This is a genomic window from Pseudomonas sp. BN417, from assembly GCF_029871205.1.
Classification (GTDB): domain Bacteria; phylum Pseudomonadota; class Gammaproteobacteria; order Pseudomonadales; family Pseudomonadaceae; genus Metapseudomonas.
Map to the genome: position 1 here is coordinate 38,292 of NZ_SSOJ01000144.1, position 57,671 is coordinate 95,962.

Sequence of the window (57,671 nt, forward strand, 5' to 3'; positions counted from 1 at the left end):
CTTCTGCACAGGTTCAGGCACTGACCAGGCGTCAGGATTACCGCGTCCTGTCCGGCGCGAGTCACCCCTCTCCTCTTCAGGGAGAGGGGCCGGGGGAGAGGGATGTGTCAGGCAGGTGCGCAGGTCTGAAAGGTCCGTGCTAGACGCTTCTATTCGGTGCTGCAACAGCTAACGCAGACATAGCCAATGAATTCGCCCCCACAAAAAAGGCCGGCATCTCTGCCGGCCTTTTTTCAAGGTGCCTCCCGAGTCAGGCGGTTGCCGGACGCAAGGAGTAGGTCTTCAGCTGTTCGGCGAAGTCGCGCAGGGACTGGATGCCGCTGGACTCGGCTTCCTGCACCCAATCCTTGATGGCGGCTAGCATGTCGTGACCGTTGGCGCTGGTCTTGACCCAGATCTGCTGCAGTGCCAGACGTTTCTCGTAGATCACCTTGAGCGCCTGGCTCTGTTCCAGCATGGCGGCGATGCGCGCCTGGTGGCGCTCGTCGAGCAGGCTGGTCTCACGGGAGAGCAGGCGCTTCGCGCGGCGGAACAGGTGGCGTACCGACTCGTCGGCCTTGGCCAGCTCCTGCTTCACCAGCGGGCCGATCACCAGCTTGCGGTACTGGGCCATGATCTGGAAACGGTTGTTGAGGATAGCCATGGCGGTGTCCATGTCCAGGCTGCCCTTGCCTTCCACGCGGTGGGCGATGGGCGCCACGCGCTGCACCTTGGCCAGGCCCAGCAGGCTGAACAGCTTGATCCAGGCCCACCCCATGTCGAACTCCCACTTGCGCACCGAAAGCTTGGCGGAGTTGGGATAGGTGTGGTGGTTGTTGTGCAACTCCTCGCCGCCGATCAGGATGCCCCAGGGCACCAGGTTGGTGGCAGCGTCGCGGCATTCGAAGTTGCGATAGCCGATGGCATGGCCCAGGCCATTGACGACACCGGCGGCCCAGAGCGGGATCCAGATCATCTGCACGGCCCAGACGGTGAGACCGGCGGCGCCGAAAAGCGCCAGGTCGATCAGCGCCATCAGGGTCACGCCGCCAATGGGGAAGCGCGAGTAGACATTGCGTTCCATCCAGTCATCCGGGCAGTTCTTGCCGTAGATGCGCAGGGTTTCCTCGTTCTTCGCCTCTTCCTGGTAGAGCTCGGCACCCTTGCGCAGGACGGTCCAGAGGCCCTTGACCACCGGGCTGTGGGGATCGTCGACGGTTTCGCACTTGGCGTGGTGCTTGCGGTGGATGGCGGTCCACTCGCGGGTGTTCATGGCGGTGGTCATCCACAGCCAGAAGCGGAAGAAATGCTTGAGCGCCGGATGCAGCTCCAGCGAGCGGTGAGCCGAATAACGGTGAAGATAGACGGTGACGCTGACGATGGTGACATGGGTCAGCACCAGGGTGACCGCCACCAGTTGCCGCGGCGACAGGTCGAGAAGTCCGTTGTACCACATGGATGGTGTTGCCTCGGGTGAAGTGAACGGGGCTTTAGAGACAAGCCTGGCTCGGATTATCACAAAGCCTCAGGAGAAAACCATCCTGTCTTTTAGATAGAAAACCCGCCAAAGCGCGTTGATTTATACTACGCGCCCCGCCTTTCCCCCAGCCAGGACGGCAAACCATGCGTCAGAAGTTCAGCGCCATGAAGCTGGTGCTGCCCTATTTCATCCTCGCCAGTCTCTGGGTGACGTTCAGCGACCGCCTGCTCGTGAAGCTGGTGGGCGACGCCGAGCTGCTGGCCGAGTTGCAGACCGCCAAGGGCCTGCTCTTCGTCGCGATCACCAGCCTGCTGCTCTACGCCCTCCTGTGCCTGCACCTGCGCCACCTGAAGCAGTACCTGGACGCCCGCCGCGCCCACGAAAGCAGCCTGCGCCAGGCCGCCGCGGTATTCGACGCCACTCAGGAAGGCGTGCTGGTCACCGACGCGCGGAGCGACATCGTCCACGTCAACCGCGCCTTCGCCCGCATCACCGGCTTCGAGGAGGCCGAGGTGCTGGGCCGGAACCCGCGCATCTTCAGCTCCGGCCGCCACGCCCCGGCCTTCTACCAGTCCATGTGGCACGCACTGGAGAGCCGCCGGGAATGGAGTGGCGAGGTGTGGAACCGGCGCAAGAATGGCGAGATCTATCCGCTCTGGCAGAACATCCGCGCCATCCAGGACGAGGCGGGCCAACTGACCCACTATGTCGCGGTGTTCTCCGATATCAGCGCGATCAAGCGCTCCCAGCACGAGCTGGACTTCCTCGCCCACCACGACCCGCTGACCAACCTGCCCAACCGCCTGCTCTTCACCGAACGCGTCGAGCATGTGCTGGAGCGCGCGCGCCGCGAGAAGCTGGGCGGCGCCTTGCTGCTGCTGGACCTGGACCACTTCCAGCACATCAACGAAAGCCTCGGCCACTCCCAGGGCGACCTGCTGCTGAAGAGGGTCGGCACGCGCCTGCAAGGGCTGGTGCAAGGCGGCATGAGCCTTGCGCGCCTGGGCGGCGACGAGTTCGGCCTGCTCTGGGAGAACTGCCCCCAGGCCGAGCAGATAGCGGACCTGGCCGAACGCATCCGCGTGGAGCTGGCCAAGCCCTTCCGCCTGGAGGGACACGACCTGTTCATCAGCGCGAGCCTAGGCATCGCCCTGTTCCCCGCGGACGCCGAGAGTGTCGAGCAGGTGCTGCGCAATGCCGACTCGGCGCTGTCCAAGGCCAAGAACAGCGGCCGCGACGTCTACGCCTTCTATAGCCAGGAACTGACCGAGCAGGCGCGCCAGCGCGTCCAGCTGGTCAGCGCCCTGCGCCGGGCCCAGGAGCAGGGCCAGCTACGCGTGCACTACCAGCCCATCCACCGCCTGGCCGACGGCCAGCTGATCGGCTTCGAAGCCCTGGTGCGCTGGGAGCACCCCGAGCGCGGCCTGGTGCCGCCGGGCGAGTTCCTGCCGGTCGCCGAGGAAAGCGGGCTGATCGGCAATATCGACGCCTGGGTCCTGGAACAGGCTTGTCGGCAAATGCGGCGCTGGCTGGAGGAGGATCGCGGCCTGGCCTTCGTGGCGGTCAACCTGTCCTGCCGGCTGTTCCGCCGCGCCGAGCTGTACGACGAAGTGGCCGGCGTCCTGGCCGCCACCGGACTGGCGCCCAGGTACCTGGAGCTGGAGATCACCGAAAGCGCGGTGATGGAGGACCCGGACACCGCCGAGGCGCTGCTCGGCCGCCTGCGGGAGCTGGGCGTACGCCTGGCCATCGACGACTTCGGCACTGGCTACTCGTCGCTGCAGCGCCTCAAGCGCCTGCCGGTGCACAAGTTGAAGATCGACCAGAGCTTCATCCGTGGCCTGCCGGCCGACCAGAACGACATCGCCATCGCCCGCGCCGTCACCGCCCTGGGCCGCAGCCTCGGCCTCAGCGTGCTGGCCGAAGGCATCGAGACGGAGGCCCAGGCCGGCTTCCTTCGTGAGCTGGGCTGCGACTATGGCCAAGGCTACCTGTTCAGCCGTCCACTGCCAGCAGCAGAAGTGGAACAGCGCTGGTCGCTGGCCTGAAACCCGGTGGAAGCCAGGGCCGACAGGACGCTGGACGCTCCCTGCGGCGCGCTGCCTGCCTTCCTTCAACATTGATTTTGGTTATATAAACATTCTCAAATAGTATTTTTAAGAATATTGTCACCCTGCTTAAGATGCGCTCCATGCCACGCGGAAACCCTTCCCGTCCATTGCCGCGGGCCCTCATCAAGGAGCACGACCATGAGCGCAACCCTCCGTAGCCTGGAAGGCCAGGACGAAGCCAGCATCCTGCGTGAGATCCAGAGCGCCCTGCACGGCCTGCGATTCGGCTCGGTGGAGATCACCGTGCACAACGGCCAGGTGGTGCAGATCGAGCGCAAGGAGAAATTCCGCCTGCAGCCGCCGAGCAACCGCAACAGCTGATTCACTGATTTCCGTTCAAGCCTCGCGAGCTAGAGGCAGGCAAGGCGAAAAGGGACGAGGGAGCGGAGTTTACGACTGTAAATGAGCATCCCGAGGCGCTTTTCAACGCAGCCTGACCGACGCGCAGCAGGCTTAAGGCCCGACCGGACAGCCGGAGGGCGTATCGACGAACACAAAACTACAGCCCTAGCCAACACCAAAAAATTCAGATTCCAGGAGCTTGATGATGTCGATTCGCCGTTTCGCCCTCGCCGCCCTTGCCAGCGCCCTGATCGCCGGCCCGGCCGCCGCCGCCACCGAACTGCTCAACGTGTCCTACGACCCGACTCGTGAGCTCTACCAGGAATACAACGCCGCCTTCGCCAAGCACTGGAAGGCCGAGGGTGGCGACGACGTGAAGATCCAGCAGTCCCACGGCGGCTCCGGCAAGCAGGCCCGCGCCGTGATCGACGGCCTGAAGGCCGATGTGGTGACCCTGGCGCTGGCCGGCGACATCGACGAGCTGCAGAAGCTCGGCAAGCTGATCCCGGCCGACTGGCAGGCGCGCCTGCCGCAGAACAGCACCCCCTACACCTCGACCATCGTGTTCCTGGTACGCAAGGGCAACCCCAAGGGCATCAAGGACTGGGGCGACCTGACCAAGGACGGCGTTGAAGTCATCACCCCGAACCCGAAAACCTCCGGCGGCGCCCGCTGGAACTTCCTGGCCGCCTGGGCCTGGGCCAAGAAGCAGTACGGCAGCGACGCCAAGGCCCAGGAATACGTGAAGGAGCTGTACAAGCACGTACCGGTGCTGGATACCGGCGCCCGCGGCTCGACCATCACCTTCGTCAACAACCAGATCGGCGACGTGCTGCTGGCCTGGGAGAACGAGGCCTTCCTGGCCCTGAAGGAACAGGGCGGCGAGAACTTCGAGATCATCGCGCCGAGCCTGTCGATCCTGGCCGAGCCGCCGGTCTCGGTGGTGGACAAGAACGTCGACAAGAAGGGCACCCGCAAGGTCGCCGAAGCCTACCTGCAGTACCTTTACAGCGAGGAAGGCCAGCGTATCGCGGCGAAGAACTTCTACCGTCCGCGTAACGAGAAGGTCGCGTCCGAGTTCGCCAAGCAGTTCCCGAAACTCGACCTGGTGACCGTGGACAAGGACTTCAACGGCTGGAAGGAAGCGCAACCCAAGTTCTTCAACGACGGCGGCATCTTCGACCAGATCTACCAGGCGCAATAAGCGCCCCATGCCGGCGGGCTTTTGATGGGTATCGCAAGCTCCACCCATCCTACGGCTTCCGGCGCTCCTCGTAGGATGGGTGGAGCGGAGCGATACCCATCGAGGCGCTCCAGGGAGGGAGCGAAACCAGGCCTGATCCACGGATCGGGCCTGTTTGCTGGAAGCGGCCCGACGGGGCCGGTTCCGGAGAAACCAAGCGTTCCAACGCAGAGTAAGGACAGAACATGTCGCGACGCATCTCACCGGTCATACCCGGCTTCGGGCTGACCCTGGGATACACCCTGGTGTATCTCAGCCTGCTGGTCCTGATTCCCCTCGGTGCCCTGTTCCTCAAGACCACCGAACTGACCTGGGACCAGTTCTGGACCATCATCAGCGCCCCCCGCGTACTCGCCGCCCTCAAGCTCAGTTTCGGCACCGCCCTGGCCGCCGCCGTGCTCAACGGCATCATCGGCACATTGCTGGCCTGGGTGCTGGTGCGCTACGACTTCTTCGGCCGCAAGGTGATCGACGCCATGGTCGACCTGCCCTTCGCACTGCCGACGGCGGTCGCAGGCATCGCCCTCACCGCGCTCTACGCGCCGGCCGGCCTGGTGGGCCAGTTCGCCACCGACCTCGGCTTCAAGATCGCCTACACCCCACTCGGCATCACCCTGGCGCTGACTTTCGTCACCCTGCCCTTCGTGGTACGCACGGTGCAGCCGGTGCTGGCCGACATCCCCCGCGAGGTGGAGGAAGCCGCCGCCTGCCTCGGCGCCAAGCCGGGCCAGGTGTTCCGCCATGTGCTGCTGCCGGCCCTGCTGCCGGCCTGGCTGACCGGCTTCGCCCTGGCCTTCGCCCGGGGCGTGGGCGAGTACGGCTCGGTGATCTTCATCGCCGGCAACATGCCGATGAAGACCGAGATCCTGCCGCTGCTGATCATGGTCAAGCTGGACCAGTACGACTACACCGGCGCCACCGCCATCGGCGTGCTGATGCTGGTGGTGGCCTTCGTCCTGCTGCTGCTGATCAACCTGCTGCAACGTCGCATCGAGACCCCTTGAGGAGAACGCCATGAGTTCCGCAACGCTGACAACAGCGTCCTCCGCCAATGCCGCCCGCCGCGGTAGCGCCTGGGGCCGCCGCCTGTTGATCGCCGGCGCCTGGCTGGCCTTCGCCCTGTTCCTCCTGCTGCCGCTGCTGGTGGTGCTGAGCGAGGCACTGAAGCAGGGCCTGGGCACCTTCTTCAGCGCCATCTTCGAACCGGACGCGCTCTCCGCACTGAAGCTGACCCTGATCGCCGTGTTCATCTCGGTACCGCTCAACCTGGTGTTCGGCGTCGCCGCCGCCTGGTGCGTGAGCAAGTACGAGTTCCGTGGCAAGAGCCTGCTGGTGACCATGATCGACCTGCCGTTCTCGGTCTCGCCGGTGATCGCCGGCCTGGTCTACGTGCTGCTGTTCGGCGCCCAGGGCTATTTCGGCACCTGGCTGCAGGACCGCGACATCCAGATCGTCTTCGCCGTTCCCGGCATCGTCCTGGCGACCATCTTCGTCACCTTCCCCTTCGTCGCCCGCGAGCTGATCCCGCTGATGCAGGAACAGGGCACCCAGGAAGAAGAGGCCGCGCGCCTGCTCGGCGCCAACGGCTGGCAGATGTTCTGGCACGTGACCCTGCCGAACATCAAATGGGGCCTGATCTACGGCGTGGTGCTCTGCACGGCGCGGGCGATGGGCGAGTTCGGTGCGGTGTCGGTGGTGTCCGGGCACATCCGCGGCGTCACCAACACCCTGCCGCTGCACGTCGAGATCCTCTACAACGAGTACAACCACGTCGCCGCCTTCAGCGTCGCCAGCCTGCTGCTGATCCTGGCGCTGTGCATCCTGCTGCTCAAGCAGTGGAGCGAGTCGCGTCTTTCCCGCCTGAAATCCAATGCTGATGAGGAATGAGTCATGAGCATCGAAATCCGTAACGTCAGCAAGAATTTCAACGCCTTCAAGGCGCTCAACGCGATCAACCTGGATATCCACAGCGGCGAACTGGTCGCCCTGCTTGGCCCCTCCGGCTGCGGCAAGACCACCCTGCTGCGGATCATCGCCGGCCTCGAGACTCCGGACGTGGGCAGCATCGTGTTCCACGGCGAAGACGTCTCCCAGCACGACGTGCGCGATCGCAACGTCGGCTTCGTGTTCCAGCACTACGCCCTGTTCCGCCACATGACGGTGTTCGACAACGTCGCCTTCGGCCTGCGCATGAAGCCCAAGCGCGAGCGCCCGGCCGAGAAGCAGATCGCCGAGAAGGTCCACGAGCTGTTGAACATGGTGCAACTGGACTGGCTCGCCGACCGCTACCCGGAACAGCTTTCCGGCGGCCAGCGCCAGCGCATCGCCCTGGCCCGCGCCCTGGCGGTGGAGCCGAAGATCCTGCTGCTCGACGAACCCTTCGGCGCCCTCGACGCCAAGGTGCGCAAGGAGCTGCGGCGCTGGCTGGCGCGCCTGCACGAGGAGATCAACCTGACCTCGGTATTCGTCACCCACGACCAGGAAGAAGCCATGGAAGTGGCCGACCGCATCGTGGTGATGAACAAGGGTGTGATCGAGCAGATCGGCGCGCCGGGCGAGGTCTACGAGAACCCGGCGAGCGATTTCGTCTACCACTTCCTCGGCGACTCCAACCGCCTGCACCTGGGCGACGACCAGCACCTGCTGTTCCGTCCCCACGAGGTCTCGCTGTCGCGCCAGGAAGTGGCCGAGCACCGTGCCGCCGAAGTCCGCGACATTCGCCCCCTGGGCGCGATCACCCGGGTGACCCTCAAGGTGGACGGCCAGGACGAGCTGATCGAGGCCGAAGTGGTCAAGGACCACGACAGCCTGGTGGGACTGGTGCGTGGCGAAACCCTGTACTTCAAACCCAAGGCCTGGCAGCAGGCGGCGGGGTTCTGATGATTCGACCTTGGCACCGTAGATTGGGCTGAGCTCAGCGAAGCCCAACATGGGCGGCAACGCCGCCCCCTACGAACCGATGCCCTGCTGGCTCCCCTTCTGGCCGCTCGTTGGGCTTCGCTTCGCTCAACCCCAACCTACAAGGCGATCTCCCCTATCGCCTTGCGCCCCGCCGGCGACACATGTAGCGCCCGCGACTCTTTCGAGCGGCGCAACCAGCCCGCCTGCTCGCAGAGCTCCAGCACCGCCGCCCCCAGCGCGCCACCCAGGTGCGGCTTGCGCTCGCTCCAGTCGGGGCAGGCACAGACCAGCTGGCGCCGCCGGCGCCGCAGGTTGGCGACATCGATGCCCAGCGCCGCCAGGCCGCGAGCGCCGGCCTCGGTGATGGCCAAGTCGTTGCCCTGGGGCGCCAGCCAGCCGGCATCGGCCATGCGCGCATAGACCCCGACTGCCAGCTCGCCAGCCATATGGTCGTAGCAGGTGCGCGCCTCGCGCAGGGCCAGCGGCGTGCCACGGGACACTGGCACCGGCCGCAACTTGCGCGGCTGGGCGGCCAGTGCAGCGCTGGCCAGGGCTTCCACGGCCTGGCCGATCTCGGGCCCGGCCAGTCGGTAGTAGCGGTTGCGGCCGCGGGTTTCCAGCGCCAGCAGGCCGCCCTCCACCAGCTTGGCCAGGTGCGCGCTGGTGGACGAAGGCGATAGCCCCGCCAGCAGCGCCAGCTCCCCGGCCGGCCGCGCACTGCCATCCATCAGCGCCCAGATCATCGACATGCGCCCGGCATCGGCGAGCAACGCAGCCATTGAACTGATACCCGGTGTGTATTCCATACTTCACCCCATCGCGAAACATGTCGGTCGTCCGGCGGAGATACTGGCCACGAATCCACCGGCGCGCCAGTGCGCGCAACCGACACAAGGAGTGAAACCGTGGCCGAACAACTGATTGCCTACCTGCCCCTGATCGCCGCCACCTTCCTGCTCGCCGGCACGGTGAAGGGCGTGGTCGGCCTCGGCCTGCCGACCATTTCCGTCGGCCTGCTGGGCCTGGTGATGCCGCCGATGCAGGCGGCCGCCCTGCTGATAGTGCCGTCCATGGTCACCAACATCTGGCAGCTGGCCGCCGGCAGCAGCCCGCTGGCCATGTTGCGCCGGCTCGGGCCGATGCTGGCGGGCATCTGCGCCGGCACCTGGGCCATGACCTGGCTGGTGAATGCCGCCGAGCTGCCCGAAGCCACGTCCATCCTCGGCATCGCCCTCGTGGCCTACGCCCTGCTCGGGCTGGCTTCGGTGCGTTTCAGCGTGGCCCCGGCCAACGAAGGCTGGCTCGGCCCGGTGATAGGCGCGGTTACGGGCGCCCTGACGGCGCTGACCGGGGTCTTCGTGATCCCCGCGGTGCCCTACCTGCAGGCCATCGGCCTGGAGAAGGATGAACTGGTGCAGGCCCTGGGCCTGTCCTTCAGCGCCTCCACCCTTGCCCTGGCGGTCAGCCTCGGGCACAGCGGCGAACTGTTGCAACCCGCAGTGCTCGGCGCCTCCATGCTCGCCCTGCTGCCAGCACTGCTGGGCATGGCCGGGGGCACCTGGCTGCGCAAGCGCATCAGCGCCGAACGCTTCCGCCGCTGGTTCTTCATCGGCCTGCTGCTGCTCGGCAGCGACCTGGCCTTGCGCGGCCTGTTCTGAAGCGACAGCGCCGGCCGCAGCGACCGGCGCCACCAGCCACTCATGCGGCCTCGACCTGGGACCGACGCAAGCCGAAGAACTCCAGTTCGGCGAGCAGGGCCACCGCCACCGCCTGGCCGATCACGAAGACCTTGCCCAGCAGGGTCGGCTCCACCCAGCCGCTGACCAGCAGCGACAGGCTGTCGATCACCCAGACCGCATTGATCGCCAGCACCCCCCAGATCCAGCCGCGGCGTACGCTCTCGCGGTTGGCCAGCCAGCCCAGCGCCAGGGCGAAGGGCAGCAGCCCGATGCCGGCGCCCACCAGCAGTGCGCGGGGCAGGCCCAGCAGTTCTTCCAGGGGGCCGGCGGCCAGCGCCAGCAACAGGCCCATGGTGCCGCTGGCCAGGGCATCGGCTTGCAGGGCACGGCGCAGCAACGGGGACATGGTGAGATGGGTCATGGCGAATCCTCCTGTCGGATGGGGCGCCGACGTGGCGCTTGGCGACAGGTTTGTGCGAAATCCACGCAGCGTCGATTACCTGCCAGGTAATGGCCGACATTCCCTCCCTGAACTATCGTCGGTGCCATGAATACCCATCCCCACCCCGTCGGCGCCCTGTTGCGCCAATGGCGCCAGCGGCGCCGCCTGAGCCAGCTCGACCTGGCTTGTGATGCGGAGATTTCCACGCGCCACCTGAGCTTCGTCGAGACCGGCCGCGCCCACCCCAGCCGCGAGATGCTGCTGCACTTGGCCGAGCAGCTGGAAATCCCCCTGCGCGAACGCAACCGCCTGCTGACAGCGGCCGGCTATGCGCCGCTGTTCTCCCAACGCGACCTGGCCGACCCGGCGCTGGACGCCGCGCGCCAGGCCATCGAACAGCTGCTCAAGGCCCATGAACCGAACCCGGCCCTGGCGGTGGACCGCCAGTGGAACCTGCTGGCCGCCAATGCCGCGGTGGCGCCCTTCCTGATCGGCGTCGCCGAGGAGTTGCTGGCACCGCCCTTGAACGTGCTGCGCCTCAGCCTGCACCCCCGGGGGCTGGCGCCACGCATCCTCAACCTCGGGCAATGGCGCGCGCACCTGCTCTCGAGGCTGCGGCGCGACGTCGACCTCTCGGCGGACGAGGGCCTGCAGGCGTTGCTGGAGGAACTGCGCACGTACCCGGCGCCGGAGGACGAGGGCGAGCTGCCCGGCGAGGCGGTACTGGTGCCACTGCAACTTGCCACCGACTTCGGCGTGCTCAGCCTGATCAGCACCACCACCGTCTTCGGTACGCCGGTGGACGTAACCCTGGCCGAACTGGCCCTGGAAACCTTCTTCCCTGCCGACGCCTCCAGCGCCGAGGTGCTGCGCAAACTCGTGTCCGGCGCCTGAAAAATTCGCCCCGCCCCCAGCAAATCACTCTTTCGGGTTATAGCCTGGCGGCCCCGGCTCAGTAGGCTGTTCCAGCACCCTCGACGGCGCGTTGACGCCAATATCGACTCCTCACAAGAACAACAAAAGGAGCACCCGACATGGTTCGCAAGATCCTGTTTTTCCAGCTATTGAGCCTGCTGATCAGCCTGGCGGCCAGTTTCGCCCCTGTGGCCGCCGACGAACTCCCGCCCCTGGAACTGGTGCAGGTGCATGCCTGCCGCGCCGCCAGCAGCCTGCTGCTGTTCCGTGGCGAAGGTTTCCAGGAAACCCATTCGGCGCGCCTGGCAGCGGACCTCAACGCGCTGAACGCGGCGTTCGGGCGCGTCGCAGAGCCCGGCGAGGCCCTGGCCAAGGCTCGCGAGATCCTTGTTACCCAGCTCGAGCGCGGTGTTTCCTTCGGCCACAAGGAAGAAGACGTGCCCTGGCGCTACCCCCAGGAACTCGCCAAGGCCCTGCGCGACTTCCTCATCGCCGCCCACACCCAGACCGGCGCCGAGGATCTGCCGGCCAAGGTCGAGTACCTCAACGTGCAGTACCTGAGCCGCTCCTACATCGGCACCTTCGAAATCGCCCGGGAGAATAGCGACACCTACATTGGCCAGGATGAGCGCGGCCTGCTGCCGGACATCGACCAGCAACTGGCGCCGCTGGACGACAAGGCAGACCCGGCGGTGGCCAAGCTGAAGACCCGCTGGAGCTTCCTGAAGTCGGCACTGAGCGACCTGAACAGCCAGAGCAACGCCCTGGTCAGCGCTTCCGGCCGGCCCTACGCGCCAATGGTGGTGGACCGCCATGCGCGGTCGATGAGCGGGCAGCTGTTGGCGCAGGGCAAGTAACGGGGGAGATCGAGCGGCGGACAGCTCCCTCACCCCCGTCCCCTCTCCCAAGGGGAGAGGGGTGACTCGCGCCTGACACCAAGCGCAAACTTTCCAATCCCGCTCGGACTGCCCCCTCTCCCTCTGGGAGAGGGTTGGGGTGAGGGAGGCCAAGCACCGCTCGATACTTCAAACCGCCGCCTTCTTCTCCCGAATGCACGTCGGCCCCGCGCGCTCTTCCACCGCGCGCTCCACCTCCTTGCGCAGCCCCAGCATGAACGCCAGTTCGGCCACCACGAAGAGCGGCCCGATGATCAGCCCGGTCAGGTCATCGACGAAGGCCGGCTTGCGGCCCTCGTAGTAGTGGCCGACGAACTGGATCACCCAGCCCACCAGGAACATGCTTAGGCCCACGCCGAGCCAGGTGGCGGTGCCCTGCACGGCCAGGACAGCCCCCACCCAGAGGCTGAGCCAGAGCAGCACCGCCATCACCAGGCCGAAGCGCAGGTCGAGGCGGAAGTAGTAGAGCGCCGAAACCAGCGATACCAGGGCCGCCGGCGACAGCCAGAGACCGAAGGACTCGACGCCCGGACGCGACAGCAGCACGGCGACCGCGACCACGATCAGCGGGATGCCGACGAAGTGGGTGGCGATGTTGCGTCGGTCACGATGGTACTCGGCGTACTGGCCAAGTTGATCGACGAGGGTTCTCATGGTCGTGGTCCTCAGGTCAGGGGGGAATTGTGGCGATAATGGCGCCATGCCCCGGCCCACCTCTGTCAGATAGCCGACAAAGCCCATGATCGAATTGAAGCACCACCGCGACCTCCTGCTCACCGGCGAATGGTTCAGCCAGCTGCCCGCCGCCCTGCGGGACGAACTTCTGGCCATGGCCCAGCTGCGCCGGCTGGCACCCGGGCAACGGCTTTTCCGTCGCGGCGACCCGCCCTGCGGGCTCTATGCGGTGCTGGAAGGCGCGGTGCGCGTCGGCAGCATCAGCGAAAGCGGCAAGGAGCTGCTGCTGGTGCTGGTGGAGCCGCCCCACTGGTTCGGCGAGATCTCGCTCTTCGACGGCCAGCCGCGCACCCATGACGCCTTCGCCGAAGGCCCGGTGACCCTGCTCAACCTGCCCCAGGCACCGCTGCTGGCGCTGCTGGAAAGGCAGCCGCAGCACTGGCGCGACTTCGCCCTGCTGATGAGCCAGAAGCTGCGCCTGGCCTTCATCGCCCTGGAGGAGATGAGCCTGCTGCCGGCGCCCCAGCGCCTGGCGCGGCGGCTCCTGATGATCACCGAGGGCTATGGTGGCCTGGCCGGCCGGCGGCGGGTGATCCAGCTGGCCCAGGAGCAGTTGGCGATGATGCTGGCGATATCGCGGCAGACCACCAACCAGATCCTCAAGGACCTCGAAGCCCAGGGCGCGCTGCGCCTGGCCTACGGGGAAATCGAGATCCTCGATCTCGAACTGCTGCAGCGCGCCGCCGGAGGCAAACCGTAGGGTGCGCCGCGCGCACCTGGATTCCACACAGGACTCTCGGTGCGCACACGGCGCACCCTACCGGGGAAGGCTTTCCCGATACTGGCTCGGGCTCTGCCCGGTCCAGCGCTTGAAGGCGCGGCTGAAGCTGCTGGTGTCGGCGAAGCCGAGCAAGTAGGCGATTTCGCTGATGGAGCAGCGCGGGTCGCGCATATGCACCAGGGCCAATGCCTGGCGGGTGTCGCCGAGCAATTGCTCATAGCTGCAGCCTTCGTCCGCCAGGTGCCGTTGCAGGCTGCGCAGACTGAGGTGCAGCGATTGGGCGATGCGCTCGGCGGAAGGCTCGCCATTGGGCAACTGGGCTTCCAGGCAGGCGCGCACCCGACGCGCCCAGGTGGGCTGCTGGAGCTGTTCCAGGGTGCGCTTGAGCACCGTCTCGTTGTGCTCGGCCAGCTCCGGGTTGGCGTCCTCCAGCGGCCGCTCGAAATCCTCGACGGCGAATTCCAGGAGATTCTCCTCAGCGCCAAAGCTGAGCGGCGCACGGAACACCTGGTGCCAGGGCTGCGGATCAACCGGTGGCGGGCGGCGCAAGTACACGGCGAGCGGCGCGTAATCGCGCCCCAGGCGGTTGCGGCAGGTGCGCACGTAGATCGCGGCGAAGGCATCCAGCGCCTCGGGCGCGGGCTCTGGGCCGTCGCTGGGCACGCGCAGGCGGAACTGGTAGCGGTCGCCCTGACGGCTCAGTTCCAGCTCCAGCGCATCGCTGACCACCTGGTGGTAACGCACGATGCGCTCGAAGACTTCCCGCAGGCTGGCGCTGGCCACCAGCGCATAGCCCAGGGCGTGGAAGGTGGTGGGGCTGACGTAGGTGGAGATCTTCAGGCCCAGGGCCGGGTCGCCGCTGGCTTCCACCGCCAGCTGCCAGAGGCGGGTGGTGGCGGACAGCGGGTAGCGCGCGTTAGGGTCGTCCATCAGCGCCGGGTCCAACTGGGCCTGGCGGCACAGGTCGGCGCTGTCGAGGCCGAGCGCATCCAGCTGCTTGCGCAGGGCACGGGTCCAGCTGGCGAGGGTGGTGGGTTCGCTCATGCAGGTTGGCGTTTCCGGTCAACAGGTTGGCGTGCTCGGTCGGGCGCGGCCACCGCACAGGGCGGCAAAGTAGGACCATCGTCGACAAGAGGATGGAAGCATGTCCCGTACGCCCGCAAGTCCCCAGAGCCTGAATGACCAACAACGATCAGCGCATATTCGTGAAGTGGTGATGGCCCATGGCAACGCGCTGCGCCAGCGCTACCCCCCGCTCCGCCACCAGGACGCCCTGGGCGCCGGCATCCTCGCCTTCGCCCTGGCCGGGATGGTGGGCTCCGCCCTGCTTTACCTGAACGAGCAGATCGCCTGGTGGGCCTGCCTGCTGCTCAACGGCTTCTTCGCCTCGCTGACCCACGAGCTGGAGCACGACCTGATCCACAGCATGTACTTCCGCAAGCGCCGGGTGCCGCACAACCTGATGATGGCGCTGGTCTGGCTGGCGCGGCCGAGCACCATCAACCCCTGGATCCGCCGCCACCTGCACCTCAACCACCACAAGGTGTCGGGCTCGGAGGCCGATATGGAAGAGCGCGCCATCACCAATGGCGAACCCTGGGGTCTGGCGCGCCTCCTGATGGTGGGCGACAACGTGATGTCGTCGCTGATCCGCATGGGCCGCGCCAAGAACTGGGCGCAGAAGCGCAGCATCCTGGCGCGCACCCTGAAGGTCTATGCGCCCCTGGCGCTGCTGAACTGGGGCACCTGGTACGTCTTTCTCGGCTTCCACGCCATCGACTTCCTGGGCGGAGCCCTGGGCGCCCCCATCGCCTGGTCGGCCAGCACTCTGGAGGCGATGGAGTTCGTCGATATCGCGGTGGTGGTGCTGGTGGGTCCCAACGTGCTGCGCACTTTCTGCCTGCACTTCGTCAGCTCCAACATGCACTACTACGGCGACGTCGAGCCGGGCAACGTGATCCAGCAGACTCAGGTGCTCAACCCCTGGTGGCTGTGGCCGCTGCAGGCCTTCTGCTTCAACTTCGGCAGCACCCACGCCATCCACCATTTCGTGGTCAAGGAGCCCTTCTACATCCGCCAGCTCACCGCCCCGGTGGCGCACCGGGTGATGCACGAGATGGGCGTGCGCTTCAACGACTTCGGCACCTTCGCCCGCGCCAACCGCTGGCATCCGAAGGAGCAGGAAACCGCGCAACGCACCCAACCCACCCTTGGTTAGGGCTCGGACGGCGCACGGCCGCCCCTATGATCGCGACAACGCGCGCCCCCGGGCGCGCGCCTTCCCCGAGCAAAGCTGCAAGCAAGAGGTAGCGGCATGAAAACCTGGATCTGTGTGGTCTGTGGCCTGATCTACGACGAAACCAAGGGCTGGCCCGACGAAGGCATACCGGCCGGCACCCGTTGGGCCGATGTGCCGGACGACTGGATCTGCCCGGACTGCGGGGTCGGCAAGAACGACTTCGATATGCAGGAGATCTGAGGCTGCCCCTGGCACCTCGCCTTCCTGTGGGAACGCCATTCCGTAGGTTGGGCTGAGCTAAGCGAAGCCCAACGATCCGTGCCGCAGCCTGTTGGGCTTCGCTCCGCTCTGCGCCAACCTACATTCGTCTTCCCCTTCAGAACCTCAAGCTCATCCGCGCCGTCAGGCCATTGTCCCGCGCATCCTCGGCATAGGCGCCGTTGTAGAAGAGCCCGGCGTAGACCTGCTCGGTGAGCTGGTAGTCCAGGCCCATGTCCAGGCGGATGGCGTCCTCGGTCAGCGGCACGGCGGCACCGCTCTCGTCCTCCAGCCGGCTGTCGCTGAACGCATGACGCCAACCTGAGCTGAGGCGCGCGGTCAGGCGCCGCCCCGAGTCCAGCTCGATACGCGTGGTGCCGCGCAGGCCGAAGGTGCTGTAGCCGATCTCGTCGCGCTGGCTGCCGATGGCGCCGGCCGCATCGCTGTCCAGCCGCACGTAGGCCAGCTCGCCGAAACCCTCGACGCTGAAGTCGCGGAAATCCAGGGAATAGCTGAGCTCGCCGAACACCTGGCCGCTGTCGGCATCGGCGGCACGGCCGTCGGCGTCATGGCCGCTCCAGGCCGCGCCCAGCTTCACACCTATCTGGTTGTAGATCTTGGTGCCGGCGTAGGCGCCCAGGTGCAGGCTGTCGATATCCGCGTCCGCGCCCTGCACCTCCACCGCAGTCGCCGAGTATCCCGCCAGCGCGCCCGCCAGCCAGTTGCCCAGTTTGCGTTCACTGCCCAGCAGCAGCCCGCCGACATCCCGTTCCCGGCGCGGCGCCCGGTGATCGGCGTCCACCGAGCCGTGGCTGCCAAAGGCGCGAAGCCAGGCGGGCGTCTGGCCTTCCTCCAGGGGCGGCTCACGGAAGGAGAAGCGCAGCTGCTGGATACGCTCGGACGCGGCGTCGCGGAGGAAGTGGCTGTCTTCCAGCAACGTGGCGCGGCTGGCGGCGGCGAGGGAGTCGCCCAGGGCCGGGGTGGCCGCCAGCAGGCCGCAGAGGCTGGCCAGCGCGAGACGCAGCGAAAGGTCGGGGACCATGGGGAAACCTCGCAACAGGGATGTGGATAACTCTAGTCCGAAGCCGGGTAATCCAATTTCCCGAATGCACGCCGGGTTTATTGATTTGCCGGGATTGCGCCGCGCTGGCGCAATGGCCGCCTGCATACAGAAGGAGCTGCACCATGCACCAGACCCGATCCCCGGCATTCTCGCCCACCTTCACGGCCCACGCCTCGATGTTGTTCTGGGCCCTGCTGGTGGCGCTGTCCTTCTTCGCCGCCGCCGAGGTCAACCCAGGCCTGGACGCGCTGCCGCTGACCGCCGTGCGCCTGCTGCTCTCGGGCAGCCTGTTCCTGCCCTTCCTGCTGCTGCGCCGGCCCCAGCGCCTGGGCGGTCGGGCGCTGATTGCCCATGCCTTGCTGGGCGGCCTGCTGGCCCTCTACTTTGGCAGCCTGTTCGAGGCGCTGAAGCACACCAAGGCACTGGATACTGCGCTGCTCTACGTGAGCGTGCCGCTGCTGACCCTGGGGGGCGAGCGCCTGCTGCTGGGCAAGCCGGTGCTGCAACGCCTGTGGCCGACGCTGGTCGCCGCCCTCGGCGCCCTCGCCCTGCTCGGCCTCGACAACGCCAACTTCGATGCCTACGCCTACGGCCTCTACGGCATCGGCTGCCTGGCCATGGCGCTCTACGGCCCACTCAGCCAGCGTCTCAAGCCCTGGCTCGGCGAAGCGCGTGGCGCCGCTTCCCTCGCCTGCGGCAACCTCCTGGCCGGTGGCCTGCTGCTGGTCCTCGCCTGCACCCTGGGGCAACGCTGGGAAGGCCTGCAGGGCATCGCCGCGCGCGACTTCGGCTGGCTGCTCTACCTGGCACTGACCGCCACCCTGGCCACCTTCTGGCTGCTGCACCGGGCCATCCACTGGCTGCCGCCGGCGACTGTGATCGCCTACAGCTACCTCAGCGGCCTGTTCGCGCTGCTGCTGCAGAGCTTTTGGCTGCACCGCGCGCCGGCGCCGCTGGCCTGGGTCGGCGCCATGCTGATCATCCTCGGCATCGCCTGGCTGGCACGCCTGAGCCCGGCGCGCGCGGTCGCCGCCTGAGTGCTTGCCATGCCGCCCGGCTCGGGTTCTGATGGCGCTCCCGCCCAGTGGAACCCTGCCATGCTGCTCGCCAACGGACTGCGCAAGATCGATATCCAGGACCTCTTGGTCTTTCTCGAAATCTGCGAGCGCCAGCACCTGGGCGAAGTGGCGGAGGCGCTGAACCTCAGTGCCTCCAGTGTCAGCTACAGCCTGAAGAAACTGCGCGGCAGCTTCGCCGACGAGTTGTTCATCGCCACCCGCAGCGGCATGCAGCCCACCCGCAAGGCGCTGGCCATGCGGCCCAACGCCAGGACCATGGTGGAGCTGATGAACGCCTGCTTCAGCGAGGCCAGCAGCTTCGACCCCAGCAACGCGCCACGTACGTTCCGCCTCTGCGCGCCGGAGTATTTCGAGCTGCTGATCCTGCCGCCGCTGCTGCGCCGGCTGAGCGCGGCGGGTTATCCGATCAGCCTGGAGGTGCAGCGCCTGGGCCGGGAGATTCCTGCCGAGGCACTGCTACACGGCGACCTCGACCTGGCGCTGGGCTTCGGCCCGCACCAGCACCGCGCCCATCCCGGGCTGGTCAGCCTGGCGCTGCTCAAGGACGACCTGCTGTGCGTGCGTGCCGCCGGCAGTGCGGCGGTGGAGGACCTGGATGCCTTCTGCGCGCGGCGCCAGGTGTTCCCCACGCCCTGGGATTCGGAACGCAACATGATCGACGGCTGGCTGCAGCAACAGGGTCGCTCCCGGCAGATCGCCGCGCGCACCAACAACTACCTGGCGGCCCTGCAGCTGATTCCCGCCAGCGAGCTGTTGCTGGTGCTGCCGGCGCGGGTGTACGACCTGCTGGGCAATGCGCACACCGCCACCAGCCCCTTGCCCAACCTGCCGAGCTTCTCCGTGGACATGCTCTGGGCGCAGCCCTTCGACCAGGACCCGGCGAACATCTGGCTACGCGAGCAGATCCTCAGCGTCTGCGCCGAGCAGTCACTTCTCTGACAGGCGCTGGTCCAGTACCTGCGACAAAAACCCCCGGCTGGCGTCCAGTACCTCGGCTTGGGTTTCTTCGCGGGCGAGCATGCGCGCCACCACCAGGGCGCCCACGCACTGCGACAGCAGCGCCCAGGCCAGTTCAGCGTCGTCCAGGATCTCTGCCCAGGCCCGATGCAGTTGCAGCATCCAGTGTTCGGCTTCCTCGCGCACCGAGAGATCGGCACGTGCGATTTCCGCGCCGAGCGCCGGGATGGCGCAGCCCGTGTCGGGGTTCTGCAGGTGGGCCATGCTGAGGTAACGCGCCAGGCAGCGTTCCAGCTTTTCGCGGCTGAAGCCGTCGCCTCGGGCGACATGGCCGATCAGGCTCTGCGACAGCTCGCGCTGGACGATGGCGGTGAAGAGGTCGTTCTTCGACGGGAAGTGGCTGTAGAAAGCGCCGCCGGTGAGGCCGATGGCCTTCATCAGACCGTCGACCCCGGTGCTGGAAAAGCCGCCGCGCTTGGCGATGGCGCCGCTGCTTTCCAGCAGCTTCTGCCGGGTTTCTTCCTTGTGAGTGGCTGAGTAACGCACGACGACCTCCGCGAGAACTGGCTTGACGCGTTGGCGAGCTTAGCATAACGTCCGTTCAACTAACGACCGTTTAGTAAAGGGTGAACAACATGGCAAGCGAAGCGAAGAACAATAAAGTCGTGCTGGTTGTGGGTGCCGGCGACGCCACGGGCGGCGCCATCGCCCGGCGATTCGCCCGCGAGGGTTATGTGGCCTGCGTGACCCGGCGTCACGCCGATAAGCTGCAACCCCTGGTGGACTCCATCCGTGCCGAGGGCTTCGAGGCCCATGGGTTCGCCTCGGATGCGCGCAAGGAGGACGATGTGGCCGAGTTGGTGGAAACCATCGAACGGGATATCGGCCCCATCGAGGCCTTCGTCTTCAACATCGGCGCCAACGTGCCCTGCAGCATCCTCGAAGAGACGGCGCGCAAGTACTTCAAGATCTGGGAGATGGCCTGCTTCTCCGGCTTTCTCACCAGCCAGGCGGTGGCCAGGCGCATGGTCACCCGCGAGCGCGGAACCATTCTCTTCACCGGTGCCACCGCCGGCCTGCGTGGCGCCGCCGGCTTCGCCGCCTTCGCCGGGGCCAAGCACGGCATCCGCGCCCTGGCGCAGAGCATGGCGCGCGAGCTGGGCCCGCGGAACATCCACGTCGCCCACGTGGTGGTGGATGGCGCCATCGACACCGACTTCATCCGCGAAAGCTTCCCGGAGCGCTATGCGCTGAAGGACCAGGACGGCATCCTCGCCCCCGAACACATCGCCGAGAATTACTGGTACCTGCACAGCCAGCCGCGCGACGCCTGGACCTTCGAGCTGGACCTCCGTCCCTGGATGGAACGCTGGTAATCGTGCCCCGGCCGGCCGCGCGACGCCGCAAAACCTCGTTGACAGAGAAGAGCAAAAGACATGACCAAGACCGTCGAATTTTTCTTCGATTTCGGCAGCCCCAGCACCTACCTGGCCTGGACCCAGTTGCCCGCCCTCTGCGCCAAGGCTGGCGCACAGTTGCAGTACCGCCCCATGCTGCTGGGCGGCGTGTTCCAGGCCACTGGCAACGCCTCGCCCATCGAGATTCCCGCCAAGGGCCGCTACACCATGATCGACTTCCAGCGATTCGCCCGGCGCTATGGCGTCCCGCTCGAGTTCAATCCCTACTTCCCGATCAACACCTTGCTGCTGATGCGTGGCGCCATCGGCATCCAGATGCGCCAACCGGAACGCTTCGAGACCTACCTGGCGGCCGTGTTCAAGGCGTTCTGGCAGGACAAGCGCAACCTCGGCGACCCGGCCGTGCTGGCCGCCACCCTGGATGCCGCCGGCTTCGACCCACAGGCGACGCTCGCCCTGACGAGCGACCAGGAGGTGAAGGACGCCCTCAAGGCGGCCACGGCGGAAGCGGTGAAGCGCGGAGCGTTTGGCGCCCCCACCTTCTTCGTCGGCAACGAGATGTTCTTCGGCCAGGACCGGCTGGATTTCGTGGCGGAGGCGCTGGCCTAGGTCACCGCGGCCAGCTTCGGTGGGAGAGGGGAGATATCGGCACGGCCCGGCTTTCGCTGCTTTCCTCCAGGCAAAAAAAGACCCGCCGAAGCGGGTCTTTTTTCAGTTCCTGACGGATCAGGCCAGTTCGTCGAAGCACTCGGCGACAATGGCGATGCCCTTGTCCAGTTGTGCGTCGGGAATGGTGACCGGCATCAGGAAGCGGATGACGTTGTAGTAGGTACCGCAGGAGAGCAGGATCAGGCCCTTCTCGCGTGCCTTGGCAACGATCTTGCCAACCAGCTCGGCAGCCGGCTTGCTTTCGTCACCGCCTTCGAACAGCTCGATGGCGACCATCGAACCCAGGCCACGGACGTCGCCGATGACCTTGTGCTTGGCCTGGATTTCACGCAGGCCGGCCTTCAGGCGCTCGCCTACGGCCTGGCTGCGCTCCAGCAGTTTCTCTTCGTCGAACACCTTCAGCACGGCCAGGGCCGCGGCGCAGGCGATCGGGCTGCCGGCATAGGTGCCGCCCAGGCCGCCGGGAGCGATGCTGTCCATGACTTCGGCCTTGCCGACCACGCCGGAGATCGGGAAACCGCCGCCAACGGACTTGGCGAAGGTGGTCAGGTCAGGCACCGCGCCCAGTTGCTCGGTGGCGAAGAAGGTGCCAGTACGGCCAGCGCCGGTCTGTACTTCGTCGGCGATCAGCAGGATGCCGTGCTGGTCGCACAGGGCGCGCAGACGCTGCATGAAAGCCTTCGAGTTGACGTAGAAGCCACCTTCGCCCTGAACCGGCTCGATGATGATGGCGGCGATGTCCTGGGGCTGGGCATCGTTCTTGAAGATGCGCTCGATGCTGGCGATGGACTCGTCTTCGCTGATGCCGTGCAGTTCGCACGGAGCCAGGGCGCGGAACACGCCACCGGGCATCAGGCCCATGCCGGCGGAGTACGGAACCACCTTGCCGGTCAGGGACAGGGTCATCATGGTGCGGCCGTGGTAGGCGCCGGTGAAGGCGATCACGCCGGCGCGGCCGGTGGCGGCACGGGCGATCTTCACAGCGTTCTCGACGGCTTCGGAGCCGGAGGTCACCAGCAGGGTCTTCTTGGCGAAGTCACCCGGTACGCGCTTGGCGATCTCTTCGCAGAGTTCGATGTAAGGCTCGTACGCCAGCACCTGGAAGCAGGTGTGGGTCAGCTTGGTCAGCTGCTCCTGGACGGCCTCGATCACTTTCGGGTGCAGGTGGCCGGTGTTCAGTACGGCGATGCCGCCGGCGAAGTCGATGTACTCGCGGCCGTCGACGTCCCACACGGTGGCGTTCTCGGCGCGCTCGGCGACGATCGGGTGGATCTGGCTGACACCGCGGGCAACGGCAGCGGCACGGCGTTTCAGCAGGGATTCGTTTTTGCTCATAAGTTCCTCACGGCCGCTCATCGGGCGGCGCAGCTTCAAGGATGAATGCCCCCGGTAGGGGCCAGCGCAGCATTCGATGATCGACTGCGCGGGCTTGCCGGAGGCTCGTTTGCGTTAAGGGTGGAACTGGGGCGCCGCGCGCTCTTTCGCGCCTTGCCCCGTCTTTGGATCAGATACCGCCGAGGCAGAGATACTTGATCTCCAGGTAGTCCTCGATACCGTATTTGGAACCTTCGCGGCCCAGGCCCGAGGCCTTCACGCCGCCGAAGGGCGCCACTTCGTTGGAGATCAGGCCGGTGTTGATGCCCACCATGCCGTACTCCAGGGCCTCGGCCACGCGGAACACGCGGCCCAGGTCACGGGCGTAGAAATAGGAAGCCAGGCCGAACTCGGTGTCGTTGGCCATTGCGATCACGTCGGCCTCGTCCTTGAAGCGGAACAGCGGGGCCAGCGGACCGAAGGTCTCTTCCTTGGCCACGGCGGCGTTCTTCGGCACGTCGACCAGGATGGTCGGCTCGAAGAAGGTGCCACCCAGGGCGTGCGGCTTGCCACCGGCGAGCAGCTTGGCGCCCTTGGAAACCGCGTCGGCGATGTGCTCCTGGACCTTGGCCACGGCCTTCTCGTCGATCAGCGGGCCGGTGGTGATACCGTCTTCCAGGCCGTTGCCGATGTTTAGTTTGGCCACGGCGGCCTTCAGCTTCTCGGCGAAGGCCTCATAGATGCCGTCCTGCACGTACAGGCGGTTGGCGCAGACGCAGGTCTGGCCGTTGTTGCGGTACTTGGAGATCAGCGCGCCTTCGACGGCGGCGTCCAGGTCGGCGTCATCGAAGACGATGAAGGGTGCGTTGCCGCCCAGCTCCAGGGACACCTTCTTGATGTCCTTGGCGCATTCGGCCATCAGCTGGCGACCGATCTCGGTCGAACCGGTGAAGGACAGCTTGCGCACGACCGGGTTGCTGGTCAGCTCGCCGCCGACTTCGCCGGCGCTGCCGGTGACCACGCTGAGCACGCCTTTCGGGATGCCGGCGCGCTCGGCCAGCTCGACCAGGGCCAGGGCGGAGTACGGGGTCTGGGAAGCGGGCTTGATCACCATGGTGCAGCCGGCGGCCAGGGCCGGGCCGGCCTTGCGGGTGATCATCGCGGCGGGGAAGTTCCACGGGGTGATGGCGGCGGTCACGCCGATCGGCTGCTTGATCACGATCAGGCGCTTGTCGGGCTGGTGGCCGGGGATCACGTCACCGTAAACGCGCTTGGCTTCTTCGGCGAACCACTCGATGAAGGAGGCAGCGTAGGCGATCTCGCCCTTGGCTTCGGCCAGCGGCTTGCCCTGCTCGATGGTCATCAGGCGGCCCAGATCGTCCTGGTTTTCCATCAGCAGTTCGAACCAGCGACGCATCTTGTTGGCGCGTTCCTTGGCGGTCAGCGCACGCCAGGCCGGCAGAGCACGCTCGGCAGCCTCGATGGCGCGGCGGGTCTCGGCGGTGCCCATCTTCGGCACGGTGCCGATGATTTCGCCAGTGGCCGGGTTGTTGACCTTGATGGTCTGGCCACTGTCGGCGTCCAGCCAGGTGCCGTCGATGTAGGCTTGCTGGCGGAACAGCTTGGCGTCTTTCAATTGCATCTCGGTCTCCTTCACACCGGCACTACAGGGGCGCCGGGGCAGGTTGTGGTTCTTCGGTCGATGGTGATCGGCCGGGACGGAGTCGATTGGAACGGCCCAGCTCATGGAGGGGCAAGGGGGCGTTTGAAATCTCAAACGAATCCTAGGGCGCGGGGAAGTGAAGGGCAATAGGCCGTTCGATAAAATCAACAAAAAGTCGGTGCAGTTTGTCGAAATCCTGATCAAAGATGACCAGAAGCCGCACTATCGTTCAACATTGCGAACAAGGGTTTGCCGCATGGACGCAGGGGCCCGACATGGGTATCATGGCGCCCCCATACGCATCCGTAGCTCAGCTGGATAGAGTACTGCCCTCCGAAGGCAGGGGTCGTGGGTTCGAATCCCGCCGGATGCGCCATATGAAACAAGGACTTAGCGGAATCCTGATAGCGCCGTACGAAAACAGTACGGAATCTCGCTTTCAGAATCGGAGCTAACCCTTTGGAAAAGCCGGCCTACGTAGTAGGCCGGCTTTTTTTATTCTGAAACCATCGCATGCCTTTGGTTACCCCTTTCGAGCACGACGACTAGCCCCACAAACAGCCCTTGTACCGCCGCTCAACCTAGAGCGCCTCTCGCAGACCCAGTCATTTGCTTGCCGTCTCGGTTCGATGCTGAAGAGCGTTCCGGTTCTCGACCATAGTTGGTCACCCGGTTTGCTACACCCCACTAACCGCCCGCAGAATCGGTCCGATATAGGCTACCCAGCGGAACGGTCAGGAGCGCTGAGAGTCGCCGGCCGCGGCGCAGCGCCAAGCCTGCAACCGTACGAACTTGGGTGACGCATGTTGATCAGTGGGCTCAATTACCATGGGCGTGGCCGAGCGCGGCTACTCTTCGCGCTCTTCCGCGTCCAGACATGCCTTGGCATCGACCAGATGCATCTGCGTGAAATAAAGAGTCGTCACGTCACCGCCCAAGGCTATCTTGATCTCATTGCATACAGCCGCACCTACGATGTCACCCATTGAGTTTCGCTGTGCGTTTGCGTATTGGTACGCGGCTGCGTGATTTGGGCAAAGTGCAACGTAGGCCTCACGGTAGCGCTTGGGTGAGTCGGCCACTAGTTCTACCGCCTCGAAGTAGTACTCCCCCGTGGGCAACTTGAAGGGCAGCTCACCCTTGCAGGCTTGGCAAATCATCTGCCCATTAGAGTTGGTGTACTGGTCTGCGAGATAGGCCTTCGCCGCGGCCTTGGCCGCCGGAGCCGCCAACTGCACCGAGCGCTGCCGCTGCACAGAAGTTTTCTCTGGAGTCTTTCTGGCTTCATCCCCGACACGCTTCTGGCGAAATTCAGAATTACGAACTGAGCGCTCTGGCAGTTCAACTGGCTCCGGACTACCCTTTGCCACCAAGTCCAGAATGCGCTTTTGCTCTTCGGTCGGAAGCTTGGCGAAGGCTTGCGCTCGCTGCAGTTCCTCCTCGGACTTGAACCCGAGCTCAGCTCGGTGCGTAGAGCGACTGGCATTGTCAGCAGCTCGCCTCCTGTCATCGGCCCCGAACCCAATGGCGTCCAGCCATCTGAATCCGGCATCGACTGCAAAGCCTTTGGGCAAACGAGCAGCCGTTGCGGCACTTGGTGTGACGAATGAACCGTCGGTCTGAGGGATCCATGCAAAAACCTTGAGCATGAATACAAGCTGCGAGTCTGAATAGCGGGGGCCACCTCTCTCAGTGACCTGATAGCACGCCTTGAGAATGGACGGCCGCACACTCTCGCTCCGACACAATGCCTGCCACACCAAGAGTGCAGCGTCTAGCCTCTCCGAGTCCAGTAACAGTAAGGCCTCCGGCGTCAGGGCGAAGTCACGGTCAATGCCGTTGCCGAAGCGAGCGCCTGGTGCTTGCGAGAGGTAACTCCAATAAGGGTTCCTCACACAACTGGCCATCGTGTAAAGCTTGTCAAACTCCTTCTGGCAGCCAACTTGCGCGGCAAAGCGTGAAATGCTTTCTGCGGGGATCCCACAAGACAGGTACCACCGGTCCAGCGGCCAGCGCTGTTGCTTCTGGTCGACGGTCAACTCGTACAACAGCTGGAGCCCTGATTGCACGAATGGGGTATCCAGATAGACCTGACTTGCCGTCGCCCACTGCGCGGACAATGATGCGATCTTGAAGATGCGGGCCTCCGCAAAGACGGCCTTTTGGAGCGGATATTTCTCCAAGTAGGCAATCATCCTCTTGAGGTCATCAAGGTAAACTTTATCGCTCGGAGGTGAGGCACTGTCCTTATACCGAGAACTTAACAGCCACATCTCGTCGTGCTCATTAGGCTCGCGAACGCCAAGCTGCTCCAAGAAACGCCTTGCGTCTTGCTGTTGTGTCTTCTTGGTACCAGCCGTAAAAATACGGTCGTCCACACGGAGAAACCGAGTTGTTTCGCTGACCGGTCCTGTCTGGAAACAGGACTTCCGGCCAGTGCTCCACTTACCGGTCGTGAGCTTGATGAAGTAGACGTCTTGCAAATGGCCATAGTTGTCTTGGTCTTCGCAGTGCTTCTTGAGCAATGCATACAGCGCTTGAAGCCATTCAAACGACTTTTCTTCGAGCCAGTCGAGTACGCTCTCACTCAACTCGTCCCAACCGTCACCCTCTCGGAGCCTAGACTCGAAAAAATTCTTGAGATCTTCCGCGTCCCAGTTCGGTATGCCTAGGCTTGTCAGAAACCTGTCCGGATTGCTGTTCCTCTGCGTAGCATTTATTGCCCAATCTGGTTCGTCAGTACGCCCGGTCAAAAACGCCAGATCCTCCGCTGTCAGGAGCGCCTTCAGCGGCGCACGCCCCTGACATAAGCGTGCCGCCGGAGCAAAGCTTCCCCCATATGTTGGCACCAATGGCGCCTTGCGCATCTCCTGAATGACCGCCTTACGTATGACCTGGTAGCGCTCCGGAAGGGCGTCATCGTTGTTTGGGAGCACCCCGAGGAACTCGCCCGTCAAGAGCCCAAGCTCCTTGACCTTGTGAAGGGCCTTCGCGGCAACGACCGCCAGTTGATCGAAGAGTGGAAGGTTCTCCGGAGAGTTTTTGATACTGGCTCGACTCAGTTCGGGGACAAATGGCCCGTGCAAGTGAAATCGCAGTCCGGATGTCTCTTTTTCAGCAGGGAAAAATACCGATACCTTGCCCTTGATCGCGGGGATGACTTTAGCTTGCTCAGCAAGTGGCTTGCTCCTATCAAAGGACTTTGTATCGCTGGTCAATGCGAGTTCGAATGCAACTGCTACCTTCTGGCGCTCAACCCCTTCCGCAGGTGCAGAGAAGCGAGTCAGATCCTCCACTGGAGCGCTGAAACGCAGCCAGTGCGAATTGAGAACTTCCTTGCCATCGACAAGCTTGATCACCTCGACATGCGTTTCCGAGTGCTCCTCCCGGAGCACCGCGCCGTCTTGAGCTCCGACCTTCCACTTGATGTAGCGAAGGTTATTGAGGAACAGAAGAGTCGTCTCAGAGAGTTGCTCCAGACCTGCCCTGACCTCGGCGTATGCGGACTTGGCGTCCTTCTTGAGGTTGTTGAACGGAAACTCGAAACGTGTCCGCTCCCCCAGATCCGGCCTGGAAGGAACTTCCTGAGGGAGAACCAGCTTCAAAATCTTGAAGCTGTAATCCTTCGAGTAGACGACAGGCGTGTCGGTGTACACAAAAACCGACTTAAAACCGACCCCAAACTTGCCAATCTTGTCAGGATTGTCCTTCTTGCTGCTATTGAAAATGCCAGTGATGCCGCGAATGTCTCGTTCGTTGAAGTGCCGAGTTCCGTTGTGTTCAAACACACAGGAATCAGGTGACAGCTCAAACAAAACCTCCGAGGCCCCGGCATCCTCGGCATTTTGTAGGAGCTCGTAAATAAAGTGGGCTTCGTCGGGGTAAAAGTCCTCGAAGATGCGAAGGTTGATGTCACCCTCGTTGGCATCTAGGCCATCGAGTAGCTTCTGACGTTGCGTCGCAATCGTATGAATGACGCTCATACCGGCCTCCGGACTTCCAGAACACCGAACACAGCCGGAGTGGCGCGGATGTCGCCACTTTCGGCCGCCCTCCGTAAGGCGGCGATGCGTATGTCAAAATCGACTTGTGCGCGCTCCAGCTCAGCCTGCTTCATCACACGAATCTTGTCGTTTGTGGCACGCCCTATCTGCTCTTCCAGTAAGGTCTTACGAGCCGTAAAACTCGCCGTTAGGCTCTGAATCCGCACGCCCACAAGCTGCCGATTGTCCTCGGAGTGCTGTGTCGACTTGGCCAGCCATAGCTGGTGATGGACGCTGTCGAGGTCATCCCAAACTTTTTGCGAAGGCACCTCAATATCAGGAGCGTCTGTTGCATCTTGCAGCAGCTCCAGCAGTGCTTCTGCAACGGATGCTTGAGCAACCACAGGCACCAAGTCCTCATCTCGCTTCACGCCCTGCCGATACCAGCGGTAGAGCGCAAAGGGATGCATGCCGACCGGCAACGTTGCGTGCATCGCTGAGACCTTGACGATGACCGCCTCGGCCTCTTCGAGGAAGGCCGCTGCTTGGCGGAGCAATGGGTGCCCAAGGGAGAGAAGAACAGCTGATGAGTTCTCGACAGCGCACTCTTGCTCAAACGTGATCTGAAGTGTGGGCACAGTACCCTTGAGCCACTTGTCCCATCCTCGATACATCGGGTCCGTTGAACGCGGCAGCTTTCGGAAGTCCTCCAGTAGCGTGGCGCGAGCCTCCTGACTAAGACGCAAGGTCTTTAGAGCCTTTTCGCCAAGCAGAAAGTCCTGCTCCTTGCCAAGCCGTCGACTTAGATAGGAGGCCACTGCAAGGCTGAGCGCGTTAGGTTCTAGCCAATGGTTCCGGGACTGCGCTAGCCGTTGTTCCCAACTCGCCGCGGCAATGTTGAGACCAAATAGCTCACCCTGGCGTTCTTCGAGGCGCTGCTCCTCCTCAATTTGTCGAATCTTGTTGTCCGACAGCTGCTGAAGCCGCTTGGCCCGCTCCTCTTCGCTTAGGCTGAAGGTTTCAGCGATGCTGTGAAGCTCCCGCGTGATGTCGCCCAGGATTTCCTCATTGCCGCCAATGGCATGCTGGAACACACCAATGCGAGTCAGGCAACGGTCATAGATCTCTGCGTCAATCGTCCCAGGCGTGACCAGGTTGAAGATCCCCACTGCTTCGCTTTGCTGCCCGTAGCGGTCGATACGGCCGATGCGCTGCTCGATCCGCATCGGATTCCACGGCAGGTCAAAGTTGATGAGGCAATCGCAGAACTGAAAGTCCAGACCTTCACAGCCAACCTCCGAGGACAAGAGCACATCAACTGCGTCCTCGTCGTCCTTGGGCAAGGCGAAGCGGCGGCGCAGCGTCGCGCGATCCTCATCGGAAATGCCACCGTGTACCAATCCAAAGCGGATGTCGACCGCCTCCAGCTTGCCCGCAAGGTAGCGAAGGGTGTGCCTGAAGGTGCTGAAAACCAGGACCTTGTTTCGGGGCATGGCGAGCTTGTCAGTGACTACCTGCATGAAGGCTTCTGCCTTTGGATCCTTCGGGTCCAGGTACTTGGCCCGATCGACAAGCGACTCGATGTCACCGCGGATCTGTTCCACGAAGTCGAAGGAGCGCTCTTCAACGTCTTCGCCATCGTCCTCAGCTTCGAGGCGGGCCAGCTTGCCCTGGAGGATGTCCTCCAGTGCAGGGGCCAAGCCGTAGAGGCTACTTGCAGCCTGCCGGCTGACCGTGGTCATCATGAACTTGACGTTCTGGTTGCCATGCAGACGAGCGAGGATGCGGCCGATGACGGAGAGTAGATCGTCGTGAAGAGCCTTTTGGCTTGGGGTGAACTCAGTGGTAACCGTCTCAGCTTTTCGGGTCGTAAACTCGCCGATGTCGCGGCGCCTGGTACGATTGATGAGCGAACTGAAGGTGTAGAGGTCTTCCAACGCCTGAATCGTCTTAATGCGGGCCACGCCGTCCTCGGCCCCTTCGACCAGTCCGTCATAGATGTGCTGAAACCCAGGACTCACAGCGAGCACCTCGCGCCCCCAGGTAGTGCCGGCGACGCCACGAAGTTGCTCACACACCTCCGCTGCCCAGCCCGAATCTCCCCGGCGGCAAACCTGAATGCCGGCGTTGATAAATTGATTAGGTTCGGCAATCTGGCTGAAGCTGGCCGGATCGATGATGACGTCAGGTCGTAGGACGTTGAGTAGCGTGTAGAGGTCCTCACGACCAAGCTGCACCGGGGTCGCCGAAAGGAACACCACCGCTTCCGCATTATCGGCAAAGTAGCGCACAGCTTGATGCAGGAACGTGTCCGTGTTGCGGATGTGATGCGCCTCGTCGACGATGACCAAGTCGAACTTTGGTGGGGGGTCCAACTCCAGCAAGCCAAGGTCTCGTGACTTGCCCTTGCCCGACTTGCCAAAGAGCAGGTCGTTGTCAAACAGCGAAGTTGGCAGGATGGCCTTCTCGTACTGAGGGGGCCACTCGCCGCTGAGGTGTGTTTCCTTGATGCAGTGACGAAGCAATGAACCGTTGAGCGGGACAAAGTGCTCTTCAAAGCGCTTCATTTCCAGTTCCCACTTGCGCTCGGCTACCAAGGCCTTTGGGCAGATGATGAGGACGGACTTGATGTCGCTACGGGCCTGCAACTCCTTGAGGATGAGTCCTGCTTCAATGGTCTTACCCACGCCAACTTCGTCTGCAACAAGTAAACGAGGTCGGTCGGCACGGATGAGCTTGAACACTGGTCGATACTGGTACGGGACAAATCGAACACGCCCGGAGTTCAGTGAGTAAAGCGAGGAAGCGGACGGCGAGGATAGTTGCACTGCACTGAGCATTGCTGACAGTTCGGTCGCAGTCAGGACCCTGTGGCTGTCGGCCGGCTCATCCAGTGCTTGAAGCTGGCTTTCGTAGTAGACCTGCCTCGCACCACTCTCGAAGACCCGGTAGCGCGTTTCTGCCTCTACGCTGGGAAGCACCTCTAGAACTGGGAACACGGTGCTTGGGTTCGAGCGCAAGCAGAGGAGCTGCCCAACTGAAAACTTGTGCGCCGGCGCAGAAGTGGGCAAGAGAATGTCTGCGGGCAGGTTCACCGAGGCTGGCTTCGATGTGGGCGCGACTGCCGGCGCTTGAGCTGAGGGCGCCATTCTGGCCAGTGTGGCCTGCTTGAACTCTTCGACTCGGCCCAGGAGCACGTCACCAGCATTGATGACGTAGAGGAATCGCTCCAGAGTATCCGCGTCTCTATAGGTGTCGCCGGCGCTCAAGCCGCCTGCAGGGGCATGAGCCCATCGGTTGCGAACATTCTGCAACTCCTTGACCCAGTTTCGCGCTTCTCTCGGGAGTGGCTCTGCCCCGGCTAGTTCGCTCCAGTTTTGGTCAAGCACGCGAAGGACGGCGGCCAGATCCAACTCTGTGAGAGACTGAATCCGTTTCTCCTCGATTAACCGTTGCTGTTGAAAGGTCAAGCGGTTGACGACATTGTCGACCCACCATTTTGGACCTAGCGCTGGAAGCTTTGCCTCCAACCAACGCGCTATCACCCCTCCCGATGCATGTAGCAGCTCGTTCATCCCTGCCCCTCAGAAGACGTTGTTGTAAGTATCCAACGGTAGCCAATGAGCTAACTATTGCGAGGGGTTTGAGCGTAGCCGATCAAACTCCTAACTGTGTTCAATGTTAGTTGAGCTATTCAGCGCACCTGAGTGGTCTGTCTGGAAAATACGGCCATACATCCGTGTGATCTGAGCATTTGGCCAAGCGCGCCGACCTAGTGGTGGGCTTCTCCCAGTGTCTTGAAAGCGTGTGCTAGTGAAGAACTGGCACGAGCTTATCGGCGATCCGTCCCTGGCCGCCGCCATCCTCGACCGGCTGGTGCACAACGCCTAGCGCCGACTTAGCCAGCGAACATGATCGATGCATCGTCCGACAGATTGATCGGTGCAGACTTGGCGCAAGCCGCCCCGAACATCTCGTGGCGCGGGACCTGCACCAGCCGGTGAAAGTGTCGAGCAACGTTTACTTGGAGCGTCATGGGGCGCCCTCTGTCGGATGCCTCGCCCCCAGCCACGATAGTCTCAGTCTCAGTCTCGGTGCACTGCCATCAACGGTCTCGGTTTCGGTACGCGACCACTGACGGTTTCGGTTCGCGGCTATCGCAATTGGGCCCGATAGTTCAAGGCTTCTTCGGTTTCGCCAGGGTGCTTCGCATGAATTTCTCGAAGGCGTAGTTATCACCCTCGCCGTAGAGCCCGAGAAACCGTCGCTGTCGAATTCGTCGCTTGGTGCGTTGCACCTGCCTGATTACCTGGAGCAGCCACGGAGCGGGATCCCCACATACCCGCAGAATATCCAAGAGAGTGGGCCAGTCCACTTCGCGCTCGGGCATGACAAAGACAGCAGCGCCAGCTAGATCGGCGGCAATCTCCTCCCATGGTGGTTCCAGGCTGATTCCCCAGCAATCCGGAAGCGCCTGAGGAATAGCAGCATCGGTGGGCGCCCACAGGAAATAGGCCCACTGGGCTGGATAGCGCGAACGAACGCCCTCCCCCTCGAGCTCGAACGCCGCGCACAGCTGGATAACGGCGGCGCACCAGCAGCCCGGCCGCCACTCATCCAATCGATTGAGTAAAGGGTTCGAGCCTGGCTCAGCCCTTCCCATGGCTAGGTGGCCAAACGCTTCAGGTCGGCGACAGTTCGCGCCAACTCGTCGGCGAGCGAACCGGGCAAGTGAGCCTGGAAAACCCTGGCCAGCTGTTCGTAGTACCACAAGGTGCCGGCCTGGCCCGCCTTGAAACGGGAGAACATCGCAGGGCCGTGGGTGTACAGATCACTCACAATCGCCCGGGCGTTGTGCAGTTTGTCGCAACCGGACACCAGCAATACCTCAACGGGGGCCTCGGCCAGATGTGCAAGGTAGTTCTGCTTGCGGGATTGCCAATCGCCCTTCTCGCCCTGTTCATCTGGCACGCCATCCGTACAAGCCAGGACGATGCGGACGACCCGCTCGCCGAACTGCTCCCGAATCAGCGCCTCGGCGTGCGCACCAGCGTCCTCGATGGCGTCATGCAGCAGTGCGGCAATGGTCTGTTCTTCATCGCCACCGTGCTCCATCGCCAGGCCCGCAACGCCAAGCAAGTGGGACAGGTAAGGAATGGCCGTAGCCTTGCGGGTCTGTTCGCCATGCAGGGTGATTGCCAGCGCCACTGCCTCGGCAATTCGGGCTGAGGGGAGAAAATTCGGGCTCATCGGTCACTCCTTGATCAATAGGATTGCCTGCGGATTTCCAGCCATGACTTCTGGAATATATTCCGTCGTCAGAGTCTGTTGAACACAATCGCCTGTCACTGGCCTCTTGCCTGACCGATCAAATCGCCAGTGCTGTCCTTCTTCAGCAACTCATACACCACGGTCAGGAACACATCCCGCGTCGACTCGTCGCTGAGCAGCTTGGTAGCCATGCTGGTGTGGCTGCTCATAGCACCAGCAATCGCTTGAATTGCCTTCATCGGCAGGTCGGCCTTCATTGCCTGGTCCATGGTGTTGTTCTGCACCTGGGCCATCACCACGCTATCCGCACGCAGCTTCTCGGAAACGTGCACGGCGGAGGCCACCTGGTCGGTGTCGGTGATGTCCTTGCCGAAAGCGTTGTTGAGCTTTTCGATCAGCTCCGTGAGGTACTTCTTCTCACGGTCTTGGGCCTCGCGTAGCCCGTTGTCGGTGATGCCGTAAAGGCCTGGCGTTTCCGCCTGCACAGCAACGCCGCCGAGGTTGTCACCCTTCTTGATCTTGTAGTGACTGAGCTTGAGGTCGCCCAGGTCCACCTGTTCGGGAGTGATGCCCTTGAGGCGCTTGCGCAGTAGGCGGGCGAAGCTGGCGAAGGCTTCCAGGCTCGGGTCGCCGAACTCCACCAATTGGGCGATGTACTCGTAGGTGCGCACGAACTTGGTCAGGCTCTCGCTGAAGATCATCAGCTCATCACGCGCCTTGCAGTATTCCGAGCGCTGAACGTCGGCATACTCCATGTCCTTGTCGTTGCCCTCGTCGTGCGCCTTTTCCCAGGCTTTCTCCCACTGGTCGATGGCGTCATTCAGCGTCTTGAGCTTGCCGTTGAAGCGGTCGGTAGCCGATTGGGTCAGCGAGTACAGCTTCTGGTGGGTGACGCTCAGGTCGACGATGGCGTTGCCGAATGCTTCAACCTCGGCCTGCTCGTAGATGAACATGCCATCCAGGCGCTGCTTGATGTCGTAGACGATGTTCGGGTCCTGGATGTCCGCCACTTGGGCATCGCGGTAGAAGGTCTTGAACGACGCCAGGATCTCTTCGGCTTCGTTGGCGAAATCGATGACGAAGGTTTTGTCCTTGCCGGGGAAGGTGCGGTTCAGCCTCGAGAGGGTCTGTACGGCCTCCACGCCCGATATTTTTTTGTCCAGATACATGGCCACCAGCTTGGGCTGGTCGAAGCCGGTCTGATACTTGTTGGCGACGATCATCACCCGGTATTCCGGGGTGTCGAACACCTTGCGCATATCGCGACCATTCAGGCCGGGGTTCAGATTGGTTTCGCTGAATTGGTGATCCGCCGGCAGGCTGGGCTCCTCCACGTCCTTGTTCGGCACCTCGCCGGAGAACGCCGCCATGGCCCGCACGTTGTCGTAGCCCTTGCGCTTGCAGTAATCCTCCAGCGCCAGGTGGTACTTCACCGCCGCTGCGCGGGAGCTGGTCACCACCATAGCCTTGGCCTGACCACCGAGCAGGTGCGCCACATTTTTGCGGAAATGCTCGACGATCAGCTCGACCTTCTGGCCGACGTTCACCGGGTTGAGCGACAGCCATTTGGCCAATTTGCGGCGCGCGCTCTTCTCGTCCACGCGCGTGTCATCGACCAACTCGCTGCCGATTTTGAAGGCCACGTCGTAGCTTGTGTAGTTCTTCAGCACATCGAGAATGAAGCCCTCCTCGATGGCCTGCTGCATAGTGTAGAGGTGGAACGGTGCCGGGGGATTCTCCACGCTCACCGGCTGCGAAGGAATGCGCGGGCGGCCGAACAGGCTCAGAGTCGAATGCTTGGGCGTGGCGGTGAAGGCGAAGTAGCTGGCATTGCCCGGCCGGCTGCGGGACGACTGCCAGACGGACAGGCGCTCTTCCTTGGAGAGTTTTTCCCACTCCTCTTCGCTCTGCCCGGTCAGCACATAGCGCAGGTCGTCCGCTGTGCTGCCGCCAGTGGAGCTGTGTGCCTCGTCAATGATGATGGCGAAGCGGCGGTCGCGTAGGCTCTGCTCGCCAAGAATAGCCTTCTGCGCATAAGGGAAGGTCTGCAGGGTGCAGACAATGATCGGCACGCCGTCCAGCATGGCCTTGGCCAGCTGCTGGCTCTTCGGCAGGCTCGACTGCTGGCGGTCGATGGCGCACACCACCCCGGCCTGGTGCTCAATCTGCTGGATGGCATCCTGCAGCTGCTGATCCAGCACCTGGCGGTCGGTGACAACAATCACGCTATGGAAGTATGGCTCGCCATCCGGGCGGCGCACGCGGATCAGCGAATGCGCCGTCCAGGCGATGGTATTGGTCTTGCCGGAACCGGCGCTGTGCTGGACCAGGTACGGCTGTCCAGGCCCTTCGGCGCGCACGGCGCTGATCATCTTGGTCACGCCCTCCCACTGATGGAAGCGCGGGAAAATCAGACCTTCCTTGAAATAGGTCTTGCCGTTCACATCCTGGGCTTCCTTGCGCTCCTGCAGCACGAAGCGGTGGAAGATGTGCAACCAGTTGTCCTTCTGCAGCACCCGTTCCCAGAAGTAGCTCACCGGGTAGCCACCGTTCTCGCCGGGCGGGTTTCCGGCCGCGCCATCGTTGCCGCGGTTGAACGGCAGGAAGAAGGTCGAATCGCCAGCCAACTTGGTGGTCATGCGGATGTCGCTGTCGCTCATGGCGAAGTGCACCACGGCACCACGCCTGAAGGTCAGCAGCGGCTCGCTGCCACCGCTTTTGCGCTCCGGCCGGCGATCCATGCGGTACTGCTGCATGGCCGCCTGCACCGACTGGGTGAAGTCGGTTTTCAGCTCCCCCGTAGCCACCGGAATGCCGTTGATGAAGAAGGCCAGGTCGATCTCATCGGCTTTATCGAGCGAATAGCGCAGCTGCGGCACCACGCGCAGGCGGTTGGCGGCGTAGCGCTGGATCACCGTTTCGTTGCGCTCGTCCTCGGGCATAGGCTGGCTCATTGCCAGGTTGCCGCCACCGGCCATGGAAAAGCCATAGCGCAGCACATTCACTGTGCCGCCATCAGTCTTGTTTTCCAGTTGTTTGACCAGTCGATCCAGCACCGCAGCCTCGGCGCCCGATCCATTCATACCGCGCAACTTGGCCATGGCCTGCGGCTGACTGTCCTCCAGCCAGCCGAGCACATCCTCGGGGAACAGCGCCCGCGCGACGTCATAGTCGGCGGACTTGCCCACCTGCCAGCCGACCGCTGCCAGCTGCTCGACGATATAGCGTTCCAGTTCGCACTCGTGGTGGATGTGGCTCATGCGTCCCCTGCTTTTCCCAGTCAAATACCCGTCAAACAAAAGTGGCGCCCACAATTTGAGCTAACCCCTTGATAACACAGGTGTTCGCCATGGCGTGGCTCAAAAGGCAAGCCGTCCAGTCAAATACCCGTCAAATAAACCATCAGGCCCAGTAAGGCAGGTAACGCGAGTTCTTGTTGGCCTGCCCTTCTTCGTATGGCTTGATCAGCTTTGCCTCTCGGGCATCCTTGATGATGCGTGAGGCCATTGCACTGTTCTTCGCGTCAATACCAAAACGCTCGCGTAGTGAGGTATTGGTCATCGGGTCACGCAGTACGTAGCGCAGGCAAGCATGCAGGTAGCAGGCGTGGGCACGCTCCTGTTTGTCCATCTCCTTGAGCGCACGATGGGCGAAGAGAACCACACGCAACGAACCATCCGGCCGCTCCCAGCGTGGCGGCGGCAGCTGGTAGAACTCGGTTTCGAAAACCACCTTATCGACACCGCTGCCACGCTCTTCGCAGATGCCCACCCGGCGCATGAAAGACGCCAGGGCTTCGTTACGTGAACGCGGTGGACTGTCGAGAAAGCGATCCACCTCGACCAGAGGTTCACCAGGATTGGTGATTTCCAGACGGTCGTCGAAGATCTCCACCATCGGCCCTGCACCAGAGACAGAGAAATCCTGGTGAATGAGTGCGTTGGCAATCAGCTCGCGCACTGCCAGGTCCGGATACATAGGTACTTCCTTGCGCAGGGCTTTACCGATCACCTCATTGCGCGGCAACAGTGCGCTGAGATATTCGATGAGCCCCTCGAAGCCGCTGGCATACCCCTTGTGCCCTTGCAGCTCGCGCAAGGTTTTCAAACGCCCCTTGCCTTCGTACACGATCAAGCGAACAGCCTTGCGCGCCAGCCCCTTGAACTTCTGCAGCTCACGCGCAAAGAGAATCGCTCCGAGGTTGGTGACCTCCCAGCGCTTGGCCTGATCGCAACGCAACATGCCGTCTTCCTGCAGTCGGCTGAGAATTCCGGCCTGATCGGTCGGCAGAGGTAGGCCGAGTAAATCGAAGTAAGCTGGATAATCGAGTAGCGACAGAGCCTCGGCCGCATCCAGATCGCTTGCCGCTGGCAGCTCCTCGAAGGGTGTCCGGTCGAACACCCGCCAGAGCGCGCGCTCCTGCTCGGGAAAATCCTTCAGTGGTTTCTTGTTCGAGCCGATGCGGATCAGCTCGCGTCCCTCAAATGTGGTTGGCTTGCTGTGCGCGCTGGGAATTTCCAGCAACACCAGCGGCTTTCCGTCTACGTCGAAGGCATGGAAACGAAAATGCAGGCGTGGGCTGAGCAGGCGTAGCAACCAGCTTTCCAGCTCTTCATTGCCTTTCTTGGCTCCGTGCGGCTCGAAGGTCGTCCCCACAATTTCGTGGGTCTTATCGTCCACTCCCCAGACCAGATAAGCATTACTCTTCCCGTCCAGGGCGGCTGCGTTGGACAAGGCTGCCAGGTACTCGCCGATTTCCTGCGGATCGGCGTTATTGCGCTTGAACTCCAGCCAGGGGGTTTCAGCTGGGAGCTTGCACAACTCGCGAACAAGGCTGACGAGATAGTCGGCATTTCGTTCAAGGGTCATGCTCTGATCCTCAGGCTCAGCTTCGCGCCGAGGAAGCTATTGTTTGGCGTCATTTCGAGGTTACTCACTCTCGATTTTGGGTTCGAGCCCGGCAACCTGGGCCTCCTGCCACGCGGCGTAGGTCTGCCCACTGCCTTCCACAACCCAGGCGGTGCGGCCATTGGCTTGCCGGCCGCAGACCACGGCCGCCGCCGCGCTGGGACTGCTGAAGGCATAGTCGTCACTGAACCGCAGGTGCTCGCTACCATCAGCCACCAGCATGCCTTCGTCGCTCAACTGCCTATAGAGGGCCTGATAACTCGTTTCGGTACCCACCCATTCGGCGCGGGCCCTGGAGCCCTTGAGCACGAAGAACTCGCCGTCGATTTCCTGAGCCAGCGCCCGTCCTTTGCTCTTGGGGATTTCCAACACGAAGCGTGGCGACTCGCTGAGCGATGGTGCTGCCGGGGCGACGGCCACGCTGGAGGGCTTGGCCAGCTCACGCAGGAAGTCGAAACCCAGCACCGGCAGCACAGTGCGAATCTGCTCCAGGAAGAAGGCCATGTCGGCGCGGTCGGACTCCGGCAGGCTGGCATAGTCGTGCGCGGTGCCATTGACCAACTTGCAGCGACCCAGATTACCAGCGATTCCGATCAGCAGGCTTTCCAGGTACTTCACATGGGCCTTGGTCAGGTTCTGGTCCTTGCTGGTGACAAGACAGACGCGCTCCCAGAAGTCCTTGCCGCCCTGCTCTTCGGGGCGGTTGTGCTGCTTGAGGCGCTTGGCCACATCGTCCGACTCGCCGATATACACCCGCGAGCGCAGGCTGTTGTCCGGATCAGGGCCCACCAGAAAATACACCCCGGTGCGTGCGCACTCGGGACGCTGCACCAGTTCGGCCAGCTTGCTGCGCGGGCCAGTCAGCACATGGCCGGTCCAGTTCATGATCTCGGCGGTGAGCAAGCCATTGGGCGTGCCGTCCACCAGGAACAGGCGAATGCTACGGCCCTGGCTCATACCGCCTCCCGCAGGTCGATCTGGCCGGTAACGGCGGCGGTGATTAGGGCGGAACGGCGCTCTTTCAGGAGAACGATGCTGCGCTCGCTAGTTCGAATTAACGAATCCAGTTTTGAAGCGTGAGTCTGGATAAAGTACAGAATGCTCCTCTGCTCATTAAGTGGAGGGATAGGTACAACCAAGGATGCCATCGTTTCCGAGTAAATAACCTCAATTGTTGAAGCGTTGCTCAGGTAGGAAATCTGCGACTGAAGAATGTGGCTTTCCCCTAGTAGGGTCGCGAAAAATTCATTTTTCATCTTGGCCTCATCGAGCTGTACCCGCATCAGGCATGGATGAAGAATACCTAGCTCGATATCGTCTGGAGCAACGCAGACTCGGCCGATGGTGCCTCTAGTCGTCACCAGGACATCTCCCGGAAATACGCGAAACGAAGACAATTGAGAGAATTTTTCATCCGAAATGTAGTTATCACCCGAAGAGAGATCCCCCTCGATAACATTTTTCTGGTTGTAAACCTTGTGGTAGCCACCAAGCATCTCGCTCGCGGTCAGCTGACTTCCAAATGGTCCTGTTTTAATCGCTCCTGCTTGCGCCTTTACGGCGTACCTAACTGGTGAGACGTCCCAATGCTCCGGCACCTCCCCCAGCCACTCCACGCCGGATTCTTTCATTTTCGCGCTGGGATCGAGGCCCTTGGTGACAGCATGGGTGATCAGCGCCTGGCGCTTTTCGCGCAGCAGTTCGATAAAGCGGGTTTTCTTTTCCACCAGCGCGTCAATGCGGGCGGTTTCGCGGTCGAGGTGAGTAATTATTGCCAATTGCTCTGATAGATCTTCAGGGCAAGGAAGTAGCAGATTACGGATTTTATCGCCGCTTATATTTGGCTGGCCTGCACCGGTAGCGAGAGCTAGTAGCTCATTCCGAAAGCCCTCGAACCAGTTACGCAAGAAGGGAATCCGTACCTTCTCACTTGGGTGAATAGCAAAACATGCCTGATTTAATGTGGCATTAACCCCGAGCACGCCAAGCCGACCGACCGTCGCGCCATACATGGCGATCACCAGCGATCCTGCTGGATGGAGCTTCAGCGCAGAGTTGTTTTTGAGAGCGTCCTGGGTAACGCACTTCTCTGTCGAAGATACGGTATTTTCCCTGAGCTCCCCTGTTGTAACCCAAGGGAGCCCATCAGCTGAGTACTCATCTTCCTTCGAGGGAGTCGTACCACTGCCGTAGCCTGAAATCCAATAAAGAAGCTTCTTAGTAACCCAATGCTCCGGCACCCTCCCCAGCCACTCCACCCCAGAGTTCTTGTAAGCCTGATAGGTCTTGTCGTGGCTCATGCCGTCACCTCGCCCAGCAGCGCGGTAATCTCGGCCTCCACCGCCCTGAGGTCGGCATCAATCTCGGCCAGCGGACGAGGCGGCTGGTAGACATAGAAGTAGCGGTTGAAGTTGATCTCATAGCCAACGATGCCGACCTGGCCGTCCTTCGCATCAGTCTTGCCAGTGTCGATCCAGGCATCCGGCACATGGGGCAGTACTTCGCGCTCAAAATAGGTGTCAATGGACTGGTTCAGCGGCACGTTCTCGAATTCGCGCAGGTCGCTGTCGGCCTGCACATTGCCCTTGTCATCCAGTACCGGCTGGGCGTTGATATCACGCTCGCCGAAGCAGGCCAGCACCGCCTTCTGCGCGCCCTTGGAGAGTTTCCTGATACCCGCGGCCTTGAGGAAGGCCGGCAGGTTGTCGAACTCACCCTGCACGACGGCTAAGACTTCCACCTGATCCGCGCCCTTGGTATCCCGGTAGGCCTCGAGCTTTTCTGGGGTCACTGAGAAGCGCAGACGCAGCGGGCGCTCGACGGTGATGCGGCGGTAGCCGAAATCGGTGGTGGCGAAGATCTTGGAATTGAGGCCGTCCTCGATCGCTTCGTGGAGCTTGGCGATTTCGGTGATCTGCTCATTGGACAGGTACTTGCGCTTGCTGCCCAGGCTCTTGCGCATGGGCGCATGCAGGGCACTGGCATCGATCAGTTGCACCTTGCCCTTGCGCAGGGCGTCCTTGTGGTTGGACAGAACCCAGATATAGGTGCCGATGCCGGTGTTGTAGAAGAGATCAGTGGGCAGAGCGATGATCGCCTCCAGCCAGTCGTTCTCCAGAATCCAGCGGCGGATCTCCGACTCGCCGGAACCGGCACCGCCATTGAACAGCGGCGAGCCGGACAGGACGATGCCGATGCGGCTGCCGCCCAGTTCTACCGGCTTGCGCTTGGACAGAAGGTGCATGAGGAACAGCAACGAGCCGTCGCCGACACGCGGCAGGCCAGGACCGAAGCGGCCGGCGTAACCCTGCTGGCTATGCTCGTCCTGCACCTGTTTCTGCACCTTCTCCCACTTCACGCCGAACGGCGGATTGGCCAGGCAGTAATCGAACTGCTCGTGGGGCAGAAGGTCATTGGACAGGGTGTTGCCGAGCTTGATGTTGCGGGTTTCGAAGCCCTGGATGAGTTTGTCCGCCACCGAGATGCCGTAGGTTTCCGGGTTCAATTCCTGGGCGTAGGGTACCAGGCGCGCATTGGGGTTCCACTCGTCCACCTGCTCAATGGCCGAGGACAGGAAGCCGCCGGTACCGGCCGCGCAGTCGTACACCGTTCGCACCACGCCCTCGCCGTTAAGAGCTTCATGATCCGGGGCGAACACCAGCGTGGTGGCCAGGCGCACCACGTCGCGCGGGGTGAAGAACTCCCCGGCGGTGTCGTTGGCGGATTCGGCGAACTTGCGAATCAAGTGCTCGAACACCAGGCCCATTTCATGGTTGCTGAGGACATTCGGGTGCAGGTCGATGCTGGCGAACTTCTGCGTCACCAGGTACAACAGGTTGGCGGTTTCCAGCTTTGCCAGCCAGCCGTCGAAGGCGAAATGCTCGAACACCTGGCGGGCATTGGCGGAAAACTTGGCGATGTAGTCCTCCAGGTTGGCCCGCGTGCTGGTGGAGCCGACGCTATCCAGAGAGAACTGCGAGACGTTATAGAAGGTGGCACCGGCGGTGCTGGGCAGGATCAGATCCATATCCACGCCGCTGGCCTTCATCGCCTCGTACTGGCTGCGCACTTTGTCGCGGGTAGGCTCCAGCACGCACTCCAGGCGACGCAGCACAGTGAACGGCAGGATAATGCGGCCGAATTCGGATTGCTTGAAGTCGCCACGCAGCACATCAGCTACGTTCCAGATGAAGTCGGCGAGGTTTTGCTGGTTCACGCGGTATTCCCCTAATCAATGGCGGACGATGTCTGCGCATTGGAGAAAACCGGCCAAACCTGGGTGCGGAAATCCATGCGAGGCGCATCATCCTGGACCTGCCTGGGCAGACAGTTCTAATGCTGGTGACGAACCTTAATCGCGAGGCGGGGGTAGATCAATTCGATCGCATCGGAGGTCCGCGCTCTGAGCATGCCATTCTAACGGTGAACGACTAGGAAGGAATCGCCACGCGGGAAGGCTAGTTAGAGAGTGACGCCCATTAATTCGACTCCGTGAACTGAATGTCGGGGCCTGTTATCGTCAGGAGTAGGCTCGCATTACTACTCAATCAGAAAGCGAGAAAGCAGGAGCAAAACTGGAGGGAACCATGCCGACCTATCACCTGCACCCTCGCCTGGACGACCAGGACAAACCAATCGTCATCGAGCGACCGCACACGGCTACGCCGCTCGACTCATGGCGCGAACCCGACGCCACATCGATCGTGGTGCCAGATGGAGAGATGCCCACCTCAATACGAGGAATTCCGGTAGTGAGCTGGGACGCTGTTCCGCGCGACAAGGAAGCATGGGCGCGAGTGACCGGACAGGTGAAAGTCGATGAGCCACCATTCAACGTACCCGCCGGGCTCAAGAAGGCTGCAGGTGTGGTTGTCGCTGAAGCGGACGGCAGGATCTGGGTCGTAGCTCCGACCAATGCCTATGGCGGTTACGAAACGACGTTTCCGAAGGGGCGCGTCGGTAGCGGTATGAGTCTGCAAGCGACGGCAATTCGCGAGGCCTTCGAGGAGTCTGGGCTGCAAGTGCAGATTGAGGCATTCCTGGTCGACACACCTCGCTCGATGACCTACACCCGTTATTACCTCGCCCGTCGCATCGGAGGGAACCCTGCCGATATGGGCTGGGAATCACAAGCGGTGATGCTCATCCCAGCGAAGATGCTCGCGTCTGAATTGATCAACGCCAATGACAAACCCGTGCTGGCCGCAATCGAGAAGCACTTGGCTGCTGCCACGCAACCGGCAACGAAAAAGCCATACCATTACATTCAGGACAAAGCTCCCTCCAGACGATCCCCGGTCTTCCAAGACCAGGCTGATTTGCTGGCTGAGTTGATCGAGCGCTTCGAGCATAGTGTCCTCGCACACTTCAGGACGAGCGATCGAGCACAGATACCAATGGAACGCTTCAAGGAGATCTGGGACCTCCCAGATTATCGACTTCTGATTGTAGGGAGCTACGCCTGCGGTTTTGTTTGCCGGGACCACAAGCCTGATTTCGACCTGACTGCCGTAGACAACAATCCCGTCGCCGCCTTGGGACATTGCCCATTTCCTGAGATCCGCCACTTCGTCCATACGCTTCTGCGTTCGGAACGATGGGCAGATGGGTACAGCAGCCCGATCCTGGAAGCGGTCAACAGCGGCGCCCTTGCCCTGGTCGCGGCTCGGCTCAGGGAGGACTACTCACTTCATAGATGACGCTGGAGCAGAACTAGATGTGCAGCACGCACGTCCCTGGCATACCAGCACGCATAGCCGATTAAACAATGACTCGCACTAGATAGGCCCTTCCTTTTCTGGCTTAGGAGCAGCGACCAGCTCAGCCTTTTGCTGATCAAGCAACTTCTGAAGCTCTGGTGGCACCGAGACGCTGCTCTTATGCTCTTCCGGCAGACCGTCATAGCTGTCATACAAATCCGGCCGCTCATTTGCGCTTGGTACGCTTATGCTTTCCTCCAATTGAACGCTGTAGGCTTGGCGAAAGTCTGCCTTAAGGGCTGGTTCTCAACCAGATTCTTTCTAGTCACCGGAACCTCTCTGCTTCGAAACCAGAATAGGCTCGCCGCCCTCGCTACGTTGCTGTCGCGGAACGTGCGACCCTTTGAGGGCACTAGATATCGTTTCGGAGTCACGCATCGAATAGAACGTCGTCCCGGTTTCGGTTGAAACCCGATTACCGTTCCGGTTTGTCTGGTGCCCGGCCCAGGCTCAATGCCGGGGCCGGCAAGCACACCCGCGCTCCGCACCTCGTTCGTAGTCTCATCTGCGACGATGCAGGAGTCTCACTGGCGGCGATTAAAATTAGCATTTCGCACCAGCCAAGTAGAACTGACCGTGCTGTATTCTTTGGCCTCGCCAACACGTCGTCATTGGCACATACCAGCGCTGATGGTCTGGGGCATGGCAAATCGTCGCCCGGATCACTGCTCACCTGTCTTTCGCGCTAAGGTCAGCCGACATCGAGTCGCCACACGGATACCCGATGAAATTCAGTTGAGCCGCCAAGGTCAGTAGCGCTCGATCACCACCACTGTAGCGGCCGGCACCTCGTTGACATCCAGCCCCCATGCACGGCGCTCACCATTCTGAACAATGGCCAGGGTCTCAGCAGTAATCTTGGCCAGCTTGGCGCGCTCGAAGGCTTTCTCGGGGTCGCTGTCGCGCAGTCGGACCGCATCGACCGAAATTGCCCGGGCGGCCGACCACTCTTTCCGATGGCGCGCAAGGACATCTGCGCGCAAATCAATTGCTGCGTCCTCGGCTAGCTTGTCGATTGCGATCTGCTGCTGATTGGTCGAGACCTCGGGACCCAGTTCGCCAACGGTACGACGAACCTGATTGGCAACTTGGTGGGCGCTGGCAGTGATCTCCGGCCCAGTCAGGCGCCTCCATCCGCCGTCAGCAGCGCTCCAGCGCTTCAAGGTGCGCTCACTGACGCCCACCTCTTTCGCCAAGGCCGCCATGCTCCTGAGGCTACTCTCGTACATGACCCGGGCCGCTGCCCGGATCTCAACCTGGGTTGGAGATGCTGGAATGGTCATAGTCGTCGGCCTCGCTTACCAATATGAGCTAATGACGAGATGGTGCCATCACGCCTTCCACGCCAGGCACCGTGGCACCCTTTTTTGTCATCGACGGGGGCCAATCGGGCCACAAGAGGACCTCGCAGCAGCTCGTCGAGTCATCGTCAGGTGCTGGCGTCCCCTATCCGGCGCTCTGCCCGAACTGTCTGGGGTGCATTTCTGACCCAAGACAATCAAATGCCCTGAGTTTGCTGGCTCGGACTGGGGTGTCTGGGGTGTCTTGCGTAAACCAATGATTAGAACTATCTCGTCGACCAAAGTCCTAACTCATAGTGGCCAGCTGTCAGGGGCGAATGCTGGAGACACTCTACCGACCACGGCCGCATCTCCGGACACCTCAGACAGAGCGGACAAGCCCAGCAGCATCCAAGGTTGCAGCTGTCTGGATGCGTCAGGGCCCCCAGACAGATTGGGGGGGCGAACCCAGGCGATGTAGCAGATTACCCGGGGACAAGTGCGCTCCTTCTTCCGTTATCTAGTGCTCCTGTTTACAGTCCGGCGGATATCGCTACAGAGATGAAGATCAATGGCCGATAAAGTGGACGGAGCCAGCCAAAGCACGCACCTGAATGTCGAATCGGGTGGTTCAGGAGGAGATGCGCTAGCTGGGTATGACTATCAAATCGACGTGTCTGTCTGGCTCGCGCTCGACCTGATGCTCGCCAGCAAGCTCACTCAGGAGCTTGTACTTGAGCCGGTGAGCGAAGAGGACATTGAGGCGAAGCTCGACGAATCCGAGGTCGGTCCGGTTGCCACCCGCGTCTCGCTCAATGGTTACACTCTCGTTGTGCAAGCCAAGCTCCGAGGCGGCGACGCCTGGACGGTCGCAGGACTGAAGAACTTGCTCAAGCATGGGAGCGACCACCGCCTCTCGGCAGCCGAGCGCTTGGAGGACGGCAACGTCCGATATTTGTTAGTTACGAGCGCGGCCCTAAATGGCCCGACCCGCGCTTTGAAAGTGCTTCGCGCCGGGTCATGGCCAAGGGCCGTCGACCTGCCTAAGGAAATCGTAAAGGCACTACCTGAAGGCGCTACCGGCCGTGTCGCGGTCATTGGAGGCCTGGACGAAGCGCGGCTTGTACGAGAAATCAAGGACCTGTTGATCGAGCGCTTCCGCGTTCCCAACGCCCGCTGGGGTGAGTGCCTACAGGTACTCCGAGAAGCCGCACGAGTGAGAGTTAGCCGCGGTGGGAATGGCCGGTGGCAGCGGGACGACCTGGAGCGCGTCGTTCATCAGCACGACGGCTATCTGGCGAGCACGCCGGAGCTAGAGCACTACGTACATCCGACGAACTGGCCCGAACTCCTCACCGTGATGCGCACACGCCATGCCGCTCTCATCATTGGCCAGTCAGGCACCGGAAAGACGTTGGCCACTCGCAAACTATACGAAGTGCTCAGGACCGAATTTCCCGGGCTGCAACATGTTCCAATCCGCGGAGGCCCCCACAAACTTCGGGATGACCGAACACCATCACCGGTGCTCTATGACATCGAGGATCCATGGGGACGCTTTGACTTCGACCCAGATAGCCGGCCCTGGAACGATCAGCTTTCCCAGTGGTTTGCGCAGGCAAGTCATGATCGCATGATTGTGGCCACGACCCGACGTGACGTGGCTCAAGCGACGGGGGCGCTCGATACAGTAGAGCCCTGGTTGTTCGCACTCGAAGTCGAGCACTACGGCAAGGATGAGCGCTCCCGACTATACCGCACGCGGATCGAGGGGCTCTCACGTGACCTGCAGTTGGTAGCGGCCGATGCTGAGGCACGTGTCCTGTCCAAACTGGCGACTCCGCTTGAGATCCAAAAGTTCTTCGACGCATTGCGGGATCTCGATCGGGATCTGTTGAAGCATCCGGCCAGTTTCATTGAGGAGGCAATCAACCGAGCCCACCAGAACTCTATTGAGCGCACGGTGATCGACCAGATTCAGCAGCGGGGCGATGTACGCGCGGCGGCGATCATCTGGGCGCTCATGAAAGCAGCGGACAAACTGTCGCTGGGCTTGGTCCGTGAGATGGAACCAGAGCTGGCGGACAAAGAGCCCAAGCTAGAGAAGGGCGTAACACCGTTCGTCAACTTCCTCATTGCAGCTCGGAACCTGCGTGCCGGCGAGGGCACCGCGAGTTACTACCATCCACGTGTCGAAGCAGGGATTGAGCGCGCACTGAAGTATGACCCGCTCCCAGTAGGGCGAATCTTGCGCATCCTCATCGACCTTCTGCTCGACCCGGCCGGGCCTGGCGAGGCCTGGGGGGCAGGGATGGCCGCCCGGATTCTTGCTGCAGTGAATGAGCGGCTGCCGGAGGTGGTCGTCAAACCATTACCTGGCTCTACCGGCAAGATCGACGACTGGCTCACCACGCAACTCGCTCAAGGTGGTACGGCCTTCGAGGACAATCTCAGGCTCGCCGCGGCCGCTGGATCGCCTGCCAGCAACGCATCCGAACTGGCTCGTTACCTTCTTCACCGGCCTGACAAGACTTTTGGCTTCTTCCATTGCTGGGCGGCGCCTCTAAAGGACGAGGCCTGGTACGCACGTTTACGTGGGGACCCGATTATCAAGCCCCTCCTGGAAACGTTTATACAAGAGGTGCTTCCAACAACACATGACGATTATCCGGTTCCGCTCGTAGAGGAAATCGAACGCATAGCGACGGGCCTTACCCCGGCCTTCTTGACGGCGGCGAAGCAAGCAGTGACCTTCGGGGTTATACCCTCGGTAGATGTAATAGCGGAGGGAGCGCTTCGTAATCTCGATGGCTTCGAGCCTATCGTCGACGCGGCGATTGCCGTGCGCACGCCGTCTGAAGACGAGCTGCGGGAGATCGCTGAAGTGCAGCTATCGATCACAAATGGAGTCTATAGCCACGACTATGCAGAGTACCTGAACGATCAAGGCAGCGAGGACGGGTACTGTGCTGGCGAATTTCTCGAACACTATGTCAAACGTGTGCGTGATGTGAGGGGCTGGCAGAGTCTTGTTGGGCATCGACATGCGGAGCAACTTCACCGCTATTGGATCCGAGAGGTGGCAGATCAGGCAAAGCGTAGCGAGCCCGATTCCGATGAGTTTGCAGCGGTATTTGCAGCAGGCTACGACGGCCGCGACGAGGACGATCTTTGGTCTGTGTTATGGCGCTGGTGGGACGACCGATATCGTGCCGTGCTGCGGGCGCGTGTGCACGATGGCCATCCTGAACGTCGGGTACGGCAGGCTGCCTTGGCTTGTCTCGTCAAGCAGATGCCCACGGAGTTGCACGAGATCGTCCGCGAGCTGCTGGGCGACAATCTAGTGGCGCGCGCCTTAGAGCTCGCGCTAGACCTGGCCCATTTGCAGAACAGTCGCGACGAAGATGGCGAAGCGCATGGCTCCGCGGTAGGCACCGTTGCGACGACGCTGCCACCGCCCTATGGGGAGCTTTGCTCGGCGGCGCGCGCCTTGCAGCGCCGTAAGCAGCTGGTCCTGTCGCCGCAGGCCTATGCGGTGCTATCTGGGGCCGAACATGGCAGTGAGGACGTGCGGCGCTTCAGAATCCAGGCCGCCAAGTACGTGGACTTGCCGTGTCAGGAGGATATCCGCTGGATACTCGCCACTAGCGATGATGACCAGGTCGCTGCGGAGGCGGTCGAGCGCGCGATCCAGCTGGGTATGCACGTCGACGTGGAGGAGGCGCTCGATCATAAGTTCGCCAAGGTCAGCGCTCTCGCATTGGCGGCGTTGGGCGCAAGTGCGACGCTGCCGCTGCCTGAGCGGCTGCTCGCCATGGTAGACGCGGCCGGTAGCCCAATCCGCAAGGCGCTTGCCGAGCTTTTGGCGTCCCGACCCCATCCCGACCATCTGCCAGCGCTCTTGCGGCTAGCCAAGGACCACTGGTCAAGCAGTTCTCGTTACTACGGCGAGAATGACGCTTTTCCTATCGCCCGGACTGCGGTAGAGGCGATTGGAACATTAGCGCCCCTGTCGGCAACCGATGCAGAGCAGTTGTACGCAATGGCAATCGACACCAGCGATCGGCAGTTGCGGATCGGCATCTTCAAGTTGCTTGCTACGACTGGCAGGCAGTCGATGCAAGAGCGGCTGCTTGAGATGGCCGTCGCACCTGGCCGGGCTGAATTGCATGAGGCGGCAGCGTCGGCCCTGCTACAGGCGTGTGACGCGACTGGACTGGACGTCGTTGCGCGGATAACGCCCGACATCCTGACCACACAGCCCCCTACGGTAGCCACAAACCTGGCTCTGCTGTTCACGATCAAGGCTGACCTCGCCTCGGTAATAAATACGGCGCGGGCACTTGCGACCCACGAAAAGCGGCGGGTGCTCCTAGTGCTGATGATAAGGATCTTGGCGGGGCGGGATCAGGCGAGCGCCCAAACGGTAGAGGCGCTTTTACCCAAAGGCCATCCAGCGGTGGCCTGGGCATTCGGCAATCAATCGGAAACGCTGGACGATGCGCTGCTTGCAGACCTCGGTGATCCGGCCAGCTGTGCTCAGGTACTGCTACGAATGAAGCGAGTACAAAAGACGGCCTGAGCTCGTCCCGCCGGTATATCGGCGAGCCTGTTTCGGGGGATGACATCTAGCTCGTCCCTGGTCCGGGTCTTTTCGCTGGGTGAGCGTGGCAGGCAGAAAAGGGCGGCGCAAAGGGAGCACTGGAATCAGGATGGTCGCATGTAGCCTGCTCGACAAGGACACTGCGGCTCCAGCGTTCGTTACGCTTGATCCGCTAGAGTTTTGACCCTAGGCAATCGTATCGGGGGCTCAAAAGCGCCAACCACCAGGGGGGACTTTCCGGTCCCCTTAGGTAGCCGGTGGGGAAAATTACTCACTACTGGTATCTAGTGCGGTAGTACAGCTTGATCGCCAGATTTGGGCAACCACGGCGCGTCTCGAACTCGTCCATCTCCAACGGGTGAATCACGCGCCTCCAATTCGTACACCGATATTCCTTTTGGCCTAGCCCTGAATATCACTGCGAAAGGCATGGACCACCTGACTCATGGAATGCAATTGGATTGGCAAAGTCGGTGCAATTACACAACCACGCGGCCTGTCACAAGAAACCCGGCTCGAGGCCGGGTCATGATGAGGCTACCACTTGCGGCACGTGCCTTCGCAGGGCTCAATCAGAGTGAATATCCGTCGTCAGACTGAGCCAACTCGTCCTGAGCACACATAGAAATGACGTCGACCTTGTTCTCTGCCTCGAACCTCTTCACTGCGTCCTCCCATTTGGGGAGCGCCCACGAATACGGGCGCCGACTTCCGACCTTGGGCCTGGTCTGCTTGGCGTCAGTGCAACGGATGAAGTGCTTCGCGAAACAGCTTCTTGGCAACAGATGAGCCTTCCCACGCTTCTTTCCCGCATCGACATAGGCCTCGTAGACGGCTTCCTTCTCCACCGTAGTCGACCAGCCCCAATCTACCCCTGCGATGTGCTTGTCGATCAAGGCATCCAGAATGAACTGGTCATGCGGATCCAGGCTCAAGGTCCGCTGGACACGCAGGCCATCAGTTTCTGGCACTTTGCGCAGGTCTACCTTGCTCAGGTTGATATTGAGCAGCACAGACAGAAGGGCCCGCAAGCCGTGCCGATCGTTGTCGTAGAGTTGATGACTCATCGCGCCGAAGTAAGCGGAATCCTTCTGGCGTTTGTCGCTCACATCCAGGACGAAGTAGCGGCGCTCATCTTTAGATGCCGGCACCGCCCAATCGTCATTGGTGATCATGATGATGCGGCTCAGCGAGCGCATCTGAATCGCATCCACGCCCTTGGCTTCGACAGTCATGGTGCTGGAGGTGATCATGTCCTGCAGCGGGCCAACGTCTGCCTTGTTGCCTGCCCAGAAAGTCTCCTCAGCTACCACCAGAAGCTTATCGGCCAAGTGCCGATTGAAGTTGCCGATCAGGTGTTTCATCTGGCTGACCTTGATCGCGTGACCGCCGAGCAAGGCTGACAACGCCTCAGCGAACATCGACTTGCCGACTCCTTTCCCACCGCGCAAAACCAAGGCGACGCCCTTCTTCTTGTCCGGGTCCTGCAGCATGTCAGCCGCCCAAGCCAGCAGGTAGCGAAATTGCTCCTTGTTGCCGCGACACACATTCAGCTTCAGATGGCTCAGTAACTTCCGGCACTTCATTGCATTGCGAAACTGGCTGCCCGGAAGAGGTTCGACGGCAAACCCGTGCCAGAGGTTGTAGTACCCATTAGCACCATTACCAACTGGTGCAAACGTGAGCCCCTTATAGGTCCGGCGCTCCACGGAATCCAGCCAGAGATCCGCAACTGAAACACTCCGCACGCGAGTGCTGCCATCCTTGTTCTCAGTGGTCACCGCAACCTTTTGGTTACGGTAATACAGCTTGAAGGCAGCGACCGACAGGTAGCGAACCTCAACTCCAAGCTCGTTGCGGTCCTCGCGCAGCACCATGGCCTTATCACCGACCACCACCAGAGCGTGCTCCTTGTTCAGTTCGGCAACGGCCGCCCGCTCAGCGGAGACTCCCCTAACAGTCTCCTTCCGCCTCTCGTCCTCAGCCTCGCCCACCGATACCGGACTACCATCAGGTTCAGCCGATGAGGTCGACTCTTCTGTCCGGTGCTTGGCCAAGAAGTCTTCAAGCACCAGCGCCGCGGCCTTGGAGTGTGCAAGCAGGCTGAAACCGTCCGGAGGTGGGTCGGCCAGATCCCAACCATCCGCTACGTCCGCCGGTGGCGTAATAATCTTCACCGGCTTGGCCAGCTTCGGCAGCATCTTGGCGACATCCAGCATGGCCTGTGTGCCAGGCTGTAGCAGCAGCGGCATCTCCTGGCCGGCCAGCGGGTGTTTATCCGGGTAGGGGTGGCGGTCAGCATCCGGCCACAGCGCCAACGAGCGGCCTTCCAGCGGGGTCCAGTCGACGAAGCCAATCGCCTTGCCACCCCCCGGCCAGGCCAGAATGATCAGCTTGTCGCGCGGGATGCCGGCGGCCTCGTACAGGGCCTGGGCGGCGTCGGCGGTCTTCTCGCCTTCCACGAGGATCACCTGGGCGTTGGGGTGGCGCTTCAGCTTGGCCAGGCCGTACAGCGGGCGCGGCTTGCCGAACGACAGCCAGCGCCAGGCCATCTCCCTGGTCTTGTCACTGACGCAGTAGGACAGCGGCATGACTTCCTTGCGCCCGCCGGGCAGGGTGAAGCGCAGCGTGTAGCCGATCAGGTTGCCATCCAGGTCTGTGTACTCCCAGCGCCCGCTGGCGGTGAAGGATTGCCAGACGCCGTCGATCTTGCGGCTGATGGTGTCGCGAGGCGCACTCTTTAGCGCCTCCGGCGGCACCGGTGCAATGGGTAGCCACTGCTCTTCCTGTTCCTTGCGCGCGGCCTCACGCTGGCTGGCGCGGTACTCGCCTGGGGCCAGGCTGCCGGTGATCTTGGCGACCGCATCGCGGAACGGGATATCTTCGAATTCAGCGACAAAGTCGATCGCGTCACCACCTGCGCCACAGCCGAAGCAGTAGTAGGCGCCCTTGTGGGGCATGACGCTGAAGGAGGGGGTCTTCTCTTTGTGGAACGGGCAAAGGCCTTTGTACTCTTTGCCGTGCTTTTCCAGTTTCACATACTTGCCGACGACACCGACGATGTCGGACCTCGCCCTCTGTATTGCGGAATCAGGCAGCAGGTTGTGCTCCATGCTCATGACACCTCCCTGCCTTAAGACCGCCGACGAGCGGGAATAAGTTGTGCACCTTCCTCACACTGGCGGCGCCAATCAGTAGCGGCCTCAATGCTGATAAGGGTGCGGCTGCCGACCTTCATGATTTTCGGCCCGGTGCCCTCCTTCAACATCTTGTAAAACATGACTTTTGTGATGCCGTAGGCCTCGCAAAAATCGCGGACAGAGTACGCGGCGCGAGCGACAGCTTGTTGGGGAGTGTTCATGTAGAGCTAACCTTGGTTTGTTGAGGTCAGCCCAAATACTGTTGCACGAAGCCTACCTAGACGAGGCAACGAATTCGGAATTCGTTACCTGATGCTGAGCGGATTCGTCCTACTTGGTACGGCGGTAAGGGATGGAGGTCAGCGGATAGATGTCGACCGGCATGGGCAGATCTGCGTCTGCCCTCAAGCCGCGGCAGATTTTGCGAATTGACTCGTAGCCCAGCAGAAACTCCCCGCCAGCCTCGTCTGAAACAGCGCCGCAGGCCGCTTCGAGGGATTCTCTTGCATCGTTCATTCGCTGCTGCACGGCCATGCGAATTTCCCAGTCCCGAAAGGCAAAATTGCCTTTTGGCGCACCACGTCCCGTACGGGAGAATCCAAACGCATCGTTGGGTGAATCGCCGCCAGCAATAGCCTCAAGCGCGGCCACCACAAAATCGAACGCATCATCGTGACCGATCCGGGCGGCGTTTCGAATCTCGCTCAGACGCCTTGCAGAGAGAGCGCACATTTGACGAAGCGCCTCGTGGTTGCCTGGTTCAAGCAGGTCGCCATCTACCCATAGCTCACTGCTCATAACACTTTCACCCTCGCCAGTTGTGCAACAATTTTGTCCTTTATGAGGTGGCCATAATGGCGCGAGATCATCTCCACACTGGTTCCCGCAATCTTGGCGACCGTCATCGGGTCAATGCCGGACACAAGCATTTCCGAGATAGAGACGTGCCGTAGGCTGTACATCACAACCGTATCGGGTAGGCCGGCAGCAGCCCGCGCCACCTGGAAGGCATCGCGCCACTCAAACCTCGTCCATGCGATGCCTGAGCGCATCAACAACGGCTCGTCAGTGAGGCGATCGCCGGCACACTCTTTCAAAACCTTAAGGGCGTCAGGGGAAATGGGGATTGTGCGACGACCTGTCTTGCCGACGACAGTCAGCAAACCTGCTGGGTCAAGATCGCCGACAGTTGCACCTGCAAGTTCACCTGGCCTGCAGCCGGTCAGTAACATCGCGCGAAGGAACGGTTTTAGTTCGTGATCGGCAGCGGCAAGAAGCTTTCTTCTGTCCGCCAGCGTGAGAGCGACATCCCGGCGCTGCCCTACACCCTTGAACGCTTCGACGCGATCCCACTGGGCGGTCGACGATGCAAGACCCAGCCTATACGCAAGGTTGAGGGCAGCTTTTAGCGTAGCGAGGTTGCGGTTTGCCGAATCCTTGGCACGCCGTTCAACATCCGGATCATCGTCGTCGACATCAATTTGAGCATTCCGCCAGTCAGTGATGTGGGCAGTACGCAAAGCGCTGAGCTTGATACGGCCGATCGGCTGTTCGTACACCAGTCGGCGGAACCGGCCTTCGGCATCCTTCGCGGTGGACTCACCTTTCTCTGTCCGGCGATCTTTGACATAGCGCCTGCAGGCTTCAGCAACGTCGATCACCTCGGTTGAACCGCCCTGGCACTGCGCAAACCATTCACGGGCAATTTTCACCGCACCGTCGTAGTCGGGCAGGCTTCCAAGCGCATGGTACTTCTGCCCACCCGTATCGGAGCGCCATCGAGCGATCCACGTGCCGGTCCCATCTCCCAGCACGCGGTAACCCACATAGCAACCCGCCTCGATTCGGTCCCAGTAAGGCTCCCTTCGGGAAGAGAGCTTCTTTCGATCAGAAACGGTTTTGATTGCTGCGGCCATGGGAAAAAGTCCGTACGGAAACCATACGGAAAACTAGCATGAACAACGGCATGCTTCCATTTATTATTTTTCCATAATTTTCAGCCTATTAAGACACACTCTAACTCCAGCTTACCTGGCCACCCGGCCCTCCGAAGGCAGGGGTCGTGGGTTCGAATCCCGCCGGATGCGCCAAATCAGAAAGCCCGCCTAGTGCGGGCTTTCGCGTTTCTGGAGCGGGCGCTCATGTGCTGGCAGGGCTGAGCCATGCTCATTCCCCTTCAGTCGGATTCCGGTGAGCCTGCATGTGCTGGCGCAGCAATTGGTTGATGCGGGCCTGATAGCCCGCGCCCTGGCCTTTGAACCACTCCAGTACGTCGGCATCCAGGCGGATGGTAAGCGCCTGCTTCACCAGCACCCGCAGCTCGGCGCGGCGGAAGAAGTCCTCGCCCACTGGTGTCGATGTCCTCGTCGCCCCGTTTGCCCAGGCGTTCCCAATCAGTTCTCGATGCTTTCGATACAGCGTCTGGCCTCCTGCTTGGTGGCTTTTCAGGCAGAGATGATGCGAATCGAGTCAGAAAGACAAAAAAGGGGAAGATCTACTTTCTCTACTCCCTTTTCAGACTTCCCTGCTTGCGCCGCTCGACTCGCATGCCGAAAAATCGCTCGGTCATTTCCATTAAACTGCGTTCCGAGTCAGGCCCGGTGTCGAGCCTAGTGCCTTCGGCGAGAGAATTAGAGTAAGAAATATAAATCTGTCCCCTTTTCCGGTCCCCTTTTCCGGTCCGCACGGTTCTGGCGATGCTGACCCGTTACGGCAGCGTGAGCCATATGAGTGCCGACTCGAAGTTTCCGCTGTAGGTCGTGCTGCCGGCCGGTACGGACGCCCCGTGTGACGGAAAAGAAACCGTGCCTCCCGGATCCACGAGCGCTCCCGCAGGGGTCGCGACGGTGAATTTCGGCGCGGACAGTTTCAGCGACGCGTCCAGCAGCGAATACGGCGGGCCCTGGCTCGTCGTCGCCGCAAGCCGCACCGTGTTGTCGGCCGAAGCCGCGACCCCGCCGCCGGTCTCGAAGCCGGTGCCACCCCAGGTTGCCGCGGCCGTCACCTTCTTGCCCGTCGATTCCAGGCGCGCGACGAATGCATCCTGGAAGCCGACGCCCAACGTCGTCGTCGTTCCAGCTAGAAGAACCGAGCCGTCGGGCGCCACCGCGATGCCGTCACCGGTGTCGCCGCCCTTGGTGCAGCATTCCTTGCCGAACAACAAGCTGCCATCGGACCCGATCTTCAGGACCAGCGCGTTGATGCCGATGATGCCGCCCTTCGCCGCCTGGATGGCGCCAGCCGTGTATATGGACCCATCCGCGGCGGCGGCCATTCCGCCGCGCGCATCCACGACCTCGCCTGCGCCGTACGTCCGTGCCCAGGCCAGCTCGCCCGCTGACGTCAGCTTCAGCACCATCACGTCGAACTGGGAAAAATTGCTGTTGGGCCGCAGTCTCGAACTGGCCGCGTAGACACTGCCGTCCGGCGTGACGGCCATCGCCTCGAAGCCGGCGGCATCGTCCCAGTACCTTTGCCAGACAAGAGTGCCCGCCGGATCGAACTTCAGGACGAATACCCCGGCGGAGCTCGGGCCGAAGCTGGTTGTACGGCCCGCGACGTAGACGGAGCCGTCGCTGTGCGTCGCCACCGCGCGGGCGCCATCGGACTGGGTACCGCCCCAGGCCCGCACCCAGAGCAGGTTGCCGTTCGGATCGAATTTCAGCAACACGGCGTCTCCGCCACCGTCTGCGGTGATGCCGGCCACGTAGACTGAACCGTCGGCAGCGACCGCCACTGACGTATCCGTCACCCCGACGATGGTCGGGCCGTTCCAGATCCGCTGCCAGACGACCGCTCCATTCAAGAGCTTGACGATGAACATCCGCGTCGCGGGCGAGCCGAACTCGTCCAAGGCAAAGCTGTCCGTCGAGCCGACGAGGTACGCGCTGCCGTCGGCGGCCGTGGCGACATCGGTTGCGACTTCGGCTCCAGTCCCACCCCATGTCGTCTCGGTGAGCAAGACCTGCCCGTGCGCCGGCCTTTCTGCAACTGCCAGCAGGACCAAAACCAAGCTTGCAAACAGCACCTTCCCGACCGCGATTCCATTCCGTCGTGTTGGCGAGGGACTGCAGATATGCGTCATGTCCTTTCTCCTGTTTGGAGCGAAAAGGACCTGGACGTCGCTGATGGGGGAATAGCCGAACCGCTCGAAGCGTGTCATCCGCTACCAGCTGCGCGCCGCGACAGCGCAGTACGAGCGGCACGAAGATCTCCAGGTGGTAATCCTTGAGTCTAAAACAGCATGCAAAGCTTTCCAGACTTCCGGGGTAAACAACGTCCAATAGTTTCCACCCCAGGGTGCGCAACTATCCGGCCTTCAAGAGAAAAGGGGAGAGATTTATTTTTCATTTCAATCCGTAACTGAGGAAAGAGCCAAGAAGGGGACAAGCCAAAAAGGGGACAGATTTATTTTGCCTGCTCTAATTCAGGTCTTTCTGGCTCGCGGCGTTCAGTTCATGGGCTAGAGATTCTCGAAACTTCATCCAGAGCTAAAGAGGTCAACTGGATAGAGTCTGCCCTTCAAAGGCAGGGGTCGTGGGTTCGAATCCGGCCGGAGCAGCTCGACTCAACTCGAAGAGCCTCGGAAATCTTCGGGGCGATCTATCCCTGGCATTAGTGGAG

The 57,671-nt window shown here is 62.1% G+C and carries 43 protein-coding genes, 1 tRNA gene and 2 pseudogenes (1 of these 46 only partly in view); 20 read left to right on the forward strand and 26 right to left on the reverse strand.

What is annotated here, in order from left to right; translation table 11 throughout:
• Positions 1 to 250: 250 nt before the first annotated feature.
• Positions 251 to 1,435, reverse strand: a complete 1,185-nt coding sequence (gene desA / locus E8F11_RS21870; RefSeq protein ID WP_280290972.1) for a delta-9 fatty acid desaturase DesA — start codon at positions 1,433 to 1,435, stop codon at positions 251 to 253.
• Between the two features lie 167 nt (positions 1,436 to 1,602).
• Between desA and dibA the strand changes: the two genes are divergently transcribed.
• The 6 genes from dibA (at position 1,603) to E8F11_RS21900 (ending at position 8,035) form a co-directional block, all read left to right on the forward strand.
• Complete coding sequence (gene dibA, locus E8F11_RS21875) at positions 1,603 to 3,507, forward strand: phosphodiesterase DibA (protein ID WP_280290973.1); 1,905 nt, start codon at positions 1,603 to 1,605, stop codon at positions 3,505 to 3,507.
• Positions 3,508 to 3,708: 201 nt separating this feature from the next.
• Positions 3,709 to 3,891, forward strand: coding sequence for a sulfur starvation response protein OscA (gene oscA / locus E8F11_RS21880; protein ID WP_280290974.1), 183 nt, complete (start codon positions 3,709 to 3,711; stop codon positions 3,889 to 3,891).
• A gap of 226 nt (positions 3,892 to 4,117) precedes the next feature.
• Positions 4,118 to 5,116, forward strand: coding sequence for a sulfate ABC transporter substrate-binding protein (locus E8F11_RS21885; protein WP_280290975.1), 999 nt, complete (start codon positions 4,118 to 4,120; stop codon positions 5,114 to 5,116).
• Positions 5,117 to 5,340: 224 nt separating this feature from the next.
• The gene (gene cysT / locus E8F11_RS21890) at positions 5,341 to 6,159 is read left to right on the forward strand and encodes a sulfate ABC transporter permease subunit CysT (protein WP_280290976.1); all 819 of its coding nucleotides are present in this window, start codon (positions 5,341 to 5,343) and stop codon (positions 6,157 to 6,159) included.
• Positions 6,160 to 6,169: 10 nt separating this feature from the next.
• A complete protein-coding gene (gene cysW, locus E8F11_RS21895) occupies positions 6,170 to 7,042 on the forward strand; it encodes a sulfate ABC transporter permease subunit CysW (protein ID WP_280290977.1) in 873 nt (290 codons plus the stop codon).
• Positions 7,043 to 7,045: 3 nt separating this feature from the next.
• Entirely contained in the window at positions 7,046 to 8,035 is a 990-nt protein-coding gene (locus E8F11_RS21900; protein WP_280290978.1) for a sulfate ABC transporter ATP-binding protein, read from the forward strand.
• Positions 8,036 to 8,172: 137 nt separating this feature from the next.
• Here the strand turns inward: E8F11_RS21900 and E8F11_RS21905 are convergent, their stop codons facing one another.
• A complete protein-coding gene (locus E8F11_RS21905; RefSeq protein ID WP_280290979.1) occupies positions 8,173 to 8,862 on the reverse strand; it encodes a helix-turn-helix domain-containing protein in 690 nt (229 codons plus the stop codon).
• Positions 8,863 to 8,973: 111 nt separating this feature from the next.
• On the opposite strand from E8F11_RS21905, the gene E8F11_RS21910 reads away from it, so the two are divergent.
• On the forward strand, positions 8,974 to 9,714 hold the full coding sequence (locus E8F11_RS21910) for a sulfite exporter TauE/SafE family protein (RefSeq protein WP_280291026.1): 741 nt from the start codon (positions 8,974 to 8,976) through the stop codon (positions 9,712 to 9,714).
• Between the two features lie 40 nt (positions 9,715 to 9,754).
• Here the strand turns inward: E8F11_RS21910 and E8F11_RS21915 are convergent, their stop codons facing one another.
• Positions 9,755 to 10,156, reverse strand: coding sequence for a hypothetical protein (locus tag E8F11_RS21915; RefSeq protein WP_280290980.1), 402 nt, complete (start codon positions 10,154 to 10,156; stop codon positions 9,755 to 9,757).
• Between the two features lie 126 nt (positions 10,157 to 10,282).
• On the opposite strand from E8F11_RS21915, the gene E8F11_RS21920 reads away from it, so the two are divergent.
• The gene (locus E8F11_RS21920; protein WP_280290981.1) at positions 10,283 to 11,071 is read left to right on the forward strand and encodes a helix-turn-helix domain-containing protein; all 789 of its coding nucleotides are present in this window, start codon (positions 10,283 to 10,285) and stop codon (positions 11,069 to 11,071) included.
• A 140-nt stretch (positions 11,072 to 11,211) separates the two neighbouring features.
• A complete protein-coding gene (locus tag E8F11_RS21925) occupies positions 11,212 to 11,949 on the forward strand; it encodes a hypothetical protein (protein ID WP_280290982.1) in 738 nt (245 codons plus the stop codon).
• A gap of 168 nt (positions 11,950 to 12,117) precedes the next feature.
• Here the strand turns inward: E8F11_RS21925 and E8F11_RS21930 are convergent, their stop codons facing one another.
• Complete coding sequence (locus E8F11_RS21930; RefSeq protein ID WP_280290983.1) at positions 12,118 to 12,642, reverse strand: Mpo1-like protein; 525 nt, start codon at positions 12,640 to 12,642, stop codon at positions 12,118 to 12,120.
• 88 nt (positions 12,643 to 12,730) lie between these two features.
• Between E8F11_RS21930 and E8F11_RS21935 the strand changes: the two genes are divergently transcribed.
• Positions 12,731 to 13,423 carry a Crp/Fnr family transcriptional regulator gene (locus E8F11_RS21935; protein ID WP_280291027.1) on the forward strand — a complete coding sequence of 231 codons (693 nt, stop codon included), beginning with the start codon at positions 12,731 to 12,733 and terminating at the stop codon, positions 13,421 to 13,423.
• Between the two features lie 57 nt (positions 13,424 to 13,480).
• On the opposite strand, the gene E8F11_RS21940 is transcribed toward E8F11_RS21935, so the two are convergent.
• Positions 13,481 to 14,488, reverse strand: coding sequence for an AraC family transcriptional regulator (locus tag E8F11_RS21940; RefSeq protein ID WP_280290984.1), 1,008 nt, complete (start codon positions 14,486 to 14,488; stop codon positions 13,481 to 13,483).
• A 100-nt stretch (positions 14,489 to 14,588) separates the two neighbouring features.
• Between E8F11_RS21940 and E8F11_RS21945 the strand changes: the two genes are divergently transcribed.
• Positions 14,589 to 15,662 carry a fatty acid desaturase gene (locus E8F11_RS21945; RefSeq protein ID WP_280290985.1) on the forward strand — a complete coding sequence of 358 codons (1,074 nt, stop codon included), beginning with the start codon at positions 14,589 to 14,591 and terminating at the stop codon, positions 15,660 to 15,662.
• Between the two features lie 96 nt (positions 15,663 to 15,758).
• Positions 15,759 to 15,923 carry a rubredoxin gene (locus tag E8F11_RS21950; protein WP_280290986.1) on the forward strand — a complete coding sequence of 55 codons (165 nt, stop codon included), beginning with the start codon at positions 15,759 to 15,761 and terminating at the stop codon, positions 15,921 to 15,923.
• 136 nt (positions 15,924 to 16,059) lie between these two features.
• Here E8F11_RS21950 and E8F11_RS21955 read toward each other — a convergent pair whose 3' ends face one another.
• Positions 16,060 to 16,983, reverse strand: a complete 924-nt coding sequence (locus E8F11_RS21955) for an autotransporter domain-containing protein (RefSeq protein WP_280290987.1) — start codon at positions 16,981 to 16,983, stop codon at positions 16,060 to 16,062.
• Between the two features lie 143 nt (positions 16,984 to 17,126).
• Here E8F11_RS21955 and E8F11_RS21960 point away from each other — a divergent pair, with 143 nt between their 5' ends.
• Together E8F11_RS21960 and E8F11_RS21965 are read left to right on the forward strand one after the other, a co-directional pair.
• Entirely contained in the window at positions 17,127 to 18,041 is a 915-nt protein-coding gene (locus E8F11_RS21960; protein ID WP_280290988.1) for a DMT family transporter, read from the forward strand.
• 60 nt (positions 18,042 to 18,101) lie between these two features.
• Positions 18,102 to 19,022: a LysR family transcriptional regulator gene (locus E8F11_RS21965; protein WP_280290989.1), complete on the forward strand. Its 921-nt coding sequence runs from the start codon at positions 18,102 to 18,104 to the stop codon at positions 19,020 to 19,022.
• Here the strand turns inward: E8F11_RS21965 and E8F11_RS21970 are convergent.
• Positions 19,011 to 19,586 carry a TetR/AcrR family transcriptional regulator gene (locus E8F11_RS21970; protein WP_280290990.1) on the reverse strand — a complete coding sequence of 192 codons (576 nt, stop codon included), beginning with the start codon at positions 19,584 to 19,586 and terminating at the stop codon, positions 19,011 to 19,013. The two genes, E8F11_RS21965 and E8F11_RS21970, sit on opposite strands and share 12 nt — an antisense overlap.
• Positions 19,587 to 19,675: 89 nt before the next feature.
• Here E8F11_RS21970 and E8F11_RS21975 point away from each other — a divergent pair, with 89 nt between their 5' ends.
• A complete protein-coding gene (locus E8F11_RS21975; RefSeq protein ID WP_280290991.1) occupies positions 19,676 to 20,416 on the forward strand; it encodes an SDR family oxidoreductase in 741 nt (246 codons plus the stop codon).
• Between the two features lie 60 nt (positions 20,417 to 20,476).
• On the forward strand, positions 20,477 to 21,067 hold the full coding sequence (locus E8F11_RS21980; protein ID WP_280290992.1) for a 2-hydroxychromene-2-carboxylate isomerase: 591 nt from the start codon (positions 20,477 to 20,479) through the stop codon (positions 21,065 to 21,067).
• 117 nt (positions 21,068 to 21,184) lie between these two features.
• Here E8F11_RS21980 and gabT read toward each other — a convergent pair whose 3' ends face one another.
• Positions 21,185 to 22,462: a 4-aminobutyrate--2-oxoglutarate transaminase gene (gene gabT, locus E8F11_RS21985; protein ID WP_280290993.1), complete on the reverse strand. Its 1,278-nt coding sequence runs from the start codon at positions 22,460 to 22,462 to the stop codon at positions 21,185 to 21,187.
• Between the two features lie 169 nt (positions 22,463 to 22,631).
• A complete protein-coding gene (gene gabD, locus E8F11_RS21990; protein ID WP_280290994.1) occupies positions 22,632 to 24,083 on the reverse strand; it encodes an NADP-dependent succinate-semialdehyde dehydrogenase in 1,452 nt (483 codons plus the stop codon).
• 320 nt (positions 24,084 to 24,403) lie between these two features.
• Between gabD and E8F11_RS21995 the strand changes: the two genes are divergently transcribed.
• Positions 24,404 to 24,480 (forward strand) — tRNA-Arg (locus E8F11_RS21995).
• Positions 24,481 to 24,952: 472 nt separating this feature from the next.
• On the opposite strand, the gene E8F11_RS22000 is transcribed toward E8F11_RS21995, so the two are convergent.
• Positions 24,953 to 28,087 (reverse strand): hypothetical protein, encoded by a 3,135-nt coding sequence (locus E8F11_RS22000; protein WP_280290995.1) that lies wholly within the window; start codon positions 28,085 to 28,087, stop codon positions 24,953 to 24,955.
• A complete protein-coding gene (locus tag E8F11_RS22005; RefSeq protein WP_280290996.1) occupies positions 28,084 to 31,662 on the reverse strand; it encodes a helicase-related protein in 3,579 nt (1,192 codons plus the stop codon). The genes E8F11_RS22000 and E8F11_RS22005 overlap by 4 nt, the downstream gene beginning before the upstream one ends.
• Positions 31,663 to 31,891: 229 nt before the next feature.
• Here E8F11_RS22005 and E8F11_RS22010 point away from each other — a divergent pair.
• Positions 31,892 to 31,975: pseudogene (locus E8F11_RS22010) on the forward strand (ATP-binding protein); the annotation flags it as partial.
• A gap of 289 nt (positions 31,976 to 32,264) precedes the next feature.
• Here E8F11_RS22010 and E8F11_RS22015 read toward each other — a convergent pair.
• The 7 genes from E8F11_RS22015 to E8F11_RS22045 form a co-directional block, all read right to left on the reverse strand.
• Positions 32,265 to 32,750 carry a hypothetical protein gene (locus E8F11_RS22015; RefSeq protein ID WP_280290997.1) on the reverse strand — a complete coding sequence of 162 codons (486 nt, stop codon included), beginning with the start codon at positions 32,748 to 32,750 and terminating at the stop codon, positions 32,265 to 32,267.
• A 2-nt stretch (positions 32,751 to 32,752) separates the two neighbouring features.
• A complete protein-coding gene (locus tag E8F11_RS22020) occupies positions 32,753 to 33,337 on the reverse strand; it encodes an HD domain-containing protein (RefSeq protein WP_280290998.1) in 585 nt (194 codons plus the stop codon).
• A 95-nt stretch (positions 33,338 to 33,432) separates the two neighbouring features.
• Positions 33,433 to 36,618, reverse strand: a complete 3,186-nt coding sequence (locus E8F11_RS22025) for a type I restriction endonuclease (protein ID WP_280290999.1) — start codon at positions 36,616 to 36,618, stop codon at positions 33,433 to 33,435.
• A 142-nt stretch (positions 36,619 to 36,760) separates the two neighbouring features.
• Positions 36,761 to 38,227: an ATP-binding protein gene (locus E8F11_RS22030; RefSeq protein WP_280291000.1), complete on the reverse strand. Its 1,467-nt coding sequence runs from the start codon at positions 38,225 to 38,227 to the stop codon at positions 36,761 to 36,763.
• 60 nt (positions 38,228 to 38,287) lie between these two features.
• Positions 38,288 to 39,223, reverse strand: a complete 936-nt coding sequence (locus E8F11_RS22035) for a GIY-YIG nuclease family protein (protein WP_280291001.1) — start codon at positions 39,221 to 39,223, stop codon at positions 38,288 to 38,290.
• The gene (locus tag E8F11_RS22040; protein WP_280291002.1) at positions 39,220 to 40,566 is read right to left on the reverse strand and encodes a restriction endonuclease subunit S; all 1,347 of its coding nucleotides are present in this window, start codon (positions 40,564 to 40,566) and stop codon (positions 39,220 to 39,222) included. The genes E8F11_RS22035 and E8F11_RS22040 overlap by 4 nt, the downstream gene beginning before the upstream one ends.
• Entirely contained in the window at positions 40,563 to 42,482 is a 1,920-nt protein-coding gene (locus tag E8F11_RS22045) for a class I SAM-dependent DNA methyltransferase (RefSeq protein ID WP_280291003.1), read from the reverse strand. Before E8F11_RS22045 ends, E8F11_RS22040 begins: the two co-directional genes overlap by 4 nt.
• 370 nt (positions 42,483 to 42,852) lie before the next feature.
• Between E8F11_RS22045 and E8F11_RS22050 the strand changes: the two genes are divergently transcribed.
• Positions 42,853 to 43,965: an NUDIX hydrolase gene (locus E8F11_RS22050; RefSeq protein ID WP_280291004.1), complete on the forward strand. Its 1,113-nt coding sequence runs from the start codon at positions 42,853 to 42,855 to the stop codon at positions 43,963 to 43,965.
• Between the two features lie 809 nt (positions 43,966 to 44,774).
• Here E8F11_RS22050 and E8F11_RS22055 read toward each other — a convergent pair.
• Positions 44,775 to 45,221, reverse strand: coding sequence for a hypothetical protein (locus E8F11_RS22055; RefSeq protein ID WP_280291005.1), 447 nt, complete (start codon positions 45,219 to 45,221; stop codon positions 44,775 to 44,777).
• 655 nt (positions 45,222 to 45,876) lie between these two features.
• On the opposite strand from E8F11_RS22055, the gene E8F11_RS22060 reads away from it, so the two are divergent.
• Entirely contained in the window at positions 45,877 to 49,887 is a 4,011-nt protein-coding gene (locus E8F11_RS22060; protein WP_280291006.1) for a hypothetical protein, read from the forward strand.
• 593 nt (positions 49,888 to 50,480) lie between these two features.
• Here E8F11_RS22060 and E8F11_RS22065 read toward each other — a convergent pair.
• The 7 genes and pseudogenes from E8F11_RS22065 to dsdC all read right to left on the reverse strand — a co-directional run.
• On the reverse strand, positions 50,481 to 53,027 hold the full coding sequence (locus E8F11_RS22065; RefSeq protein WP_280291008.1) for a CHC2 zinc finger domain-containing protein: 2,547 nt from the start codon (positions 53,025 to 53,027) through the stop codon (positions 50,481 to 50,483).
• Positions 53,028 to 53,041: 14 nt separating this feature from the next.
• On the reverse strand, positions 53,042 to 53,269 hold the full coding sequence (locus tag E8F11_RS22070) for a hypothetical protein (protein WP_280291009.1): 228 nt from the start codon (positions 53,267 to 53,269) through the stop codon (positions 53,042 to 53,044).
• A gap of 109 nt (positions 53,270 to 53,378) precedes the next feature.
• Positions 53,379 to 53,846 (reverse strand): hypothetical protein, encoded by a 468-nt coding sequence (locus E8F11_RS22075; protein ID WP_280291010.1) that lies wholly within the window; start codon positions 53,844 to 53,846, stop codon positions 53,379 to 53,381.
• Positions 53,843 to 54,964 (reverse strand): site-specific integrase, encoded by a 1,122-nt coding sequence (locus tag E8F11_RS22080; protein WP_280291011.1) that lies wholly within the window; start codon positions 54,962 to 54,964, stop codon positions 53,843 to 53,845. The genes E8F11_RS22075 and E8F11_RS22080 overlap by 4 nt, the downstream gene beginning before the upstream one ends.
• 250 nt (positions 54,965 to 55,214) lie before the next feature.
• Positions 55,215 to 55,500, reverse strand: a pseudogene (locus E8F11_RS22085) (BrnA antitoxin family protein).
• A gap of 255 nt (positions 55,501 to 55,755) precedes the next feature.
• Positions 55,756 to 57,132 (reverse strand): hypothetical protein, encoded by a 1,377-nt coding sequence (locus tag E8F11_RS22090; RefSeq protein WP_280291012.1) that lies wholly within the window; start codon positions 57,130 to 57,132, stop codon positions 55,756 to 55,758.
• Positions 57,133 to 57,615: 483 nt separating this feature from the next.
• Positions 57,616 to 57,671 carry the 3' end of a DNA-binding transcriptional regulator DsdC gene (gene dsdC, locus E8F11_RS22095; RefSeq protein WP_280291013.1) on the reverse strand. It continues 931 nt past the right edge of the window, so the window shows 56 of its 987 coding nt (coding positions 932-987); its start codon lies off the right edge, out of view; the stop codon is at positions 57,616 to 57,618.

Bases quoted from the DNA above. Each gene is read 5' to 3' on its own strand.
- oscA (WP_280290974.1), top strand. From the start codon at position 3,709: ATGAGCGCAACCCTCCGTAGCCTGGAAGGCCAGGACGAAGCCAGCATC.
- E8F11_RS21905 (WP_280290979.1), bottom strand. From the start codon at position 8,862: ATGGAATACACACCGGGTATCAGTTCAATGGCTGCGTTGCTCGCCGAT.
- E8F11_RS22035 (WP_280291001.1), bottom strand. From the start codon at position 39,223: ATGAGCCAGGGCCGTAGCATTCGCCTGTTCCTGGTGGACGGCACGCCC.
- E8F11_RS21920 (WP_280290981.1), top strand. From the start codon at position 10,283: ATGAATACCCATCCCCACCCCGTCGGCGCCCTGTTGCGCCAATGGCGC.
- E8F11_RS22090 (WP_280291012.1), bottom strand. From the start codon at position 57,132: ATGACGCATATCTGCAGTCCCTCGCCAACACGACGGAATGGAATCGCG.
- E8F11_RS22020 (WP_280290998.1), bottom strand. From the start codon at position 33,337: ATGAGCCCGAATTTTCTCCCCTCAGCCCGAATTGCCGAGGCAGTGGCG.
- E8F11_RS21900 (WP_280290978.1), top strand. From the start codon at position 7,046: ATGAGCATCGAAATCCGTAACGTCAGCAAGAATTTCAACGCCTTCAAG.
- E8F11_RS22070 (WP_280291009.1), bottom strand. From the start codon at position 53,269: ATGAACACTCCCCAACAAGCTGTCGCTCGCGCCGCGTACTCTGTCCGC.
- E8F11_RS21940 (WP_280290984.1), bottom strand. From the start codon at position 14,488: ATGAGCGAACCCACCACCCTCGCCAGCTGGACCCGTGCCCTGCGCAAG.
- gabD (WP_280290994.1), bottom strand. From the start codon at position 24,083: ATGCAATTGAAAGACGCCAAGCTGTTCCGCCAGCAAGCCTACATCGAC.
- E8F11_RS21950 (WP_280290986.1), top strand. From the start codon at position 15,759: ATGAAAACCTGGATCTGTGTGGTCTGTGGCCTGATCTACGACGAAACC.
- E8F11_RS21975 (WP_280290991.1), top strand. From the start codon at position 19,676: ATGGCAAGCGAAGCGAAGAACAATAAAGTCGTGCTGGTTGTGGGTGCC.
- dibA (WP_280290973.1), top strand. From the start codon at position 1,603: ATGCGTCAGAAGTTCAGCGCCATGAAGCTGGTGCTGCCCTATTTCATC.
- cysW (WP_280290977.1), top strand. From the start codon at position 6,170: ATGAGTTCCGCAACGCTGACAACAGCGTCCTCCGCCAATGCCGCCCGC.
- E8F11_RS22015 (WP_280290997.1), bottom strand. From the start codon at position 32,750: ATGGGAAGGGCTGAGCCAGGCTCGAACCCTTTACTCAATCGATTGGAT.
- E8F11_RS22065 (WP_280291008.1), bottom strand. From the start codon at position 53,027: ATGAGCATGGAGCACAACCTGCTGCCTGATTCCGCAATACAGAGGGCG.
- E8F11_RS22000 (WP_280290995.1), bottom strand. From the start codon at position 28,087: ATGAGCGTCATTCATACGATTGCGACGCAACGTCAGAAGCTACTCGAT.
- E8F11_RS22050 (WP_280291004.1), top strand. From the start codon at position 42,853: ATGCCGACCTATCACCTGCACCCTCGCCTGGACGACCAGGACAAACCA.
- E8F11_RS22040 (WP_280291002.1), bottom strand. From the start codon at position 40,566: ATGAGCCACGACAAGACCTATCAGGCTTACAAGAACTCTGGGGTGGAG.
- E8F11_RS21930 (WP_280290983.1), bottom strand. From the start codon at position 12,642: ATGAGAACCCTCGTCGATCAACTTGGCCAGTACGCCGAGTACCATCGT.
- E8F11_RS22005 (WP_280290996.1), bottom strand. From the start codon at position 31,662: ATGAACGAGCTGCTACATGCATCGGGAGGGGTGATAGCGCGTTGGTTG.
- cysT (WP_280290976.1), top strand. From the start codon at position 5,341: ATGTCGCGACGCATCTCACCGGTCATACCCGGCTTCGGGCTGACCCTG.
- desA (WP_280290972.1), bottom strand. From the start codon at position 1,435: ATGTGGTACAACGGACTTCTCGACCTGTCGCCGCGGCAACTGGTGGCG.
- E8F11_RS22075 (WP_280291010.1), bottom strand. From the start codon at position 53,846: ATGAGCAGTGAGCTATGGGTAGATGGCGACCTGCTTGAACCAGGCAAC.
- E8F11_RS21980 (WP_280290992.1), top strand. From the start codon at position 20,477: ATGACCAAGACCGTCGAATTTTTCTTCGATTTCGGCAGCCCCAGCACC.
- E8F11_RS22030 (WP_280291000.1), bottom strand. From the start codon at position 38,227: ATGACCCTTGAACGAAATGCCGACTATCTCGTCAGCCTTGTTCGCGAG.
- E8F11_RS21925 (WP_280290982.1), top strand. From the start codon at position 11,212: ATGGTTCGCAAGATCCTGTTTTTCCAGCTATTGAGCCTGCTGATCAGC.
- E8F11_RS21965 (WP_280290989.1), top strand. From the start codon at position 18,102: ATGCTGCTCGCCAACGGACTGCGCAAGATCGATATCCAGGACCTCTTG.
- gabT (WP_280290993.1), bottom strand. From the start codon at position 22,462: ATGAGCAAAAACGAATCCCTGCTGAAACGCCGTGCCGCTGCCGTTGCC.
- E8F11_RS21945 (WP_280290985.1), top strand. From the start codon at position 14,589: ATGTCCCGTACGCCCGCAAGTCCCCAGAGCCTGAATGACCAACAACGA.
- E8F11_RS22080 (WP_280291011.1), bottom strand. From the start codon at position 54,964: ATGGCCGCAGCAATCAAAACCGTTTCTGATCGAAAGAAGCTCTCTTCC.
- E8F11_RS21960 (WP_280290988.1), top strand. From the start codon at position 17,127: ATGCACCAGACCCGATCCCCGGCATTCTCGCCCACCTTCACGGCCCAC.
- E8F11_RS22060 (WP_280291006.1), top strand. From the start codon at position 45,877: ATGGCCGATAAAGTGGACGGAGCCAGCCAAAGCACGCACCTGAATGTC.
- E8F11_RS22025 (WP_280290999.1), bottom strand. From the start codon at position 36,618: ATGAGCCACATCCACCACGAGTGCGAACTGGAACGCTATATCGTCGAG.
- E8F11_RS21915 (WP_280290980.1), bottom strand. From the start codon at position 10,156: ATGACCCATCTCACCATGTCCCCGTTGCTGCGCCGTGCCCTGCAAGCC.
- E8F11_RS21955 (WP_280290987.1), bottom strand. From the start codon at position 16,983: ATGGTCCCCGACCTTTCGCTGCGTCTCGCGCTGGCCAGCCTCTGCGGC.
- E8F11_RS21885 (WP_280290975.1), top strand. From the start codon at position 4,118: ATGTCGATTCGCCGTTTCGCCCTCGCCGCCCTTGCCAGCGCCCTGATC.